Origin of the sequence: Winogradskyella litorisediminis (assembly GCF_042675765.1) — a bacterium.
Lineage (GTDB): Bacteria > Bacteroidota > Bacteroidia > Flavobacteriales > Flavobacteriaceae > Winogradskyella > Winogradskyella litorisediminis.
In genome coordinates this window covers 1-57,671 of the sequence record NZ_JBHTJL010000015.1, presented here as the reverse complement: position 1 = coordinate 57,671, position 57,671 = coordinate 1, and the positions used below count along the sequence as shown (strand labels likewise).

Here is a 57,671-nt window from a genome sequence, read left to right as displayed (position 1 = left end):
TGCCTCGAGTAGTTCCTTTTACGTAGACGTTTACACCAGGCAACGGCAATCTATCAGTTTGAGATGTCACAGTACCAGAAATGTTCGGTTTACTTGCATCAAAATTATTTCTATTAGCAGAAATTGATGTCGAATTTATTTCAGTAGAATTTGTAGTCATCGATGTGGTTTTTTGAGAATGAGATTTTACTTTTGGCTTAACAGAAAAATCTTTATTGTACCACGCAATAATATCTTCATATTCATCTTTTAAATCTTCTTTTCGTTCATTAATTCTTTTATTTTCAGCAACTTCTTGCTGCTTATTATTTCTAATAAGTCTATTATATTGTGCTAATAATTCTTTTGGAGGCTCAATCTTATATCGTGCATAATCTTCTACTCTATCTAACACAATCATAGATGTGTATGGAGAAATTAAATGATGTTCTTGGCAATGCATAATAATTAAATCTTTGTTTTCCTCTTGATTATTTAGTAGCGTTTTCAATTTTTGCTTAGACCAAAGTCGTTGTGCGATATCAGACTGAATACCGTTTTCAATATCGATAAAAGCAGAATCTGTTACTTCTCCGTTGTAACCAAATAGTAACTGAACAGCACCAGAATTAAAGTGTTTCCCAGCAATTGAAAAATTACCATTTATAATTGTTCCAGATTTTGGATAGACTTCAAAAACTCTATTATTGTCTTTAACACCTAAAAATTGTAATGGTTCATTTAGGAGTTTGTTGATAGCATTCGATGTTGATTCTCTAACGAGATTAACATAGCTTCCGCCAAGAGTATTAGCCTCTTTTTCAAGAATTTGATGATTAGCAGATTTTACAGAATTAATGGCGTATAATCTTTTGATATTTTTGGTAGATAATCCACCCAAATTAAACATACCATCAGAAACCAAAATAACCTCTTCATTATTTACGATTGGTAAATTGCTGTACCATGTTCCGCCATCATAGACTACGGCTTCAAGACTGTTTTTAAGTGCTTCCCAATTTCCGTTTTTTACGACAAAAGATTGCTTTTTAATAATGGTATTACTGAAAACAACCAAATCAATTGACACGTTATTCAATTTCTTCAAGTAAGCGTCCAATAACTCAATTTCCTTTGCTTTGTTTTTGTACAACATTGAATAAGATGAATCCCAAAGTAGTGTTAGAGATTCTGGTTTCTTTTTTACTCGAGGTTGTGCAGTAATGATTTGATTGAAATAAAAATAATCGTCCTTTACTAATACTGAACTTTCAGTTTCTATAGGAATAGAGAGCTTTAAACTCTTTTTTACACTTGCATTATCTTGCTTTAACTTGGCAATTAATTTTCCTTTAAATTTTTTAAAATTCAATTTATTTTCAAAATAACCATCAACGATTGGCATCTGAGTTTTTGAATTTTGAACAACATTCAACTCAAAATTATCTAATCGCGTTTTAAAATCGAATGGTAATTCTAATAAATAATTATCGTTTTCAGATTGCAGACTCTGCTCATAGCTTAAAACGATACGTTTGTAGCCTTTAGCAGGAATCGGATACACTCTAACTTTATAATTATTCCCTTTGGTTTGCTCTAAGAGTGCTGGGTCAATGCGTTGCTCAATCGTGTTTTCATAGGCAACGCGTCCTAATTCTTTTTCGACTATGACAGCATCACGAAGATATCCGTTTAAATCCATAGACAAATGAGAAACGGTCTGTCCTTGACCTAACGGAAAAGCCAATTCACCTTCCAAAATTCGGTTCAATCCGTTATAAAATGTCATATCATAAGTCACTTTTGCGTACTGACCAGAAATCTCAGCGTTCACAGAAAGTTTACTAAGTTTTAACTCTTTGTTCTTACCTATGTTAACTTTTGGTGAATTTTGCGCGTTGAGGCCAAAAGCCACAAATAGAATTGTAATAATCTGTAATAATCGTTTCATATTGAGTGTATTTATTGGTTTTTAATTTTTAATAACTTGAATGATGTCTGGAAGTAAGGCCAAAGCAGATAAAACTACTGCTGCGCCAGTACCTTTGGGTTTTGTAGTTGTTAAAGTTTCTGCGTTTTGAGTTGCAGACAAATTTGAAGCAACTGAACTTTTACGTTCTGGAAGACGAATCATTATTACTTTATTATCATAGTCTTCCTCGTAGTTAACATCAGCATATTTATAGGCAAATTCAATACCATCGCGTGCAAAAGCTTCAATGCTTTCCTTTGGATGTTCAACAGCATATAACAATTTTTTTAAGTCTGTTGCTGATGTTTTTGTTAGGGCAATTCCGCTATAATGATTATAAGTCGCAATGCTAATAAAATCGTCTTCGGTAAGGCGTTTTGAAAGTATTTTGAAGGTTTGTTTCAATACAAATTTATCTTCATCAGAAAAATTACCTTCATGAGTTTTTAATAAAAACGTAACATTTTGCGGATTGCCATCTTCTTCAAAATGGTCTACAACAAATGTAAATAGGTTATCTAAAGTTACAGATTCGGTTTCGATTTGGCGTTCTTGACTGCTGAGTTGCACTGATGTTATCAGTAAAACAACACATTGAATTAGTTTTTTCATGGTTCTGTATTTTTAAGTTGAAGTAAAACTAACAGCAATGCTAGTCTTATAAAATACAGAATGAGTGAAGCTTAGGGTTTAATGAGTAAACACCTATAAAATAGAGTTTATGGTTTTTTGCCTTTGAATTTTTCCGCTTGTGGTTTCAACAAACGACTTTACAAAGAAAATGTCTTTTGGTATTTCGAATTTTGAAAGTAGACCAGAATTTGAGATTTTTTCTTTTATTTCTAAGGTATCTAAAGCTTCACTTTCAACAATAAGAATAACTTTTTCCCCAAAAATAGAATCAAATTTTGAAGCTATTATAAAACGAGACGATATTAATGGTTGGAGCTTTTTCTCTATTTGCTCAGGAAATACCTTGATTCCTCCAGAGTTGATAACATTATCATATCTGCCAAGCCATTTAAATTCTGTTTCAGATTTTAAATCGACAATATCATTGGTAACCAATACATCTTTAGAAATTTTTGGAGCTTCAATCTTAAGGCAATCTTTATCGTCTTGATAAAATTTTACGTTTGGTAATGCTTTAAAATAGTCTTGACTATTTTGAGATTTAGATTTAAGTCGCTTTAAGGCAATGTGCGTTACGGTTTCTGTCATTCCATAGGTTTCATAGAATGAAGAAGAAGCAGACTCAATAGTTTTTAAAAGTGTTTTTGGAATACTTGAACCACCAATAATAATGGTTTTAATATTTGAAGTTTTTTCTATAACATTAGCCAGTTGCAATGGTACCATTGCCGAGAAATCATAATGCTTTTTTGTATCAAAAGGCGGATGAGATGTTGGTGTAACCACATCCATATCTAAACCTAAAATCATTGCACGAATCCACATCATTTTACCAGCGATGTAATGACTTGGTAAAACATTTAAGATACAATCTCCAGGTTTTAAGTTGAAAAAATTACCAGTTGCTATGGCAGAATTCACCATGGCTTGTTTGGCTATCTTAATTTTTTTTGGAGTTCCTGTTGAGCCAGATGTATTTACAAAAATAAACTCACTGTCATCTAACCAATCTATTAAAAATTTGCCTGTAGATTCTTCAAAAGCTTCATTACTTTCGGCTAAACTATGTGCAAGATTTTGAAATTCTTTTCGGCTATAAATTTTACCGTTATATCTAAAACGAGCGTGGATATTTTTGTAGCTAGGCGCCATTAATCTAATACCTTATAATCTTCTTTTGGTGGTGGCGCAACTTTTCCAAAGAGTCTGTCTCTCCAATTGGTCCAGCCATACTTTTTAGATAAGATTAAAAGCATAATTGGATATACAATTAGAACAGGCGCAATTATTTCTGCAACTGTACTAACACCTTGTTCTGCTGTGTTCTTAAAAATAGCATCGGTTTGCAGTGCTGACCAATCTGAAGTTATAAGCAAAGCAGCCATTAAATTATTACCAAAATGAAAGCCTAAAGCGAGTTCTAAACCTTCGTCCATTAAGGTCATTATTCCTAATAATAATCCTGTACCAACGTAAAAAATCATCATTTTAAAATAACCTATTTCAGCAACTTCAGGATTTGCACTGTGCATAATTCCGAATAAAATTGAAGTTAATATCAAAGGAAACCATCTATTTTTAACTATTACTCCAATATGCTGCATCAAATATCCTCTAAATAAATACTCTTCTAAACCAATCTGAAAAGGAAATAGAATAACACTAATTATAAATAAAATGGCGAAACGTCCAGGATTAAATTGCATTTCAATATCGGACGAATCGTAGTAGTAACCGATTGCGAATGTTCCTAATGTAAAGACAACAATCATAAAAAACGAGAAGAATATCCTTTTAAAATCTACCTTTTTTCTGGATGTTGTAAGAGATACAATACTTCTTTGATGTATGAATTTTACAAACACAAAAAGTAATAAAATTAGAGGCACAAATAAGCCCAAATTAAGAACTAGCATCAAATTTGAATCCCATTGTTTCATCATCTCGTATGATGCATCAAGTTCTTCCGGTGATACAAACAAATAGAAAATAAAATTGAGTACAAATACTCCTGAAACTATGGCTGTAGTTAAAATTACCATCCATATTTCTAGTTTTCCTTTATAGGCTTGTTGTATATAATTCATTATTAAATATTAAAATTCCAACTTAAGTTTTTATCGTATTGCAAAGTACCATTTTTTACTATTAATGGCGTATCAAAATTATTGGTAAACAAACAACCTGTACCTAGGCCTTGTGGCATTTTATTTTTTAAAGTAAACGTCCATTGCGCAATTGCATTTAATCCAACATTACTTTCTAAGGCGCTGGTTATCCACCAATTTACACTATGCTGTTCAGCTGTGTTTATCCATTCTTGACTGCCTTTAAAACCTCCTATTAAACTTGGTTTTAAAATGATGTATTGTGGCTGTATAATTGAAATGATTTCTTCCTTTTTATCTAAAGTAAAAACGCCAATCAATTCTTCATCTAAAGCAATGGCTAAAGGCGAAGTTTCACACAAACGTGCCATATCTTCAAACTGATTAGGTTTTATTGGTTGTTCTATAGAATGTAATTGGTATTCTGAAAGCCGCTGGAGTTTTTCTAATGCTTCATTAGGTTGAAAAGCACCGTTAGCATCAACGCGTAATTCTATATCTGAAACTGAAAATTCTTTTCGGATAGATTTTAAAATATCTAACTCAGTTTGAAAGTCAATTGCTCCAATTTTTATTTTTATGCAGTTAAAACCGGACTCAATTTTTTCCACCACTTGCTGTCGCATAAAAGCTTCATCTCCCATCCAAATTAAACCATTAATTTCGATATTGGCTTGAGATTTTGTGAATTCTGAAGGGAACAATTCAAATTTATTATTGGCTTCTAAAGACATAAATGCCATTTCTAAACCAAACTGGATACTTGGAAACTCAATAAGTTCTGCCAACAGAAGCTCTAAACCTAAATTTATATTATGGCAAGCCCATTGTAATTTTTCTTCGTAATCTGGTCGGTCATCTACCGAAAGTCCTCGAAGTATGCCACATTCGCCAATACCAATTTTTCCATTTCTTTCAAGATAAATAAACCATGTTTCTTTAGTAGACATCACACCTCGCGATGTTCCGCTTGGTCTTTTAAAATTTAAAATATATTGCTGGTATTTTGCTTTTGTCATAGAAAATCAAAGATAATTAATTTCAACTTCAAAAATTGAAATTTACAAGTCAGAAATAAGAGATAATTTCTACTTTTAAAATCTAAAATAAAGAAGATGTTTTTTAAGGATAAAGTCATTTGGATAACAGGCGCGTCTAGCGGAATTGGAAAAGCTTTAGCTTTAGAATTATCTAATCATCAATGCAAACTTATTTTATCCTCGAGACGAGAAGATGTTTTAAAAACTGTAAAGTCGCAATGCAGTTTTGTTTCTGAAGTAAAAATTCTTGCCTTTGATTTGGCCGATTACGATATGATGAAACCGGTTGCACAAAATGCCATTCAGTTATTCGGAAAAGTTGATATTTTAATTAACAATGGCGGCATCAGCCAACGTTCTCTAATTATAGATACAGATATTTCAGTTGATAAAAAACTGATGGAAATTGACTATTTAGGTACTGTTGCATTATCTAAGGCCTTATTACCACATTTTATAAAAAATAAGTATGGTCAGTATGTTACAGTTACGAGTTTAATGGGTAAATTTGGTTCGCCCTACCGTTCTGGCTATTGCGGCGCAAAACATGCACTACACGGTTTTTTTGATGTTTTGCGCATGGAGCATGAAAAGGATAATATCAAAGTCACTATGATTTGTCCTGGGTTTGTAAACACCGACGTGTCTAAAAATGCACTGACAGGTGATGGCTCAAAATTAAATACTTTAGATGAAGCTACGGAAAATGGATTGTCAACAGATGAATTTTCTAAACGTATGCTCAAAGCGATTTCTAAGCAAAAGTTTGAAGCTTACATTGGTGGAAAAGAAACTATGGGTATATGGTTAAAACGATTTTTTCCAAGATTACTACATAAAGTTGTTACCAAGAGTAAAGTACGCTGAAAAAAATGATGCCCATTTTTGGCATCATTTTGAGAGGTTTTATTTTAGATTTTTTCGATTATTCTTAAATATCATTATGTGAATTGTTTTTAATACTTTTCTGAATAAAGACATTGTTAGGTAGAGTAATTTCACTTAAATCGCTAGTTTGTAAGGTTACAAAAAACAAACCTATACTTACCACTTTTCCTTCTAAGATATAATCTTTTACTTCTAAAATAGCTATTTAATCATTAAGCCTTACAGGATGGTTAAAGAAAATAATTATACTCGATGTAATATTTGATAACAAAGACCATTGTGCAAAAAAAGCTACGCCAACAACGGCTAAAATAGACCCAAGAAAAACGAGCAAATCTGATTGCCTAACGCCCCAAATAACAAGCACAAAAGCAATAAGTAAAAGCGTAAAAGCACCGTTTAAAACTTTTTTTATGATTACGCCTCTAGATTGGTGAATCGGTTTATTTAGTAATGTTTTGGCTATGATATTAAAGACAATACGCCGCAAAACTATAAATATAGCTATTGCGACGATTGTCTCTATGAATCTTACATAGCGTAATTCCATGGAAAAATGTTATTTGATAAACTCTACTTTTCCAGTTTCCATGTCGTAAACTGCAGGAACAATTTTTATAGTTCCTTCTTTTTCTAGAGCTGCCATTTTTGGAGAACGTTTACGTATATCCTCAACAGTCTGAATGGCATTGGTTGTAATTACATTATTAGTGTACTCAACGTTTTTAGAAGATTTTTCACCTTCCTTAAGTTCGGTTCTTACAATTGATGGCTTAATTTCGTCCAATAAATTTTGAAGAGAATTCATTTCCATAGAAGCGGCATCAGTATTATCAACTGCATGTTTAACAGCACCACAAGAAGTATGACCCATAACAATTACTAATTTTGAACCTGCAACAGCTGTCGCAAATTCCATAGAACCAACAATATCAGCGTTTTCTATATTACCAGCTACACGCGCTACAAATATATCTCCAATACCTAAATCAAATACGTCTTCAACTGGCACGCGACTATCTACACAAGATAACACAATAGCCTTTGGATATTGACCTAACATGGCATTTACGCGTTGTGCAGAGTGGTCTCTGCGTGTTAAATTATTACGCATAAAGTTTTCATTTCCTTTTTTAAGACGACCAATGATTTCGTCTGGTGTCATGTCTGCCTGCTCTTCTGCAGTTAAAATACTTTTTATTGGGTTTTGCGGTATTGCTGTATTCGAAGTATCTGATACCTCAACAACTTTATCAGATTTACTTGTTGTATCCGCTGAAACTTCTTTACATGATGTGTAACCAATTGTTAAGGCTACGATAGCCACTAAATTTAATATTTTTTTCATTTTGATTTTGGTTTAAATTTTTTTAAAAATTGAATTAACTGTTGTTTAAAAATTGTGATGCATACTGAATTGTAATTGGCCTTTACCCCAATTATCGGTTTTTTGGTTCATCCAGCCTAATTGAAATCTTATCTCATCATTGAGCACATAACCAAATCCGAGATAGGTTCGGTTTCTGTCAAAAAGTTCAACTGTTCTACCATTACCTATATCTTGTTGACCATTGATAAACAACTCATTGTAGAGCGCTGCATAAATTGTTTTAGGACTAAAATCCTTATTTGTTATTGGGATATTTAAAAACAAATTATAACGATAACGTGTTCTAAAATCTTGGTTTTCGACAAAGCGTTGTTCGTATCTAAAACGATGTGTTAAATGAAAACGACCAAATTTTGAAGGAAATAAAGCTTCTTGATAAATACGATTTTCATTGCTTGTATCATCATTTTCGCCAGGAACACCAGAAGTAATATTTGCAAAGCCTAAAGTAAACTTCAATTTGGTATCTTTTGGAGTAAATGTGAAGCCCGAGCGTAATAGTAATTGCTCCATGTCACCTAATCCTTGCCAATCTCGATATTGAAAATCACCTTGAATACCAAACTGACTGTCTTTAAATTGATGATTGTAAAAGTACATATACCATGTACCAGTCTGTGATTCATCTACATTTGTTTGAGCATTTAAGCTTGTAGATGCAACAAACAATAAAAGTAATAATATTTTTAATTTCATATACGATATATTTTACCGCAAATATAATAGTATTACTATCATTATTTTATATGACATGTTTTGTTTAACTAAAAATTAACTATTTTAAACAATTTGATTAATAAAGTAAATAACCTACTCCTAATAGAATTGAGAAGATAAAAGTAGTAAGCGAGATAACCTTTAATTGACTATCGAAATCTGATGGCACTTTAGCATTTTTAATTTTTAAAAGATGCTTTATTAATGGGATAAATGCTAATGAATACAAGAAATTATAAGGTTCAACATAATACAATATGCTAAAGAGAATCGTAGTTACCATTGCTCCAATTATCAAAAAATAATGATAGTTTTTTGCTTGGTTTTTTCCCAACTTTACGGCTAGTGTTATTTTTCCAACTTTTTTGTCTTCTTCTAAATCTCGCATATTATTGAGATTTAAAACTGAGACGCTCAGTAAGCCTAGTGCTGTTGCGGGAAGAATTAAAATATGGTCAAAACCTTTTATATTTAATAAATAGGTACCAAAAACACTTACAAAACCAAAAAAAATAAATACAAAAACATCACCCAACGCTTTATACCCGTAAGGAGAATCTCCCATTGTATAATTTATAGCAGCATAAATTGATAAGCCTCCAAGACCAATAATAAGTAATGCATACAAAAAATGTTGATGACCGAGACCAACGTATACAAGAGATAATGTCAGCCCAATAACTATTAAGATATTTTTTTTAATAGCTTCAAACATTTGTTCTGGTGTAATCTCTCCACTTTGGATAGCTCTCTGTGGACCTACTCTATCATCATTATCAGTGCCTCTTACACCATCTCCATAATCGTTTGCTAAATTAGATAATACTTGCAAACTCATAGTCGTTAGTATAGCTAATATGAGAACAAAAATATTGAAACGTCCATTGTATGCCGCAAAACAAGTTCCTAAAATAATTCCAGATACAGATAATGGTAAAGTGCGCAAGCGCATTGCAGAAATCCAAGGTTTTAGATTATTCATAAATTTTGAAATCTAAGGAATCCATTTTTTTGGAAAGTTTGGTTTACGTTTTTCTAAAAACGCATCTCTTCCCTCTTTTGCTTCGTCTGTCATGTAAGCTAAACGTGTAGCTTCTCCAGCAAACACTTGCTGACCAACCATGCCATCATCAGTTAAATTCATTGCAAATTTTAGCATTTTTATAGACGTTGGAGATTTTGCCAAAATTTCTTGAGCCCATTGGTAAGCTGTAGATTCTAATTCTTCATGTGGAATTACGGCATTAACCATTCCCATTTCATAAGCTTCTTGAGCTGAATAATTTCTTCCTAAAAAGAAAATCTCTCTTGCCTTTTTCTGACCGACCATTTTTGCTAAATATGCAGAGCCATAGCCGCCATCAAAACTTGTAACGTCTGCGTCTGTTTGTTTAAAAATGGCATGTTCTTTACTTGCCAATGTCAAATCGCAAACTACATGCAAACTATGTCCACCACCAACTGCCCAACCAGGTACTACAGCAATAACAGCTTTTGGCATAAATCTTATTAATCGTTGAACTTCTAGAATATTTAATCTATGATATCCATCGTCTCCTACATAACCTTGATGACCTCGAGCCTTTTGGTCGCCACCTGAACAAAAACTCCAAATACCATCTTTTGTTGATGGACCTTCGGCACTTAGAAGTACAACACCAATATTTACATCTTCATTGGCATCGTAAAAAGCATCGTATAATTCAGAGGTTGTTTTTGGTCTAAATGCATTTCTAACATTGGGTCTGTTAAAAGCTATACGAGCAACACCATCACATTTTTGGTATGTAATGTCTTCGTACGTTTTTGCTGTAACCCATTTTATATCACTCATAGCAATTAAAGATTATTAACGAAATGTAAAAATAAGAAGAATTAATGTTTTAAATCTTTGAATTATAACTAAAATAAGAGATAATATTTTTGATAAGCATTAGTTATTAACTTAAGACAACGTTGTAGTAAAACCACATACAACACATTGCTTACCAATAAGTTATGTTTTATTTAAATTTTTACATTGAATTTTAAGAAATTCTCAACAAGCGCCTTTAAGTCATTCAATAAAATTTATGATTTACGTTAAACTTGATAAAATCGCTAAATATATTATGCTTGCATAGTAAATTTGCATGCTGAAAAATAAGAAACTATGTCTATAACAGAGTATAAAAATTTACCGAAACTGATTGATTTTCAGGATGTAAATATTGGTAAATTATACTTTTTTGAAAAATTTGTTATTGGTGAGTTTAACGAAGGCATCACCATTGATTTTGAAAATTTCAAGGAAACCTCAAGACTTATATCAAAACATTTTTCAGATAAAGATTTTGGTTTTATAGCTAATCGTACACATAGCTATTCTCTTAATCTAATCGACGCAAAACATTTTAATAGGTTATTTCCTAATTTAAAGGCTTATGCCGTTGTTTCGGACGCTTTGTTTGCAAAAGGTGTTTTTGAAGTCGAAAATCAATTTTTTACTTACAATCGTAAAATTTTTAAAGTGCTAGATGAAGCAATTATGTGGGTTGAAGAAAATTTAAATCACTCTATTTAAGATAAATACCATCATCTTTAATTTCAATCTTACGAGATTTATATAATGAGCCAATGGCTTTTTTAAAGCTTTTTTTACTCATTTGCACCACATTTTTTATGGAATCAGGCGCAGACTTATCATTTAAAGGCAAAAAGCCGTTGTTATCCCCCAAAACAGTTAAGATGGTCTGCGCATTTGGTTCTATAGCGCGGTAACTTGTCTGACTCAAAGAGATATCTAGTTTATTTCCTGGTCTAATTTTTTTGACAATTCCTTTTAGCTTATCACCAACACTGATGTCTTTAAATATTTCATCTCTAAAGACTAATCCCAAATGCTTTTTATTAACAATAACATTCATACCAATATCTGACGGATGAGAAACTATTAAATCTACCTCTTCAAATACCTCAACAGTCAATTCTTTATTATCCAAAAAACGCATTGTTTTGCTTGATGCTACTAAGCGTTCAGTCTCATCATCTAAATAACAATGCACTAAATACCAACCACCTGCTTTCATTTTAAAAGCTTGCTCTTTAAACGGACAAAATAATTCTTTTACTAAACCCCAATCTAAGAATGCACCAAACTTGGTAACCTGATTGCAACGTAGCAAAGCAAAATCCCCTCGTTTTATGTATGGTTTATCAGTTGTGGCTACGGGTCTTTCTTCATTATCTAAATACGCAAAAACTTCTATCTGGTCTCCTATTTCGAAAGTTTCTGGAACATAACGGTTTGGTAAGAGAATTTCATTTTCTTCATTATCTCCCAAAAATAAACCCGGTTCAGTATCACGTAAAATGGTTAGTTTATTGTATTTGCCTAAATGTATCATGTCGCAAAGGTATTCATATATATGATATACTAAAAGAAAATTGTATGATACTAAAGAGAAATTAGCGCAAATGAAAAAGCGCTAATGAATAGACATTAACGCTTTTAATTTATATACCTAAAAATCTTAGTAAACAGACTCTTTATTAAAGTGCTTTGTCAACATATAATAGATAACAGCCCTGTATTTATTTCGGTTAGAGCGGCCGTAGGTTTCAATAACACTATCGATAGCTTTATCTAAATCTGGACTATCTTTTAAGCCCAGTTTTTTGATTAAAAAATTATTTTTTACTGTTGCTAATTCCTTTTCATCAGAGCCAGAAACAGTAGCTGAATCTGCATTGTAAATAGATGGTCCTAAACCTACAGTGACTTTAGTTAGTAAATCCATATCTGGCGTCATACCACATTTTTCTTTAAGGTCTGCAGCATATTTTACAATAAGGTCGTCTCTTTTACTCATGTTTATATTTTTTTGGTTAATACTATTATCTTTTAAAGATAGTAATTTTGGCATTCAAAATCAATGAGTTAAAAAAAATTAAGAATTTTACTACTTTATAAATTGAAAATAATCCAACAATATTGAATCATTCAACGCTGAAGGTGTAAAAACTTCGAGTAGTTTTGGTTGGTCCGAAATCGAATAAAAACTCTTTAAAGCATTTTTCAAATCATCTTGATTATGGGCTGCAACATATTCAAAACCAAACATTTTACTTAAATGCGAAGCGTCTAGTTGGTGTTTTGTTTCAAAAAATTTATCGAAATTTTCAGTGTTTTTGTGTCCCGGCAAAATTCTAAAAATTCCACCGCCGTTATTATTAATAACAATTATTCGAAATGAATTTGGGATATAATTATTCCACAAAGCATTACTATCATACAAAAAACTTAAATCACCAGTGATAAAAGTAACACGCTTGTCAGTAACTGTTGCTGCACCAATTGCTGTACTTGTACAGCCATCAATACCACTTGTACCTCGGTTACAAAATACTGTGATTGTGTCTGATAATTGAAACAACTGCGTATAGCGTATAGCAGAACTGTTTCCTACTTGTAATTGACTATTTTCTGGTACCGATTTTAAAACAGAATTAAAAACCGTAAAATCTGAAAACGGAATACTTTTTAAATAATTATCGTGCATTAAACGACGTCTAGCTCTTGTTTTTAACCAGTACGGCTTATAATCACTTTTTGTAGTTTTTGATATGCTTAAAAGTAATTCTAAGAAAGTGTTTGGCTTTAATTGTATATGTTTTTTTAAAGCGAAAAAGGTGTCATTTGCATGGTGTAAGTCCACGTGCCAATGGCTTACAGGTTTGTAATTTCTTAAAAAACGTTTAATACGTTTCGAAACTATTAAACCTCCGAATGTTACCAATATTTCAGGTTGAAATTTTATAAAATCTTCTTCGTCAAAAGCAGAAATCAATTTATCAATTCCAGGAAAAATATCGTTATGGTGTAAATTTGATGTCGTTTCGGTAAGAATAATTACACTATCATCTTTAGCCAATTCATCTAACCAACGTTGTTCAATACTGTTAGGTTGCAAAACTCCTACCAAAACCAATTTACGTTTGGCATTTGCCCATTTTTTTCTGCAATCTTCAATTAAAACTTTATCAATATCTTCTTCAAGATTTGGCAATCTAAAAGGTTTTGGACTAATGGTTAAGGCATTGACACGTTCGTATAAAGGTTCATCAAAAGGAACATTGATATGAACTGGGCCAGAATTTATAACAGCTGCGTGTAAGGCTTTGTGAATTTTCGTTTCGTTTTTTGACTGAACAGTGTTTTGTTGACTAGAAATTTTACCTAAACTTTTTTCTAATTTATTAAAAAAAGACGCATTATCATTTTCATTAGAATTTTGAGCTTCTGATATGTCTAATTTTAAATTGGCATTATGAAACACATGTTTACCGTAAACATTTTTTTGTTTTATGGTTTGTCCGTCTCCAATATCTACCAAATGTGGCGGTCTATCTGCTGAGATGACGACCAAGGGTATTCTGCTATAATAAGCTTCTGAAACTGCAGGAAAATAATTTAATAATGCACTACCAGAAGTACAAACAACCACGGTTGGCTCTTGAGTTTGCTGCGCAATACCCATTGCAAAAAAAGCGGCACAGCGTTCATCTACAATGCTGTAACATTTAAAAAAATCGTCATGAGTAAAACCAATTGTTAAAGGTGCGTTTCTGCTTCCTGGAGAAATAACAATATGCTTAATATTATGCGTTTTGCATAAGGTTACAACGGTCTGCGCTAATGGAATTTTGGAGTAGTTCATCTACAGTCAAAGATACGGAATTTCTTACTGTCTTATCCCAAAATATTACCCATAGTTTTGGCTTTGTTTTGGGTTTCTCTCCATTCTTTTTCTGCAATAGAACCTTTTGTAATTCCTCCACCTACATAGATTCTTGCTTTACTGTCAAGAATTTGCATACAGCGCAAATTGACATAAAAATTTGATTGTTTTTTAACAACTGTGTAAGCATTATTCTCAACATTGCGGCGATTGGTGTTTCGAGTCTTTGATAATTTTAAATTTAATTCGCCTAAAAAACCAGTATAGAATTCGCGATTATAATTTTCATTTTGAAGTATAAACTGTTTTGCCTTAGATTTAGGAAAACCGCAAACTGCTGGTGTTGGATGCAAAGCTTCAATAATTGATTTTAAATTTGAAGTTTTTTTAACACGACTTATCAAACGGCTTTTTAGATGCCACAAATTTCCAGCTCTGATGGTTTCGACATCTGAAATTTTAGTATTCTCTGTATATGGTGAAATTTGCTCAGCCAAATAGTCGGTTACAATCTGTTGTTCTTTGAGTTCTTTTTTTGTCCAATTCGGTAAACCATCAGAATTATATGCTTGTGTTCCCGCTAAAGAAATCGTAGTGAGTTGTTGACCTTCAACTTTAAATAGCAATTCTGGAGTTGCTCCTAACCACAAACCTACTTTTGGATGGTACCAACAATACACCATCGCATTTTTGTAAGTGTTGAATAATCGCTTAAAAATGACAATCGGATTTTCAGTAAACGAATGCTCCTCATAACGCGACAAAACTACTTTTTCAAGTGTACCACTTTTAATAGTATCGATGCCTTTGCTTACCAAATCTATATGAGCATCTTTTCCTTTAGAATTAACTTCGAGTTGAGTTTTGGTAATTTCGTTAACCATTAAATTCGCGATTTCTAAAACATGGTGTTCACATTTACTTTCTGGTAGTAAAATCGAAGAATTTTCAATATTAAAAGGTGAAAACACAAAACCACTTTCTTCAAAATCGGAAGTTTCATAAAGCTTTTCGTCTTTTTGTAACCAGCATTTTATTATCGAATTTATAGGTCGGCTATAAACCACAAATGGCAATTTAGCGGCATACTGTTTTTCAAGCTTATTAAAAAAAATAGCTTCTGTCATTTACTTCTTTTTTGGAAGTGAAATGGTTGATAATCGACAAATAGAAATGAGATTGTCAGCTTCGTCCGTTACACGAATGTCTAATAATTGCGTCGTACGCCCGCGGTGCAAAAACGATGCTTTAGCATAGATATAACCATCTTTTATACTTTTTAAATGATTAGCTGTAATCTCTAGTCCGCGCACAAAAAATTCATCTGTATTTATAAAAATATGCGACGCAAAACTACCAACACTTTCTGCTAAAGCTGCTGTTGCACCACCATGTAAAACACCATCTGGTTGATGCACTTTTGGTGTTACTGGCATACGAGCCGTAAGTGTATCTTCTGTAAAGTCAACAATTTCAATGGATAAAGTTTCCATCAATGTGTTTTTACTTGCGGCATTGGCTTTTAAGAGTAAGTCTTCTTTAGATATTTGCATGCTTTTTTTACCTTATTTTTTGTTATACAAAGATACTGAAAGCATGAACTAAAAACGAAAATGAAAAAAATAAAGCTGTTTTTTAATAAAATTTTAAGTGATAAAAAATAGAACTTTTAGCAAAACGCTAATCTTATGTTAATCTATCAATCCTAAATGCAATAGAGTTAATAGTCAAATCTTTAATGTAGTAAATTTAAAATGAACAATTTAACTATCAACAAATGAAAAAATTTTTTTTAAAGTGGTATCCTGTTATTCTTGCGTTTATCTGTTTACTTTACTCAGTAAGTTTGGGACTTTTAGGAATGACCGAAGAAGCGAGATATTCTGCACATTGGCCGGCAACCATATTATTATTTGCAATAGCAATTAGACAAAGACGAACGACATGAGCAAAGGATTTTTATTAATTGGGGCAATAATTTTTGCCATCTACATTTATTTTACATTTTGGAACATCAATAATTCGCACAAAAAGCAAAAAGAAAATCATTATCCAAACTTAACGGAAGAAGAAATTTTTGATGAGTATAATGAAGCTAATAGAGACAACTCTAACTAAAAGCATTTTTTTGAAGCTTTAAATTTATATTTGATACCTAATTAGAAGGTTATCAGTTATGAATAGAAAAGAGGTTACTTATTCTTCAAAAAATACTTATGAAACACTAAATAAACTAAGTGCTTCCACAAAAAACATTTGGCTTGTTTTCCATGGCATGGGCTATTTAAGTAAATACTTTTTACGATATTTTAAAGACCTAAATGCCGATGAAAACTACATCATTGCTTTAGAAGCGCCGAGTAAATATTACATTCAGCCAAAAATGCATGTTGGTGCCAATTGGTTAACCCGGGAAAATACGGAGATGGGAATGCATAATATATTAAATTATTTGGATGCTGTTTTAGAGAACGAGACAGTTCCATTGGATAAAAACTTAATCATATTTGGTTATTCTCAAGGTGTGAGTATTGCTTCGAGATATGTGGTAAAACGCCAATTACAACCTCTACAATTGGTTTTACATTCTGGCGGAATACCAAAGGAGTTAACTGCCGATGATTTTAAGTTTTTAAATTCGGATTGTAAAGTGAAACTTATTTATGGCACCGAAGATGAATATCTCGATGAAGCTCGAATTAAAATTGAGCGTCAACGCGCAGAGAATTTGTTTGGAAATAGGTTAGATATTCTACCTTTTGATGGGAAACATGTGGTGAATGTAGATTATATAAATAATTTGGTATAAAAAAACCTCTCAGATTTTTCATAAATCTGAAAGGTCTAATATTTGATATTAAAAGTCTAAGCAGGGTTCTGCAATGCTTTATTTTTTTCTTTTAGGATTGCTAATTGCTTTTCTAAAAAAATAATCGCTTGTTCTGCCTTTTGACTTGCCTTTACTTTTATATCCTCAATGTCTTCACTTAGCTTTTCTTTTCCTGAAGCGGCTGCTTTAGAAACGTCTTCTTTTACTTCTTTAAAATCTGAAACCAATTGGTCTTTAACTTCTTTACCTTCTTTTTTTAATTTATCTCTGGTATCACTGCCTTTTTCTGGAGCAATTAACATACCAATACCTGTACCAATAGCAGTACCCAATAATAATGCTGGAATATGAATCATAATTTTTGTTTTTTAATTGTTGTGTAATTATATGACGCTAAACCATAAGATTTGTTACAAGTACAAAATTAAATTTCTTATTTATCTTTCTGAAACACAAAACTTTGTCCACCTTGAGTAAAGTTAATTATGTTTTCTTCAAGATTAAATGTTAAATCAATTGTTGCTGGTTCAAACTTAAAATTATGGTTAGGATAAGCATCAAGTGGAAATGCGCCTTGTCCTTCGCCCTGTCCCATTAAAACGCCATCTTTTACAAAGAACTTTATCTTAATCGGGAAATTTTCATTGCTATACGTACCTTCATATTTTTTTAAATCTTCAGCGGATAACTCTATAGTTTTTTTGTTACCTAACCCTTCATTATTTAAAATTTTTCGAACTTCTTTTTGAGGTAAAACATTAAGTCCTGTATCATTATTCTGAAGTATAATAAATGTTTTATCATTATCTACTTGGCGCTCAATAAAGGTCAGGTTTCCTGCCCATGAACCCGAATGATTTGCTATTCGTCCATAAGTTTTTGATGTACCTATTCCCCAACCAAAACCATAACCAGACTCTTTTCCGTCGTTTGTTTTGGCAATACCAAAAATTTGTGTTTTATCATTTTCATTTACTAATTTATCTGTGTATAAAGCTCTGTCCCATTTTAATAAATCTTCTAAAGTAGAATTGACCATGCCATCACCTACAATTCCATCGAGATAGTAAAAGGGAATTTCTTTGCCATAATGCTCCGGACGCACTTTATAGCCCGTTTCGTCAGCTATATAACCTAAAGCAATATTGTCTATTTCCCTTGGCTCAAATCGGCTTCTATACACAAATGTATTAGTCATACCAAGAGGTTTAAAAATAGTTTCTGCCAGATGTTCCGCAAACGATTTTTCTGATACGCGTTCTATTATTGTTGCTAAAAGTGCATAACCTGTATTGCTGTACTCAAATTTATCGCCTGGTTGAAAATTGGCATCTGGCTTATGCTCTGCCATAAGCTTTACAATATCTTCATTTGTAGCAAATTTAGATTTATCCCATTTTTCGCTAAACAAGTTCATGTAATCTGGTAATCCGCCAGTATGGTTGAGCAAGTTTCTAATAGTTACGTCACCATAAAAATCTAATTCAGGAATGTATTTCGAAATTTTATCATCATAATCTAATTTACCAGCTTTTTGAAGGGTTACGATTCCCATAGCTGTAAATTGTTTAGAAACTGAAGCCAATTCAAAAATAGTTTCTGTATTTAACTTTACTACTGGATTTTCTGATGCGTTTCCGTAACTTTTTTTGAAAATTACTTCGCCTTTATCAGCAGCTAAGACATTACCATTAAATTGATTTTTTTCATATAGCGCTGTAAACAAACTGTCTAATCGCTGCGCTCTATTGCTTTGCGATAAAATGCTTAACGAAAAAAAAGAAACAAATAAAAAGATGAATTGCTTTTTCATTGAGTTATAATTTAAGTTGAATTTAAAGCTAAGTTAATGATTTAATTTGTTGATTTTATTACTCTGATTATAATCACTTTTGTAAATAAATCTTCGTCTCTTCTTCCTTTTCAACTGTGGTATATTGAAATGAGTCTAGCCAAATAATTTCTAAAACTGAAAAGCCATTAAAACATTCAGTTGCCTCTAAATCAAAAGCTTTTAAAACCATAAAAAAACGCTCCAAGCCTCCAAAAGGATAATTTCCGGTGGTGAATTTAATGATACCTTGATTGTCGCTGGTAGTATCGATATTTGTAAAATCAACTTCAAAACTAGCTTCTAAATAATTGATGATATCCGATGTTTTATAGCCAAAAGCACCAGCAATTTCTGCATCTGCTGCTATAAATTCAGTTATAAATTTATTTGCGTATTTGGGTATAATTTTAGCATACCGTTTTAAGGCTTGTGCGTCTGTATCGCAAGAGTCATGCATCATATCAAAAGCTTCTTGCATTTGAGCTTCGTCCATGTTTTCCCAATCAAAATCTGGAAGCGTTTCATCTTCAAATTCAAAATTAGGCTGTCTTACTTTGACCATATGGTCGTACAATTTTTGAAAGTCAGCAAATTTAGACGTATCAAGAATGTTGAATTTGATGTAGAGCATATTGCGTTTTATAGATTATTCAATAAAACTAATGCTTAAATTTTGAAAAAGGCTACGATATAAAAAAAACTAATGTGTGAGTTTTGCCACAATATCTTTTACAGGAAGAATTCCCTTAGTATGCTCAATACTTGGCCCAGCAACCCAAACCGTTTTATAAGTGGCTTTTTTAGCGGCTTTTTCTGTGGCTTTCATACCAATTGAAAAACGAATCATTTTCACCCATTTTTTGAGCTTTTTATTTTTATTTAAAAGATTTTCTAGCCAAGTGGCTTTTGTTCCTATTTTCTGAACATATGGTGTATTGATTACTGTACAAGGTGTGCCAGAAATACGCTCGGTCATAATAATATCTTCTGCACCATAGTCAACACAAGCTTGTTTATATTCATCAGTGACACCTGCTTCAACCGAAGCAATAAAGGGACTACCGACAGAAACGCCTTCAGCACCGTAACTCAACATTTTATCGATATCTGCTTTGCAACCAACACCACCAGCAGAAATTACCGGAATAGACAATTCTTTACTTAATAAACCTGTTAACTCTTCCGGAGATAAATTTCCGCGGTGACCACCAGCTTCATTATTTACAGCAATAGCAGCGTCTGCACCAAGATTTTCTACTTTTTTAGCAAAGCGTAAATCTGTAACATCACAAAACACTTTGATACCTGCAGCATGCGCCTGTTTTATGGTTTCTTCAGGACTTCCTAATGATGTGATTATAAAATCACAACCTTCTTCACATAAAACCTCTAATTGCCCTTTATATTTTACATTCGATTTGTTTACAATTAAATTAAAACCAAACGAACCACCTTCAACTTTATTAGCGTGCAGCTCTTTTATAGCTGCTCTCAATTCATCTAAAGTTCTGTAATTCAATGCAGGAATACATCCAGCAATACCAGCTTTCATCGCTTCTGTAACCATAGCAACGTTAGATACTAAGAACATTGGCGCTTGAATTATTGGGTATTTTATATTGAGGAGTTGTGTAAGTTTTGTTTGCATAATTGATTCTGTTAAACTACAAATATAATTTAAATTTTATTATGCATGCATAATAGTTTTATTCTAAAAAACGGTAATAACCACACTTTAAATAAGCACCTTCTTGAAAAGTCACTGGATGGTCGATATCGTGCTTGGTTTTGAGCTGTGTTTCGAATAGTCTTGGCTGCGCATTTAATACACGCTGATTTAAATCGAAAAAAGACTGCGCTAAAATTCGAGATGAGCACGATGCTAAAACTAATAAGCCTTTTTTAGAAGTAAGTTGTGCTCCGAGCTCTGCCAGTTGAGCATATTTCTTTTTAGCTAATTCAATTTCAGATTGTTGTTTTGCAAAACTTGGTGGGTCAATAACCACTACGTCAAAACGTTTTCCTTTTTCAATTAATTTTTTCATTTCTGTAAAAGCGTCACCAGATATGGTTTTGTGTATTCCGCTATACGCATTTAATTTTCCGTTTTCACAAGCCATATCTAACGCTTGCTTGCTAATATCTAAGCTTGTGACTTCTTCCGCACCATTAGCCAATGCATGTACAGAAAATCCTCCTGCATAAGAAAATACATCTAAAACAGTTTTATTTTTACTTAACTCGCCAACACGTCTACGATTATCGCGATGGTCTAAAAAGTAACCTGTTTTATGACCTTTGACAACGTTTGCAGAAAAATTGACATCATGTTCTACAAAATGAACAACTTCATCTTCTAAATCGCCATAAATTACTTCACCATCTTTAAAATTGTGGTTTGTACTATTCTGCAAATTTCTACTTAAGCGCATCACTACCGTTTTAGCTTCCGAAGTTTGTTGTAAACTTTTTAAAATTGGTTCTAGATATGGTAACCATATTTCAGAATATAATTTCACCACTAAAACCTCAGCATAAACATCAGCAATTAGTCCAGGAAAACCATCATTTTCACCAAAGATTAAACGGTAACTATTGGTATTGGTTTGCAACAAATCGGCTCTTAGAGAAAAAGCTTTTTTAATTTTAGTTTCGAAAAACTTAGCATTTATGTCTGCCTTTGTTTGCGCGTTGTGAATAATTTTAATTCTGATTGGAGATTTTTCGTCATATAACCCCAAACCAATAACCTTATTTTTATTCTTACTGAAAATAATAGCCAAATCGCCAGTTTTAGCATCTTCATTAATCTTAACAATACTATTTGAAAACACCCATGGATGCCCTTTTACAATAGACTGTTCACCTTTAGCATTTAACTTTACGGCTAAGCGTTTTGGTGCAATTTCTGATTTAATTTTAGTTGAAAGTGTTCTCAAAGAATAAATAAGTTTTTGGTTTTGCAATATAACTACTTACTTTGGCAAAATAATCTAAAACTTTATTTATGAAACTTTTAAAATCTACTACTTTAATAATAATGCTTCTTATTTCTGTAATTGTTTTTGCACAAAAAATAAAAGTAAAAAAAGGAATCGCTAGTATTGACAAAAATCCAATTTGTAAATTACAAAAAGACGACATCAGCCGTGGTGCTTTTTACATAAATAGTCTTGACGATGAAGAACTCATATATGCAAAATGGATTGATTGGGGAGAATTTGGATATTTTGAAGTGTACGATGCTAAAAATTTAGACGAGGTTTTATTTGAAACAGAAGCCAGTATAGGTTACCGTAAGTGGCTAATAAAAACATTGTATAATGGAAAAGCACTAACAAATTCTGGATTAAACGAAGAAAAGTTAGAAGTTATTGCTAAAAAACTTGGAAGGGAATTTACTAGAAAAAGAAACAGATATTAATCTTTTTAAGATTTAAATTGCAAAAATGAAATCTAACGCAAGCCTGATAATTATTCCTATGTTTAATGAGGAAAGCAGGATTGTTTTAAATGATTACAAATCTGCATTTACAAATTACAGTCATTTGGATTTTTTACTAATAGATGATGCTAGCACAGATAATACAAAACACATTATTTCTGATTTTGAAAAAACCTTCTCTAATGTCTCTTTGCTTCAAAACCCTTTAAATAAAGGTAAAGCTGAAAGTATTAGAAAAGCTATAAAAACGTCTTCAGCTAAAAATTATAATTATGTTGGGTATATGGATGCAGATTTAGCTGTTCCGTTTTCTGAAATACATAGATTAATTAAAATTGCTGAAATAAACACTGATATAAAATTTTTATTAGGCTCTCGAATAAAGTTGATTAGTAACACCATCGTGCGCTCTAAAACTAGACACTATTTTGGTAGAATTTTCGCTACAATTGTGAGTCAAATTATTTTAAAAACACCTATTTATGACACCCAATGTGGAGCAAAAATTATTCAATTTAATTTGGCAAAAGAACTATTTGAAAACCCCTTTAAAACTAAATGGTTATTTGATGTAGAATTGCTTCTACGCTATAAAAAAACCCATTCAAATTTTGAGAATTTTATTAAAGAGGAACCTTTAGATATTTGGATTGAAAAAGGTGGCACCAAAATAAAAACCAAAGAGTTTTTACTTTTCCCATTTCAACTTATTAAATTGTATTTTAATTATTAAAAATAAAAAAGCGTTTCTAAATTTTACATTTAGAAACGCTTAAATTTTAAGAAATAAAATTACCAATTACTGATTTCTTCTTTTATTTCTTCTTTGGTTTTACCATATTTTTCTTGAATTTTTCCAGCTAATTTATCTAAATCGCCTTCAGATTCTTTGTATTCATCTTCAGTAACTTTTCCATACTTCTGTTTAAAATCTCCTTTAATTTGATTCCATTTTCCTTTAAATTGTTCTTTGTTCATAATATTATATTTTAAAAATTAATAAATTATTTCAGCTCTAATTCTTTAATCTCATTTTAAAATTTTTGAGATATAAATAATTATGCTTTTAATACTACTCTAAAACGAGCTTTTCCTTCTTCTAAATGATGTATTGCTTCATTAACATCTTCCATTTTAAATTCTTCTACAGTCGGATAAATATCGTGGCGTACACAAAATTCTAACATTTTACGTGTTAATGCAATACTACCTAGTGGACTTCCTCCGACTGATTTTTCGCCAGAAATCATACTAAACGCTGGAATTTCCATAGGTTCTAAAACTGCTCCAACAGTATGTAATTTTCCTTGTGGTGCTAGTGTGGTTAAAAATGCATCCCAATCTAATTTTACATTAGTTGTATTCATTATAAAGTCTAAAGTACCTTCAATATCTTTTAATTCATCAGAATTTGTAGAATCTACTACGTGATGAGCACCCATTTTTTTAAGAGCTTCGGACTTATCTTTATTAGATGTAAATGCTGTAACCTCACAACCCCAAGCTTTTAAAAACTTTAGAGCCATATGTCCTAAACCACCTATACCAATGACACCTACTTTATCTGTTGGTTTTACACCTGAAAGCACGATTGGATTAAAAACCGTTATTCCGCCACAAAACAAAGGTCCTGCTTTTGCCATATCTATACCATCTGGTAGTAATGTAGCCCATGACCAATGTCCGCGTACCACATCTGCAAATCCGCCATGACGACCAATAATAGTACCTTCGGCATCACCACACAAATGTTGTTTGCCATCCATACATTGGTTGCAATGCATACACGATGCACTGTACCAACCCATTCCGACTTTATCGCCTTTTTTAATGCCTTTAACTTCACTACCAACGTTGAGCACTTCGCCGACGATTTCGTGACCTGGCACTAAGGGATATTGGGACATACCCCAATCATTATTTATCATGCTGATATCGCTGTGGCAAAGTCCGCAATAATGAACTTTAATATCTACTTGTTCGTTTCCTATTTTTCCAAGTTCATATTCGAACTTTTCTAATTTACCTTTGGCTTCTTTTGCTGCGTATGCTTTTATTTTCATAATTGATTGATTTATATATTTTTTAAAGATAGAAATGTAAATACGGATAAAGTAGCGCACTACGATATAAAATTAACTCATAAAAAAATCCCAACATTTCTGTTGGGATTTTAATTATTCAAGACTTTTTCGAGATTTCGAAATAATTTCGGGATAAGTTCAATAACGCATTTTGCAAAAAGCAAAATACTATTTCACTTATTTCACCTCTTGAGTATCTATACTTCGATTTCGCTTAGTACAGGTTACTTGACTTCTTCGAAGTCTACGTCTTCTACGTCGTCAGTAGCTTCAGCTGCTTGTCCTTTTGCTCCTGCACCAGCATCTGTTGATCCACCTTGTGGAGCACCACCAGCTTCTTGCTGTGCTTTGTACATTTCTTCGGAAGCAACTTTCCAAGCCTCGTTGATTTTCTCTAAAGCTGGCTCAATGACCGCGATATCTTTAGTCTCATAAGCTTTTTTTAATTCTTCTAAAGCATCTTCGATTGGCTTCTTTTTATCATCAGATAATTTATCACCAAATTCTGATAACTGACTTTCCGTTTGGAAAATCATTGCATCCGCCTGATTCAACTTTTCAGCTGTTTCTTTTGCCTTAGCATCTGCATCTGCATTTGCTTCAGCTTCAGCTTTCATTTTAGCAATTTCCTCCTCTGTTAATCCAGAAGATGCTTCGATACGGATATCTTGTTTCTTTCCTGTTGCTTTATCTTCAGCAGATACTTTGATAATTCCATTGGCATCAATATCAAACGTCACTTCAATTTGTGGCGTTCCTCTTTTTGCTGGTGGAATACCATCTAAATGGAAACGACCAATTGTTTTGTTATCTGCTGCCATTGGACGCTCACCTTGTAATACGTGAATTTCTACCGATGGCTGATTGTCTGCTGCGGTTGAGAATACTTGTGACTTCTTCGTTGGGATTGTCGTATTAGCTTCAATCAACTTTGTCATTACATTACCCATAGTTTCGATACCAAGTGATAATGGTGTTACATCTAATAAAAGAACGTCTTTTACATCACCTGTTAAAACACCACCTTGTATTCCTGCTCCTAGAGATACAACCTCATCTGGGTTTACACCCTTACTTGGCGCTTTTCCGAAAAATTTCTCTACAGCTTCTTGTACTGCTGGAATACGTGTAGAACCACCAACTAAGATAATCTCATCGATATCTGATTTTGATAAACCTGCCGCTTTTAATGCAGACTCACATGGCTCTATGGTTCTTTTGATTAAATCATCAATTAACTGCTCGAATTTAGAGCGTGTTAATGTACGCACTAAGTGTTTTGGTCCGCTTGCCGTTGCTGTAACGTAAGGCAAGTTGATTTCTGTTTGCGACGATGAAGATAACTCAATCTTAGCCTTTTCAGCAGCTTCTTTAAGACGTTGTAAAGCCATTGGGTCTTTACGTAAGTCCATGTCTTCATCTTTAATAAACTCTTCGGCTAACCAATCTATAATTCTTTCGTCTACATCGTCACCACCTAAGTGTGTATCACCATCTGTAGATAATACTTCAAATACACCATCACCTAATTCTAGAATAGATACATCATGCGTACCACCACCAAAATCGAAAACAACGATTTTTTGGTCAGTACCTTTTTTGTCCATTCCGTAAGCCAAAGCTGCTGCTGTTGGCTCATTGATGATTCGTTCTACTTTAAGACCTGCAATCTCACCAGCTTCTTTAGTAGCTTGACGTTGCGCATCATTAAAATAAGCAGGTACAGTAATTACTGCACGAGATACATCTTGTCCTAAATAATCTTCAGCAGTTTTCTTCATTTTCTGAAGAATCATAGCAGATAATTCTTGTGGTGTGTATAAACGACCATCGATATCTACTCGTGGTGTATCATTATCACCTTTTACCACTTTATATGGTACGCGTTCTGCTTCATTCTTAGATTCAGAATACTTATTACCCATAAAACGTTTAATTGAATAAACCGTTTTTGTAGGGTTAGTTACTGCTTGTCTTTTTGCTGGGTCACCCACTTTAATTTCACCGCCTTCTACGAAAGCAATTACTGAAGGTGTGGTGCGTTTACCTTCTGCATTAGGAATTACAACTGGCTCATTACCTTCCATTACAGAAACGCAAGAGTTGGTTGTTCCTAAGTCAATTCCAATAATCTTACTCATAACTTGTTTTATAGTTTTAAATGTTTCAGTTTGAAACCAACCAAACTGAAACTAAATTTTATTATTAATTACGGTTTGTATAAGTCAATGATTATGCCATCAGAAAAAATATGACAGGATGTCACATTTGTAAATTTGCACTTCAACTTCGCTCAGTAACTAAAATCTAATTTGAAGTTAAAGTTTGAAGCGAAATCTGTTTTCAGTTTCAAATTCAAGTTTGAGTTCGAGTTCAACTTCATTTATGGTATAACATTTGATACATAGAAGAAAAACCTTAGACATTATGAAACGTATACTTACATTTATCACTGCTTTTACTTTTATATTAACCTCTTGCGAAGGACCACAAGGACCTCCAGGATTTGATGGCTTTGATGGTCAAGATGGACGCGATGGGATAGCCATTCCTCCATCTTTTGAGATAGTGGTAGATTTTAACGCTGCGAATAATTACGAATATGTAGAAGCTTATGGTTTTGACGTATCACAAACAGATATTACACTTGTTTATATTTTATGGGATACTCTTGATGATGGTACAGAAATTTGGCGTTTGATGCCGCAGACTGTAATTTTTGAAGATGGTAATGATTTAGTGTATAATTTTGATTTTACACTATTTGATGTAAGATTCTTTTTAGAAGGTTCTGATTTAGATGGTTTGGCTAATGTATGGACCCAAGACCAAGTTTTTAGAGTCGTTGTAATACCGGCAAATAATGTGGGTCGCGCAGATTATTCTGATATTAATAACGTTATAGAGACATACAATATTGAAAGTTTTCCTAGACGATAAACAATAACTAAAAAAAACATTAAAAGCCTGAACTCAGTTTCAGGCTTTTTTTATTACAACAAACTGTATATTTGCCGCGAAACTAAATCAATTTCGTTAATGGAAAGTATTTCTGTTTTTGATATGCTAAGTATAGGCGTTGGCCCATCGAGTTCGCACACGCTTGGACCTTGGCGCGCTGCTAAAATGTGGATTGAAAAACTGCAACGTTTAGAGCAGTTTACAATGGTAGCTTCTGTTTCTGTGGATTTGTACGGTTCGCTATCATTAACAGGAAAAGGGCACGCAACAGATGTTGCTGTAGTCATGGGATTATTAGGTACTGACCCAGTGACATTTCCAATAGAAGCTATTGCAGATGAAATTGAATTGGTAAAAACTTTTAATCAACTAAAATTAAATTCTGAAAAACAAATTCCCTTCAGTTTAACTGAAAATATAAATTTTAAAAAACGTTTTCTAAAATTTCATCCTAATGGTATAAAATTTAGAGCTGAATTAAGAAACGGAAAAAAAGTAACTGACACCTACTACTCTATTGGTGGTGGATTCGTTGTACAAGAAGAACGAAAACGTGCCAAACGCCAAATTGAAAAGTTTAATGCTTTTCCGTTCCCAACACAAAAAGCAACAGATATCATTGCACATTGTAATGCCGAAAACCTAAGCATTAGTGAGGTTGTTCTTAAAAATGAATTATCTCTTCGAGACCCAGAAAGAATTGATGATAAATTTAGAGCTATTTGGGATGTTATGCTAGACAGTATGTACACAGGTTGTCATACCCAAGGTATTTTACCAGGTGGTTTAAATGTTGTTCGTCGTGCTTTTGAAACTCATGAAAAACTAAAAGGAAATAAGGAATACTCAAATGCTTTAGAATGGATTGCTGCCATAAGAAATACCGAAGTAAAATTTAGACAAATTTTAAAATGGGTCTCTTGTTTTGCTTTAGCAGTAAATGAAGTTAATGCATCACTTGGTCGAGTAGTTACAGCACCAACTAATGGAAGCGCAGGCGTTATTCCGGCTGTTTTAATGTATTATTTAGTTATAGAAAACCACGATGGAAATTTTGATGACATCAAAAAATTTCTTTTAGTTGCTGGAGAAATAGGAAGCTTATTTAAAAAAGGTGCCACAATTTCTGCCGCAATGGGCGGTTGCCAAGCCGAAATAGGAGTATCATCTGCAATGGCAGCTGGCGCTTTAACTGAGCTTATGGGTGGCACACCAGAACAAGTACTAATTGCTGCAGAAATTGCTATGGAACATCATTTAGGTATGACCTGCGATCCCATTGGTGGGTTAGTACAAATTCCTTGTATTGAGCGTAATGCTATGGGCGCGATAAAAGCAATTAATGCTTGCGAGATGGCATTAGACTCTGACCCAAAAAATGTGAAAATTCCACTGGATAAAGTAATTGCTACAATGTGGGAAACCGCAAAGGATATGACTTCAAAGTATAAAGAAACGAGTGAAGGCGGTTTGGCGGTTCAGGTGAATATGAGTGATTGTTAGCTTCCACTTCGCTCAGCTACCAATTTTCATTTTTTTAAAACTTACGAATTTGAAATTTAATTTTTGGAATTTGGCGCACAACCTTCACGTCTTCGCGTGTCGACCAAATAAATAATTTTCCATTTACCATCATCTTTTGCTAGTTGAAACGAATTTACGCCACAATGGCTAAAATTTCCATCAAAGTAAAATTCGTATGGTGTCCAAGCATTTGCCATATTTCCATCAATTTTAATATCAAATCCTAATAGTTTTTCTCTAAAAGATTTGTTGTTAGGTATTGATGCGATATTCTTCAAAAAATCACTGTAATTGCTTGTATCTAACAGCGTTTTTCCTTCTTTATTTACGGAAATGGATTGCATGTTAATATCTCCCATTGCCATCGCTTTCAATTTTACAGTGTCTTGTTTGTGAAACGCTTCAAAAAACTCTTCAATTGTTTGTTTTACTTGTTCATCTTGTTGTGATTGCGAATAGCCAAAACTTAAAAAAAGCGATATTATTAGAATTAAAATTTGTGATTTCATGATTTCAAAAATTATATTTCAATTGAAAGTTAAACAATAGTTTCGTAAATCTGACTATTTTTACGTTACAAAGAAAATCAATCCTCTAATAAAAAAATAAGATTCTGTCACGTTTAGTACTATTGAAACTTTTTGTTGAGATGTTTCTATAAAAGTTTTTTATTGCACTTAAGTTGACAATAACAAATACAAATTATGTCTGTAGCTAAAAAAGAATATAAAAGAATCACCGTTAAAACCCTTGTCGATATGAAGTCAAAGGGCGAAAAAATATCTATGCTTACCGCTTACGATTATACAATGGCTAAAATCGTTGATGGCGCTGGTGTTGATGTTATTTTAGTTGGTGATTCTGCGAGTAACGTTATGGCTGGTCATGAGACGACTTTACCGATTACTTTAGACCAAATGATTTACCATGCTTCATCAGTAGTCAGAGCTATTGAGCGCGCTTTGGTAGTTGTAGATTTACCATTCGGGACATACCAAAGTGACCCGAAAGAAGCCTTACGTTCTGCAATTAGAATTATGAAAGAATCTGGAGGTCACGCGGTAAAACTTGAAGGTGGCAAAGAAATTAAAGAATCTATAAAGCGAATTTTAAATGCTGGAATTCCAGTTATGGGTCATTTAGGTTTAACACCACAATCAATTTATAAATTTGGAACTTATACCGTTCGAGCAAAAGAAGAACAAGAGGCCGAACAACTAAAAGAAGATGCATTAATGCTTGAAAAAGCAGGTTGTTTTGCCATTGTTTTAGAGAAAATACCTGCCACTTTAGCCAGAGAAGTTGCAGAAAGTGTTTCTATACCAGTTATTGGCATTGGAGCTGGCGATGGCGTTGATGGTCAAGTTCTTGTTTTGCATGATATGATTGGTATGACACACGAATTTAATCCACGCTTTTTACGCCGATATATGAACTTATACGACGACATGACAAATGCAATTGGGCAATATGTAAATGATGTAAAATCAAAAGATTTCCCTAATGAAAAGGAGCAATACTAAACCCATCCTAACCTTCCCAAAGGGAAGGAACTCTTACTCAGACGCAATGTTATTAAAATAGTATTACTGATTTGTCTCTTAAAAACCACTCCAACAAAAATAACCTTCAAGTTCTTTACGAAGATAACCACATCATCGTGATTAATAAACGTGCTGGTGATATTGTACAAGGCGATAAAACTGGTGACAAACCGTTGAGCGATGTTGTTAAAGAATATATTGCCGAAAAATATAACAAACCTGGCAACGTATATTTAGGCGTGGTACACCGTTTAGACAGACCTACTACTGGTATTGTTTTATTTTCAAAAACAAGCAAAGCGCTTCCAAGATTAAACAAACTATTTGCAGAAAAAAAAGCCAAAAAAACTTATTGGGCTTTAGTTAAAAATCAGCCACCAAAACCGAAAGACACGTTAATTAATTGGTTAAAAAAGAACCCAAAAAATAATAAATCTACTGCGCATAATAAGGAGATTGATGACAGCAAAAAAGCCATTCTTCATTACGAAATTAAACAACAATTAGACAACTATTTTTTGTTAGAAATCAATCTTGAAACAGGAAGACACCATCAAATAAGAAGTCAACTCTCTAAAATTGGATGTCCGATTAAAGGTGATTTAAAATATGGCTTTGATCGCAGTAACAAAGATGGAAGCATAAGTTTACATGCAAGACAGTTAGAATTTGTTCATCCTGTAAAAAGAGAGCCAATTAAAATAATTGCACCATTACCTAAAGATCCTGTTTGGGATGCTTGTGCTTCGACTCAGCTCAGCAACCGCAAATAGTTTAGGGGAATTCTATTAAATTAAATTTTACTTTATCTCTTTCCTTTTTCTGGGCTAAGAGATTAATAGCTTTTTCAGAAAATTGCAAAACTCTCGGGTAACCACCAGTTGTCTGACAGTCTCGCATTAAAACTATTAATTGACCAGAAGGTGTCAATTGTACAGTACCTGGTAAAACTGGCGACGTTAATATAGATTTTAAATTATTCTGAATTTTAGATTCCAATTGATACGCCATTCGGTTATAAAATTTTGAAACTTTGAATTCTGAAGTCAATAATTTGTTTTGGTTCTCTTTAACGAGCATATCAAATTCTGGTCCTTTAAAAACATCTAATTCTGAAATTGTAAAATCATAAGATTTAATTTTTGAATTTGTGTTGTTCGTATAAAATAGCGAAGAGAATTCTGAAATTTTTAAAATATCACCATCCTGAATTCTAGATTTTTTAGTGATATCATCGTAAAAACTTCTACTATTTAAAACCATTTCCGTTTTAAAACCACCATAAACCGCAAGATAAGTAAAAAAGCCAGACGCGACTGTAGAGAAACTTAAAACATCTCCACTATTTACCAAAATTACTCTATTACTTAAAATAAGCTTTCCATTTAATTCAGGCGACATGTCTGCTCCAGAAATTACAATTGATGTTGAAACCAGAAATTGAAGTGTTGCGCCTATCATAGTCATTTCTAAAACGGCATCATTTAATGAATTTCCTAACAATAAATTTGCTGTTTCCATAGACTTCATATCCATCGCTCCAGAATGAGGAACTCCAAAATCTCGATACTCTAATCTTCCTAAATCTTGAATTGAGGATGATAAACCCGATTTTAAAACCTTAATCATAAGCATAAGATTTTAGCCTGAAAGCTCCATCTTTTATATCATTAGAAATTTTGGAAAATTCCGATTTTGAAATTGATTGAAACTTAATTTTATCACCAGGTTTAGCAAAACAAATTTCGTCACTTTTTAGGTCGAAAAAATCGACGGGCGAATTGCCAATTATATGCCATCCGCCAGGACTGTTTTTTGGATAAATTCCTGTCTGATTTCCACCAATACCAACAGCACCTTTTTTAATGTTTAAATTCGGTGTAGATTTACGACTAAAATGAAGCGATTTATCCAATCCACCGAGATACAAAAAACCAGGTAAAAACCCTATAAAAAAAATTGTGTAAAATGGTTGGGAATGTCGCTGTATAATTTCTGCTTTTGAAAGTGATTTTTCTTTAGACAGTAATTCTAAATCAAAACCAAATTCATCATCATAACAAACAGGAATTTCCCAAACGGTAGACTTTAGCTTTTTAATACTTTTTGATGAATTATATAACGCTTTCAGCTCCAAAAACTTACCATTGATATTTTCAATGACAAAAGGATAAATAATTAATATTGAATTATATGTGTTATTTACTTGAAGTTTTAATTTAATATACTTATTTTGAATCACTTCTTTAAAAAATAAAACATCTTGAAGTATAATTTCGTCAATTTTTGATGGCCATACAATTAAAATTGAACGCTCACTAAACTGACGGTATTTTAAATTATATTTCAATATTTTTATTTTATTTGAATGTTATTCGCCATTAAATTTTCATGCAAATACAGTAAAATTTCATGGGCATTTTCAGTATCACCATGTATACAAATCGTATCTATATTCAGCTCTACTTCCACTCCATTTACACACTTTACTTTTCGCTCTAAAACCATCTTTAAAACATGCTCTAAAAAGGCTTCTTTTTTTGTGATTAAGGCATCATTTTTTTGACGTGAAACTAATGATAAATCTTCGTTGTAATTTCGGTCTGCAAAACCCTCAAAAACGACTTCAATATTTTGCGCTTTTGCCACTTTAGAAATGATTGAATTTGGAGGTGCATAAAGTTTAATTTTTTTTGAAAAATCCGAAATAACATTCACAATAATATCAGCTGTATTTTTATCCTTTGCAGCTAGGTTATAAAGAGCTCCGTGTGGTTTTATATGATGCAATTCTAAACCTTCGTCTTCAACAATTTTTAAAAGATTTTTAATTTGAGATTTTAAACTTTGATATAAATCATCATTTGAAATTTCCATAAATACTCGTCCAAAATTTTCTTTATCAGGAAATGAAGGATGTGCTCCAATTTTAACACGATGGTTTTTTGCTAGTTTTACGACACGCCTCATGGTTTCCATATTTCCAGCATGACCGCCACAAGCAATGTTGCAGGACGATAAATATGGTATCAGCAAAGCTTCGTTGCCCATACCTTCGCCAACATCTGCATTGATATCTATTTTTATTTTAAATGACATTAAAAACGCTTAAAATGGTTTTTCCGCCGAGGAATATGGTTACGGCAAAGATTACAATTCCTAAAATATTCTGAATTAGAGCGTTTTTATGAGGTCCGAGAATATTAGATTTATTCATTATCCACAATAAAACGCCTGCTATTATTGGTAATAATAGGCCATTGGCGACTTGGGCAAACTTTATAATTTCAATAGATTTAAAACCTACCGAAGAAAACACAACGCCTAAAAGCAGAATGAACGCCCAAACCATTCGGAATTTTTTTGACTTTAAATTACTTTTCCAACCCAAACAACCAGATGTTACGAAAGCTGCGGCCAATGGTGCTGCAATAGCACTTGTGATTCCCGCGGCAAATAGTCCTATAGATAAAAAAAAGCCTGCAAATTCTCCAAATAAAGGCTGTAAACCTAAAGCTAAATCTGCTGCATTTGCAATGTTTTTTTGATTTACTGCTGCAGCACAAATGACGATACACATGGAGACAACTCCGCCGAGAACTACGGCAATAATTGTGTCTTTTCGGGCGTATTTTAAATCGGACTTACTATCCCACTTGGTCTTTGCTAAAGACGCGTGTAAAAAGATATTGTAAGGCACAACGGTTGTGCCTATTAAGCCAATAACCGTTAAAATATTTTGATTTGAAATTCGTGGAGTAAATAAACCTTTAAAAACAGCTGTTATATCTGGTTTTGTTAAAATAGCTGTGACTATAAAGGCTAAACTCATGAGAACAACCAAAGCAATTAGTGAGCGTTCAATAACTTTATAATTGCCTATCCACAGCATTACAAACGCTGAAATACCAATTAAGATTGGCCAAACATCTAAGCCCGCAAACTTAAATTTGCCAAATAAAGTTTCAATACCTAAAGCACCGCCAGAAATATTTCCGGCTTCGTAAGCTGCATTACCAATGACAATTGCGGATAAAATAAGAGTTACAATTAATGTTTTTAGAATAGGATGTTGCACTTCTTCGCGCAAAGTTTCGGACAATCCTTTTTGAGTTACGATTCCTAATCGCGCTGCCATTTCTTGTAAAATTACAGTTGCAAAAATTGAAAGTAACAATGCCCAAAGTAAACCGAAACCAAAATTAATACCTGCTAAAGTACATAACGTCACAGTACCTGGACCAATAAATGCCGCAGCTACTAATGGACCTGGACCAATATTTTTAAATAAATTTTTCATTCTATCCTAACCAACCATCTCGGTCTAAACTACGATATTGAATCGCTTCACTGATATGTGCACCAGTGAGTTGTTCTACATTTTCTAAATCTGCGATAGTACGAGCTACTTTGAGAATTCTGTCATATGCTCTTGCAGAAAGATTTAAACGTTCCATTGCGGATTTTAAGAGTTGAAGAGAAGCTTCATCTAGCTTGCAATATTTTCGAATTTGTTTTGTATTCATTTGTGCATTGTAATGGACATTTTCTAAGTCTTTGAAGCGGTTGGTTTGGAGTTCTCTCGCTTTGGTGACTCGCTTTCTAATTTCAACAGAAGATTCGCCTTTTCGCTCGTCTGATAATTTTTCAAAGGGTACTGGAGTCACTTCAATATGAATATCTATTCTATCTAATAAAGGACCTGAAATTTTTCCCATATAACGTTGCATTTCTGCTGGACTCGAAGTTATTGGCGCATCTGGGTCATTGAAAAATCCGCTCGGACTCGGATTCATACTTGCTACCAACATAAAAGAACTTGGATAGGTTACCGTAAACTTTGCACGAGAAATGGTTACTTCTCTATCTTCTAATGGTTGACGCATCACTTCCAAAACTTCACGTTTAAATTCTGGTAGTTCGTCCAAAAACAAGACACCATTATGTGATAAGGAAATTTCACCTGGTTGCGGATAACTTCCTCCACCGACTAAGGCTACGTTTGATATGGTATGATGTGGACTTCTAAACGGACGTTGTGCCATTAATCCTGAGTGCGCTTTTACACGACCAACTACAGAGTGAATTTTAGTTGTCTCCAAAGCTTCATGCAAGGTCATTGGCGGCAAAATACTTGGCAATCGTTTTGTCCCCCATTTTCCCCTAATTCGGAAAACGTAGTTTTCGGAGGAGTAAGACGCTTCAAATTGAAGCTGATAGTGTCGTGTCCAATTACTATAGTATCGAGGACGGTCTCGATAATATCCCGTTTGGTGTCCCTGTTGTAACTGTCCCACTTATTATATATTTCTTTTGAATTATCAATAATAAAAGAAGTCGAATTTTGTCTGATGGAGTCACTTGCAATTTCACTTTCAAGTTTCAAAATTTGTTGCTCTAACTTCTTTGATTTCTTGTAGGGAACATCGTGGTACTCCTTAAATGCATCAGTTGGTATTTGACCACTTGAGTGTAAATGTAATAAATTTTTAAGCTCATCTTTTTGTTTACCTAATTCCGATTTAAGTAACTCGTATTTCTTTTCTTTATTCTTCAGAGCCTTTTCTGAATGCTGAAAATATTTTGCTAACTCTCGCTTATCTTTCAAAAAACTATTGAGCCTACTTTTAAATGCTTCCTCTAAATCATCACGTCGTATTTTATTGTTACACTCTTTGCTTACACATTTGTAATGCGTTAAACGAGACCTCACATTCATTCGATTAGAACAGTGACAGTAGATGTAATTTGTGAATATATGCACCTTCCGATTAAGGACGGGTTTTCTACTTTTATCCTGTTCATCAAGAATATCATTTACTTGTTGCCATAGTTCTTCTGATACAATAGCTGGGCATGAGTGGAAGTACCATTCTTCTTGAGGTTTAAGTTCATTAGATTTAGTTAGTGGATTTTGCTGAAGATAATTTGCTCTTCTCATTCCTTTTGAGATTGGGTCACGAAGCCATCGTTTAACAACTCCACGAGAAAATTTTGCTCCGCTTCGTGTACGATAGCCCATATCATTGAGCATAGTAGCCACCGTCGTTTTTCGTTCCTCTTTCAAAAAGAGTTCATACATCATCTTTCTAATCGGTGCTTCTTCTGGGTGCAATTCTAATTCATTGCCATTCCACCTGTAACCAAATTGTGCTTGACCACCGAGTTTCTTTCCCATCTTTGCTCTAATCTCAACAGATTGTTTTACTCGTGATGCTATTTCTTCACGCTCCCACTCCGCCATTGCAGAAATGATGGTATAAAAAAGTCTCCCCGCTGGAGAACTCGTATCGATGTTTTCGTAAATGGAGATAAGGTCAGAATTATAATTTCTGAAAATATCTGAAAACTCCAAGAGTTGTTTCGTGTTACGAGCTAACCTTGCAATCTTGGAAAAGATTAAGCCAGTAATATTTCCTTGACGAATATCAAAAAGCATTCGTTGTGCCTCGGGATGTTCCATCACCGATTTACCTGATACGCCTGCTAAATCATACACTTCTTTTACCTTCCATCCTTTTGCCTTTGCATACGCAAAGGCTCGTTCTTTATGGTGCTCTGGTGATTCACCTCGTGCTTGGTCTTCGGTAGAAACTCGTATCCAAACACCTACTTCTTTTGTTCTCATATTACGTGGTTTTAAGTCTAAACTAGCGTTAGAAAGTGACACACGCAAGGGTGTGTTACTTTTTCTTTTTAAGGAGGTTTTTGAGTTTTTGGCTAATACTTGAACTCGCCATATTCTTGGCATCATCAGGATGGTAATTCACATCAACACGCCATCCCTTAACACGTTTTGGTGGTGCTGTTTCATTTTCCTCTCTTGGTATATCTAAATATGAAATGAGTTCGTCTGGCTTGAGATAGAACACTTTTTTTCGATGCTTTAACTCAAGAATTTTTGCTACTTCCTTTTTAATGTTCTTTAAGTGCACCTCACTTTCAGATACGAGGTACACAATCTGATAGTCATGATCTATACACTTCTTAATATTTTGGGCTTCATAGCTATTTGAGTTTGATACCGAAACTTCAATAGCAATACGAACATCATTTTTAAAGAGTCCAACGTCAACACGTTTTCCATTAGGGAGTTCTTCTTCAATATGCACACGATAACCACGTTGCTCAGCTACTCGTTTAATATAGTTTTGCAGTGAGCGATGCTTTCGTAGTTCTTCTTGTTCCTGCGCCTGTTTGAGGTATTGTTCTTTTTTCTGCTCTGAAACAGGCTTGGTTATTGATGAAATCTCTTCTATTTGAGCATCAATACTTTTTTCTGTTTTTTTAGTACTTGGTTCATCCTTAATTAACTCAACAACTTTTGCCTTTTTTTCAGCTTTTTTGAATTGAGTTTGTTTAGGTAATAGTGAAACCAAAAGCTCATCAAGTTTATTCTTAGAGGTAGCGTATCTCGTTCTTGTACTATCAACAATATGATTTCGTAGCTCGTCCGACTGACCTCTATTAGTTTCCAATGGAAAGGTTTGAATATTGAAATCATTAGCTGAAGAACCTACTCGCATAATAGCTTGTCCAATACCAAGACTCTGTAAATTATCTTGCTCAAAGTATGAGAAACCAGATTCCAAGCGTTTAGCATCAACATCACCCAACCTGAAACAGATACGGATATATGGGTTTGAAATTACTGAATTTAAGGTCTTGGTATCATCAATCTGTGCCAATTCTTGATGGGCTAACACTAACCCAAGACCATATTTTCTTGCACCACTTAATATCCGAGTGATACTTGGTGTTATGAAGTTCTGAAATTCATCAAGATAGATGTAATATGGATAACGCTCTTGTTTTGCCAATGACTGCCGTCCTTGTGCGACTTGATTAAACTTCGAGAGGAACATAGAGCCTAATAGGAAGCTATTTTCCTCACCAATCAGACCTTGTGAGAGTTTGATTAGAACAATCTTTTTTTCTTCAATACAGGCTCTAAAATCAACACCTTTAGTTTGTGCCAACATATACCGAACTATCTTCGGTCGCAAAAAGGTATCTATTCTTGTTAGAAGTGGTGCTATACCCTTTCGCACCATGGCGTACTCGTTATTCCAATAGTAATGAATCGAAGGGTCTTCAACCGAAGTTAAAAATTCATTTCTAAAACTATCTTCAAGTAAAAAACGTTTGAGTTCAATGAGTGTTCCATCTCGACTACTTTCTAAAAAGGTATTGATAGCATTTGATAGCACAGCAGACATATTATCACCCCAAGCGGTGGCGTGACGTTTAAATGATGATACTAAATCTGAACTAAGCACAATTTTTTCGGCATCAGTAGTTGCGCCCAGTAGATTAAATCCAATAGCAAATTCGCTGTCCGATGGGTCAATGAGAATAACATCATCTTTTCTGTTCTCTGGTACACGAGCCAAAACATCTTCAACAATATCTCCATGAGGGTCGAACAAAGCACAACCATTACCTTGTTTCATATCTTTAATCAACATATTGGCAATCAAGGTCGATTTTCCAACACCAGTGGCACCGATGATATGCGTGTGTCTCAATCGCATTTCATCATTGAGCATCACTTCAGTTTCAATTCCGTTATGTGAATTGATACCAAATAGATATTTTTGATTACGTACTGATGATGGGGCATCTTTTGTTTTGCCTTGATTGGACTGTAGTTTTTGAGATACCACGGTCTTGTTTGGATAGTGGCAGAACGTTGAAAGTTCTTTTGCATTAAGAATGAAGCCCAATCTATTGCTTAAGCGTTTGTGTAGATTGTACTCATGAAAGTCATAGCTGTAACCTTCATTTGAAAGAGGTATGAGTTTGTTGAATCCTGATGATGATACTTGTGATATATTCCGAGCCAGTTCGGTTGCGATGCTTTGGCTCTGCCTATCATTTCTTCCTTGAGATGCAATACGCAGTACCACAGAAAAAAGTGAATTAGCAATTTTATCTTTTGCACATAGAAGCATTTCAGGTGACCCTTCAAAAAAGCTTCCACCTCGACCATCAGAAACTGAATATGGTATATCACTTGTAAGTGGTGAGCTAATACCCTTAAAGAGCATCTGAAATACAGCAACCTCATCGTTCTGTAATGAATCAAAGGTCGCAATGATTGATGTTAAGGGGTCAATGTTAAAGTTGTCACTTGTTGCAATGGGGCGGACAAATTCATCATTAACTGCAAAATCGCAGATGGCAATATTCCTATTCCTATCAAAGCAAAAAGTATCAATATCAATAGCTGTGTAGATAACTGATGGAAAGTAGGCTTTGATTTGAGATTGGAGTCTTTTCTCATCACTTCTGTCACACACAAATTGAAAAGTAATATACTCACCTGTTCCAACTATCTCAAATACGAGTGGATAGTTTGAGTATGAAAGCATGTTGAGAAAGGCTTCATTTTGAACCGCTTTTATTTCCTCATTAAATGGAAATCGAAATGAAAAACCAACAAGTTCTGGAGCATCATTGACATCAAGAGTATATGGAACAAGTACCTCTTCTTCTACAGCTACATCCTTTTTCTTTGGTGGAGGAGCAATAAGGTTGGTTATTTGTTTAAATAACGAAGGAGCAACACCATCATCGACAAATGGTGTTGCTTTTTCTAAACCTTGAAAAAATGGTTTGTACGGTGGTTCAATATCAACTGGAATATCATTTAAATAGTAACCACGATAACGATAGTCCCACTGGTAAAAATGGAGGGTGACTTGTTCACTTGCGGTCATACACCTATCGATTAAAGATGTCTCTCATGATGGGTTTTTTGTCTGCTTCGGTTAATGACCTCACACCTTTTTCTTTAGTAATATCATCTATAACTTTAACGACCGATGATTGTGCGTAGGTCATAAACATGGAAGAAGTATCAACGGTGTAATACGTAACAGGAAAAAAGGCTCTTACCAGATATCCGCCCACAAATGGAATTTTAGATACTAATAACTCAAATCCAGTTTTTTTGCTGTACATCCACCATGATATGAAGGTGCCTTTTCCATACGGTGCTAGACAGCAATCATAAGTATAGTTCTTCCAAGAAACCCTGAGGTATAGGCGTTTACGAGACATGGCATTTCCAGTACTGATTAGTTTTGATGTAATACGTATCTTTTCAATACCATGAGACTTCAGTTCTTCGGTAAGTTTTTCATAGAAGTCTTTAGTGGAGTAATCAAACTCATCGATAAGGGTGTTCCAATGTGCATGAAGCGTTGGAATACCTTTTTTAAAAATAGCTACGATAACAAGGATAGCGAGGATAATTGCAATAATCATAATGTGTAATTTTTGGTTTATATGAGCAAAAGTTACACACGACATGATGCATCACATTATAAAGATGAGATGCGGTACAATATTTAGGAAACTGAGGCATAATTGAATGAAAAAAATTACAATTATTGTGTTTAATCATTCTGTAAGAATTAATTTCCCTCTTTTAAATAATCTGCTCATCGTCAATTAAAAGCGTAAGCTTTTAACAGAGAAATAAAAAAATAGCTATAACCAGCTATCTCTTTGTAATTGCTTTCGTTCTTGTTCGTGCTTTATTTGTTCAATGCGTATATGGTCTGGAATACGTTCATTTACGTTGTACTTTGGTAAAGAAATTTCTTTTGTAGAACGCATTTTTTGCGTTTGGTTTTCTTTGGTTTTTTCGTTGTATAACGCAAAATTATCGGGTTTATCCAGTATTAATGAATAGTAAACACGTTTGGCTTGTTTTCGTTGTTGTGGGTTACTTAAAATGTTGCCTATATGGTCAGAGGTTTGAATAAGGTTTAAGTCGAGTAATTCCTGGATACCGTTGGTAACACTTCGGTTTGACAATCCTGTTTTTTCGAATTGCGAATGTGATATCCAATCCCGCTGCTTGACCTTACCAAACTCGTCCCGCCATCCCAAAAGATTCCTCACAATCTTAAGATACACACGCACAGCAGAGCCACTCAAATTTCCAATATGCTTATCAAAAAAAGCGTTAGGTACTGGCGTCGTATTATTCAGTCTCATGTACCTCAAAATCAATCACGGGTAAATTATCATTATGATTAGGGAAAATCATAAAATTAGTATCAGGCTGATGATACAATTGTAAAAACCAACCACCATTATTGGTCACTTTTACAACACCTACTTTATGATAAATATGCTTGTCGTTATCACCTTTGTTTACGGTTTTACGAGTAACGACATTATAAAATTTAGTCATACTAAAATTCAATTTTTATGCACACTTGTAACCTTAGGTAAATTACCAACACCAACTTTTATTAACTATTATTGTTGTCGTAAAACCCCTATTAGGTTATGCGACATACCTGTCGTGTACCATATATTTTACGACGTTATTATGGTCAATTTTTATACCCTGCTAAGGGTATTCGGTACAAAACAGTATTTGATAGTCATTCAAATACAAGCTTAACTTGTAAAGTAATAACAGTATCAAAACGTTGGTATTCATAGCTAAAGGTGCTGACGTTATTATATATCAGTTTCAAAATAAAAACAATCCTAATTAAGGATTGCTTTTTAGTTTAAGCGGTTTTTAAAAAACGACTTGCAGTACTTTTATATCTAGATTCTGAGAGTTGTAAATAATGAAAACTTGATTCAGGTGCAACGTGCCTAAGCAATGCAGATACATCTCTAACATTTCCACCTTTTTCCAGAATATTATTCGCCTTTCCATGTCGAAAACTATGCGGAGTGATATTTTTATTAACTAGAGTCATTCCAGTAATTTGCTTCATCCAACGTTGTACACTTCTTGGTGTGTATTTCTTCTGAGTTTTAGGATTGATAAATAGATAATTATTTTCCGACGTTGTATCCATACATAATCGCAGTCCTAAATAATTATTTAGTAGTCGATTAGTATCTACGCCCCAAACCACTAAATTATAGCGCATACTTTTTCGTGTACGTACTTTGGCAGTTCGTAAACCATCCTTCCCTTGTGTGCTAATATCTGAAAGTTTTAAATCGAGTAATTCGCTAATACGCATGCCAGTATCCCATAGCATATGAAGAATGAGTTTTTTCATAAGGTCTGTAGAAAAGCGTTCATCTAGCACCATAGTCAATTGCTCGAAATCGTCCTCATCCACAATATCCTTTTCTGCGTTAACAAATTTAATAGCTTTAATTTCTTTAGGATTTACGGAGGTTTGTTTTCTTCCTTTCCAAAACCAAAAATAATTTCTAATAATTCTTGCTGAGTAAGCTATGGTGGCATCACTATATTGTTGCTCTTCCATAAACTCATGGTAATCGATGATATCATCATTGGTAATTGATTTTAATTCTGTAATGCCTTTTTTGGATTCTAAATAGTTTGCTAGTAAATCCAATTGTCGTTTATATGGCACATAAGTATGTTTAGTGTGTCGTAGTTTCCATTTAAGATAAGTCTTTATAGATTTTTGAATGTACATAATAACATAAAAGACCCGCCAAAAAGGATCTAGCGGGTCTTTCATATTTCCAATACCGAAAAAGCATTCGAAAAAATGAAGATTCCGCCGTTGTCCTTTTAGTTGGCATATAAAATACCAACGAGGCTTTCGCCCAACGGGGTTCTTGTATTTAAATGACTGATAAAATTATAATTCATAAAATAAAAAATCGCAAGGCTCAAATACCTTGAGTTTTTCTCAACGGTTTCTTTTTTGAAAATATGGTATAATAGTAATAAGTTGAACGTAAAAAAGACCTTATTAAGACCTTTAAACCATACCATAAATTGTAAATAAAGCAATAGTACTTTCGTCGATAATCTCGACAACTATACAATTACATAGTTATTTCATTTAACACCCTTCCCTTCTTATGTATTGGCATCATTCCCTGTTGTATGACGTCAGTTACTTTGCACGTACCAATTTCCGAACCGATAGAAAGGTCTTTGGCATTAAACAAGCCGATAGACTCTTTCATTTTTATTGCTTTGGAAAGTCTGGTACTGGTAAAACGTCACTATTAAAAACCCTTATGCTACAAGATGCAGATGCACATCGTGGATTTGCCTTTGTAGATGTGCATGGTGACGCTTCTCGCGAGATTTATGAAAAGCTCAAAGACCGATTTATACAAAGAGACATTATTTACTTTGATGTGACAAATCCTGAATTGCATTTTGGATACAATCCATTAAAACGTGTCTCGCCTTCAAAACGGTCGCTAGTAGCTTCTAATATTTTGGAAATCTTTCAGCGCAATTGGAAGAGTGCTTGGGGAATGAAAATGGAACACATTCTCAGAATGATTTTGCTAACTTTATTGGATCAGCCGAAAGCCAAGCTCTCGGACGTCCTAAAACTATTACACGAGAAATCATATCGAGATGCCTGTTTAAACCATATTCAAAACCAAGACATCAAAACCTTTTGGTTGAAGGAATTTCCGAAGTATAAACCGAATGATTTGTTACCCATTATGAACAAGCTCGGTGGCTTCTTAAGTCATACTATTGTTCGCAAGGTACTTATTGAAAATCAAGAACAACTGTCCTTAAGGTCTATTATTGATAAGAAGCAGATTTTAATTATTAATGTTTCTAAAGGACACGTTGGAGCAGACGTCGCTAATATCCTTGGTGGCTTACTGCTCACTTCCCTTGCCTCGGCATCCTTTTCACGAATTGATATTCGAGAGGAAGATCGAACCCCATTTTTCCTTTACATAGACGAGTTCCAAACTTTAACAGGAACAGAACTCATTGCAGAACTGTTAGCGCAAGTACGAAAGTTTAAAATTGGTTTGGTATTAGCGAATCAATTTCTCTATCAGCTTGACCCTCAAGTTCGAGCCAGTGTACTTGGAAACGTAGGAACCATAGTCGCCTTCAGGCTTGGAATTACTGATGCCAAACTTATGGCTAAGGAATTCTATCCTGTCTTTAAAACCGAGGACTTTATTTCGCTTGCTAACTATTCAATCTATCTGAAATTAATGATAGATGGTAAGCCATCAGTTCCCTTCAGCGCAGATACCATTTTGTAATGGTTCAGCACTTATTCAAAACAATAAATTCACTTTTAAAACTTAATACGAATGACAAATTCTCTTTCAGAATTACAGCTTCACGAAGTTGAAATTCATTACAAACGCCCTGTCTTAAATGACAAATTGAAAATAAAATCCTCTGAAAATTCAGTTCGATTGCTTCGGCAGTTCATAGATACCAAGCGTATCGATTATAAAGAGTTCTTCTGGGTGCTCTTGCTCAATAATAACAATCAATTATTAGGCATAAGCGAAATCGCTATGGGTACGACCAATGGCGTTACTGTAAATATCAAAGAAGTATTTCAATTGGCTTTATTAACCAATGCAACCTCTATCATCGTGGCGCACAATCATCCATCAGGAAAATTAACAGCCTCTGACTCTGATAAGCGCATTACACAAAAGCTGAAGAAAGCTTCAAAATTACTCGACTTAACCTTGCTCGACCATCTCATTATCACCAGTGAAGATTTTATGTCTTACAGTGATAGTAAATGGGAGTGATGCCACCCTTATATGATAAAAACCCCAATCACGTATTACGGCGGAAAACAAAATTTAGCCAAGCGCATTGTTGATTTAATGCCTGAGCATTCAGTCTATACTGAAGCCTTTGCAGGTGGCGGTGCTGTCTTCTTTTTGAAACCAAAAGCGACCAATGAAATCATTAACGATACCGATGCATTTGTAACCGTATTTTACAAAGTACTTCAAGAAGATTTTGAAGCCTTAAAATCAAAGATTAAAGTCACGGCTTATTCTCGGGTGGTGTATAACGTCGCACTGAGTATGTATAAGCAACCAACTTTCTTTACCGACTTGCAACGTGCATGGGCATTCTTTGTGCTGACGAATATGGGATTTTCTGGACGTATTGGTTCCTTTGGTTGTTATACCAAGGGAACCAAAGCGATGGGTTGGGAACGTAAAAAAGAACTGTTTACGCAAGAGCTCAAGGAACGTCTTGTTGGTACGCAAATTGAATGTACGGATGCCCTAAAAATCATAGAGCTCAGAGATAGTCCTGAAACACTGCATTACATAGATCCACCATATTTTAATAGTTGTATGGGACATTATGATAATTACACACGAGAAGACTTCATTGCTCTTTTGAAAGTGTTATCAAATATCAAAGGTAAGTTCATCTTAAGTTCTTACCCTTCTGATGAATTAGCGCTTTACACCAAAGAGTTTGGTTGGCATACAAAAACCATAGACCAATTGGTTACTGCCAACCAAACCAAATCCAAGAAAAACAGAACCAAAACGGAAGTTATTACTACCAACTTCCCTGTGGATTAACACACATTTTTAACCTTAAAATTTAATACGAATGAAAAAAGTAATTGACAAAACCGTCAATCTCAATTTGATTGGCGTTAACGGAAATGCCTTTATGATTATGGGTGTCTTTCAACGACAAGCCAAACGTGAAGGCTGGACGCAAGCGGAAATTGATGCAGTCCTCAAAGAAGCTAAAAGTAGTGATTATAATCATCTCTTAGCTACGATTGAAAACCATTGTGAACCTATAGACGAAGACCATGAAGATTAGAGCACACAAGCGGATTTTACTATTCCTCAAAGACCTTCAAGGTTTTTTGATGGATAACCAAGGTGATTTAAAACTCCCTGAACTTCTAAAACATTATACTGACAGCGAATTGCGTGAGATGATTCATTTCATTTATCAAGATAGCTGGAGTAAAAATGCTTTGGGATTTATGGAACGTAAAGCCCTTGAAGAATTGATATTGACGGATTACCAAGTACTACTCTGGACGATTCACAAGTTTGAAGCACAAATGACAGCTTCGCCAGAGTATTCTCAAGATGAGATTGATAGCTTCTTTAAACGTACACAAAATGAAATGCATTATTTGGCATCAAAGCCAGTTACTGAATGGGATTCCTATGATTATTCAAACTATCGCAGTTTGATGGTTAAAACAGGAACTACCAAAAAGGTTTATGCCATATTTACTTCAGATGTACTCAAAGCAGATGTCTATGCTGTAACTACCAAGCCTTCGTATTTCTTTGATACCAGAGCTGAAGCGGAGACAGAACTCAGCAACATCATTGCTAGTGACGAATTTAAGTTCACAGCTGATGATTTGGTGATTCATAGCCTTTGGTTACTCACTTAAAACTTCAGCTATGGAATTAATCACTTTGGAATTAAAAGAACGGTTTGAAACGATAGGAAGACAATCGGAAGATTTAAATCCTATCATCATTGCCAAGTTCTTTGATCCTATGGGTTCGGGAACGTGGTATGTAAGCGAGTATGAGCCAGAGACTAATATTTGTTTTGGATACGTCACTGGTTTAGGACATAACGAATGGGGCTACTTTTCTTTAACTGAATTAGAAGCTATTGAAAGACATCTCGGAATGAAAATAGAACGTGATATCTGTTTTACAGAAGCACGATTTAATGACTTAAAAATTTAAATAACAATTAAAACAAAAATTATGAATGCAACTATTGTCGATGTACTTATCGAAAATGTGAAAACAGACAAAGGTTTACTTGAAGATATTGAAGTAAAAATTGAAGAACAAAAAGAAGCTAAACGTGAAATTACTGATCGTTTAAAAGGCTATCGTAAAGATTTATCGGTATTACTAAAATATGCTGATGAAACCCAACGCCAAAAGATTGAGGACTTAGGCTTTGAACTTACTGAGCAAAGCAACGGACTTAATCCTGTGGCGCAATTGGCTTTTGATATCATTTTAAAGGCTAAAAATAATGAACTGAGCAACGGCGCATTATTCTCAGCTTATGAAAAAGCCTGTATTGATAAGAAACAAATTCCTGTTAATTACACCGAGTTTAATATAAAGTGTCGTTCCCTTTTTAATACCCAACGTTTGTTGCGTAAAAAAGGAAAAGACCCTAAAAACTCTCGTGAGGATGTTATTTCTTTAAATGGGCGTGTTATTAAGCCTGAAGCAGACGCTACTGTAAAAAAGTAACACTATGAATCCGTATAATTATTTAGATGAGTTTGATAGCGAGCAGAAAGCTATTGACCATGCAATCTATCTCAATTTTAAATACCGAATTGCAAACATCACTTTTGGAATTATACACGGGCCTGAAGATAACTGGGCAGTATGCGAAGAAGCTACTGCCCAAGAGATGGAAATGCCATTTTTGAATAATCTTCCGAAGGATTATTCTGAAATAACGTATAGACATCTCGATAGCATCCGTCAGGATGAAGACCCACTTCCGCATTGGGAGAGTATCACTGGTATGTTGGCGGTAATGGACGGTGAAATTTTACGATTTATTCTTAATAACCGAGTTCCATTAGACCGACTTATTCGTCATGAATTGGCACTACGTGGCTTTGATGAAAACCATCGTTGGTGTGGATTTGATAAAGCCAGAGATATTTGGCTAAAGTAAAATTAAACACTACAAAACACTCATTAGTTTGAGTGTTTTTTTAAAATTCTAATTGATATTCTTTGAAAATTTTACTCCAGAAAATTTCCACGTTGTCGAAAAACTGTGTCCCTTCTTCTACCGCATAATTCCTTCCTTTTTCTCCTGCATACGAAAGCCAATTAAAACTACCTTTGATATAGAACTCGTTATCTTTTATTAGAATTTTCCTATGAGTTCCGCTTCTATCATTAAATTTTGAACTAAAATGAGTAGGTAAATGATAAATTTTTAGTTTGTCTGGAAAACGATTTTGTAATTTTTTAATTTTTTCAAAAGTTTCTTCATGTGGCTTATTTCGGAATGAAGAATCTATACCATAAGCTATATATAATTTTGTATTCTCTTTATTTAGAAAGACTTCCATCGCTTTTATATAATTGCTTGTAGCTCTTCTTATCCAAGGGCTCTCAATATACACCTTAGAAGTCGCTGTTATTAATGCATCTGAAATTAACTCTTTATGCTCAAAGGTTGAAATATCTTTGTAGTTACCTGTTAATCTGTCTTTACTTTGGTTTAACTCTCTACTTTTTTCAATAATATCTTTGAACTCATTAAGGATCTGTCCTTCTTCTGAAAAATCAAATAGTAAGGGGTTTTTTGAAAACTGTTCATTAAGAGAGTTGGTAGTTTTTTTTAGGAGCTTTAAAGATTTATTATATGCTTTTATTTGAATTTTCTTTCCTGCTTCTTCTTTAGGATAATAGATAAGAGCATAAATTTTTTCATATACAACATTTGGTTTCCTAACGATACTTCTCTTATAATTAGAAAGTTCAATTATTTCTTTTTCCTCTTTGTTAACCTTGCTAAATATTGAGTTTATATTAAACCAGTTTTCTTGAATAAATTCATGGTTGACATTGACTAAATTTGTGAGCTTATTTTGGCAAAAGGTTTTACTTACCTGTTCAGTTGTTATTTCTTTTGTTAGTCCGTCAACATAAAAAACAAACTCTTCATTGCTTGTTTCAGGTATAAATTTTTGGTTTTCTAAAAATAACTCACCTTTCGTTGTTAGTCTATAATCGTTTTCATCGTCTAAGTCAACTAAACCCTCTTTGATCAAAAGATAAAGCTCATCAATAATGAAATCATCATCTTCGATTCCAAGAAAACTACAGAGAATGGATTTTTTATTTAGGCCTGTATGAATTATGTCTAACAAGAAAATGTGTAAATCTTTTAATACATCACTAGGTTTACTTGATACAAGTACATCTATTGTGGTTTGTATTTTTGGATAGGCTAATTCAATTATGTCATTCAAAAGATAATCTTCACCTAAATCTTTTTTATACTTATCAAAAAGCTTCCTTTCATTAGATAATGAAGTCTTTTTACTAGTCTTAATTGTAGGACTTTTTGTTTTGCCTTTAGTTCTACTAAACTTTCTATTTTTACGATGCATAAAAAATTTCTTTTGGGTCATTATAAATCAATCCTTCTTTTTCTAGATGATTTGCAAACTCTTTCAATAACAAAGGCTTATCATTATTATTTTCAACCCATCTTCTACTAGGTTTTACATTCGATAAGAATTTTGCATCACCAACAACTATTAATAATCTAGTTGATCTAGTAAAAGCAACGTTTATCCTATTCGGCATTTCTAAAAAGCCTAGCCCAGAATTATCATTATCCCTAGTAGACCTAACTAAATCATAAATAATTATATCTTTTTCTGCACCTTGAAAGCTATCAACTGTAGCAACTACTAAATTTTGCTTGAGAATTAAATTATGCAGTTTAATATTTTCTATTTGGTTTGAAATAAATTCCGCTTGTTTGCCATATCCTGTAATCACACCAACTTTATAACCTTCATCATTAATTAATTCACTATAACTATCTATGGATTTAAGTATCTCTAATATCACATCTGCATTACACTTATTGTAAGATGATTTACTAGTTGGGTCTTTATCATGAAACCTATTTGGATATTTACTAGTATCGCACATAAATACAGTAGAGTTGGTTTTTAGCTTTAAGCTATGTGGTTTACCACTTAGAGAACTTGATCGTAGTTTATTTTTATACACTAGTTTAGAGATAATATCTCCTATTTGTTCAGGCATTCTAAATTGTAAATCTAACATCTCCTTAAACTCGTCAGGAGCACCATCAAACATTATTTCAAAAAGACTTGGTTTATCGTAGTAAATTTTATCAAATTCAATTTTTTCATCTTCGAAGTTGAGTTTTTTAGCGACTTCTTTCTTTACATTTTCAGTAGCTGTAACTAAAGGAGGAAGTTGTAAATGATCTCCAACCAAAATTACTTGTTGAGCCATGTTGACTGGGACAAGAGTTTCGGACGGTGTTGCTTTGGCCGCTTCGTCCATTATCACATAATCAAATTCAAAATTAAAATCTCGATATAATCCAGCTGCAATATGATTTGCTGTCGCGCCAACAATATTAATATTAGAAATGAAACGAGATTTTAAGGCATCTCTATTTTCAATATTTGATAAAATTGATTTCCATTTTCCATGAAGTTGTTTTATCTTATTAAAATTACTAGAGAATTCACCCAAAAGTTCAGAAATTTTGTCATTAAATTCTGTCCTTGAATTAAGATGTTTTTTAAGTTCTTGAAATTCTTTAGAGAAAGGACTATCTAACAAGGTTTTTAATTCTCGTTTAGCAATAGACCAAGATTGTTTCTTGTTGAATTCTTTTAAAATTCTATTCAAAACAGGACTAGTATTTGTATTTTGCTTATCATATTCTCTTTTTAAAATTGAAAAGTACTTATCAGATTTTCTCTTTGTTTTATTTGCCCAAAAAGTTAATTTTTTATCAAAAGAATGTTGAATAATCGCTTCATCATCAATATTCTTTCCTAATCTGATAAAGCTTACTCCGTCTATCTTATTCATTTTTGCTAAAACATTATCTACCGCCAGATTAGTCTGCGATGTAATTAAAATTTTAGATTGTCTATCTCGTTTTAAAATCTGAAGTATTATTTCAGCAATAACAGTTGTCTTACCAGTTCCTGGAGGCCCTTGAATTATGGTTAAAGGTTTTCGGTAAAGAGATTTTAAAACAGCATCTTTCTGAGCCTCTTGAAAATTAACTGGATTATTATTTTTATCCTTCGAAATAATATCTAAATCAACGTCAATATACCCAGAGTCCTCAGCCAATTTTTCCAATTTTTCCGGTTGAAATAAATAATCTCTTAAATTATTGTTGATTATTTTTCCTGACATATAATTTTTTATCGCATAAATTTGTCTTTTGTATTGTATTTCCATCATTGAAGTATCCTCATAAAGAGTTCCTTTAAGTGGTATTTCGTCTTTTCGATGTTCGGGAAATTCTCTCAAGGATAAGATGTTATTTTTTTCGTTGAAATCTACCGAGAATCCTACTTGCTCTTTATCATCAGTTTTTGGATTTGGTTTAACATATAAATTGATGGTATCTCCTTTCCTGAATAATTGTCTTGAACGATGAACTAAACTTTTTACTGTTTCTACATTATTTATATCTACTTTAAGTTTAAAATCAGCTTCAGTTGTAGAAATAACGTTAAAGCTTGAATATTCAATTGAAAATGCTTCAGATTTTAAATAATTTATTTCAGCTTCGAGTAACGCTAAATACTCCTTTAAAATCTGTCTTGGTGCTTTTGGGAGACTACTTTTGGTAGTAGCCATCTTTTCAAGGTATAATCTTTCAATAAAACCTTTAACATCGTAATGATCTATTTTTACATGTGAATTCTTATCAATCACGCTGAAGTCTACCTGATTTAAAGGTTCAGTATTATTCAAAATCCAGTTATGTGTTTTAGATTCATTTTTTTCTAAGTCTTCTTTTTTCTTTACCTCTCCAACAGTCAGGCTTTTATTATCTCTAGAAATAAAACTTGAAAAGACTATGAAATTTTCTGATGCTAATTTTGCGTTTATAGAATTATGTTCCGAATGAAGTCTTTCATCAACAGCAATGTGTAACCCATGGTCGTTAATTTCTCCAATAAACAAAATAACGTTTGGATTTGATTCGTTAATAAACCTTAGTAAAAAAGGTTTTTCAGGTTCTTCAATTATACTATCTATTAATTCTAATAAGTTGTCCATCAAACTCGAATATCTCATATACCTTTCATCAGGATTTAAGGCATTAGATTTATTCATTATTTGAGTTAAAAGAGTTAAACTTTTATCAGATAGCAGGTCACCATAATATTCTTTAATACGTTCAAAGCGGTCATGATTATTTTCAATTTCGTAAAATAATTCATGCCCTAAAAGTGCATACATCATTGATAATGATAATGCATAAATGTCTGTTCTAATTTTTAGTCTATTTTCCTGTTTGTTTATGTATTCAGGAGCAGAGAACTTCATACTGTACTCACTCACTCCCGTCTGCTTGGATATAGTATGTTCCAAAATAGAAATACCAAAATCAATTATTACTGGTAAGCCTTGAGTATCTATTAAGATATTTTTTGGGTGTAGGTCTTTATGCTGTATATTCTTTTGACTTGCTCTATCTAAGCCTTCGCATAAAAAATACCATATTTGAGCTATATTCTTTAGGTTGGTTTTAGAAGCGTCATTGTTATGTGATACAAATTCTTCAAGTGTTTTAGCTTCTTCTATTTTTTCAAGAATTATATAATAAACTCCTGAGTCTTGGTCTCGACCCGAGTCTATAACCTTATTTATATATTTTGATTCTATTTTTTTTAAATTTCTAGCGGTTGCCGTAAATTGCCTTTCTGCTGAGCTTCCAGACTCTAGATTCTTAGGAACTTTGGCTAGATGAATTTTTCCATCGGGAGCTTGAACATCAAAGATAAATCCATTAGGAGATTCTATTATCTCACTTACTCGACTGTATATACCGACACCATTTAAATTCATGAAAAAGGATTTAAAATTGTTTATTTAACTCTTTATATAATTTAACCATTGCCAGCGTATCCAACTCGCAATATGAAAGAAGGCTCTTCCTGACTTCTTCTTTTTCTCCCTCGTAGTCATTTTCTAAAACCATTCTTCCCCAAACATCCAAAGCCATAGTACCGTTTTGAACTTCTAAGGCATCATAACTCAATTCTGGTAGAAGAACTGGTAATACTTTCTTAATAGAAGTTGAGCCATGAAATCTATAATCTACATAGTCTGTTTTAAATATGTCTTCAAGGTCGAACATATTGTTATTCATATATGTTAGGTAATCCTCGTATTGAGGAAGCATTTCTATCATGTCTTTGTTTCGACTCTTTTCAAAACTAGCATGCCAAGAAATAAATGTTCCTGTCTTCCCTGTTGATGTTTCCATAAACTCAATAAGTTTAATTGGGGGTTCTAATGCATCTGCTAAAAATTCAAAATGCTTTATCGAACCATCTTCTTGCATAGTATGAATAGAAACTTGAAAAGGAATATGCTGATGTGGTCTTACACCATCAATTCTTGGTACAGCGCTGGCATAGGTTTCATAATCAATGAAATGAAGCGGGAATTTTAATGCTGATAATTTGTTATCGATTTCTTTATTGTCAATTATAGGTCGATTTTGACGTACTGATTCGACTTGTAGTTGTTGCTTGTCGTTCAAATGATAGTCACTTGGAATATCTTCAATAGCTAAAACATCTAGGTCAGTAAGCTCAATGACTTTTTTTGCTGAAATTCTGCCAATTTCGTAAATGCTATAGTCAGGAACATCTTTATTAAAACATCTAAAACTATCGCAATGATTGGAACGAGTTTTTTCTCTACATGAGCAAACATCTAAATTGATGCTTTGTCGATTAATAAAATTAACTGCACTATTAATTTGGTTAACTACTCCTGAATAGATGGCATCGATCTGTTCGGTGACATCTTCAATTTCTAGTAATTGACTTGGATTGATTTCGCCATTTCTTGTGTATTCTTTATTGAGATGAATGATAGACACTTGGGATACGTTATATCCATTTTCTAGCATTGCAAGCTTTTGAAAACAAGCGTCCTTTAGATGATTATGCTTCTTATCTTTTTTGATGCTGGTTGATGATTTCACCTCATAAATATGCCATGAATCATCTGCTTTCTTTTCAAGGATATCTATTCGAGCAAAAACACCTTTTTCGGTTACAAAAGTGGCTTGAAAAAATGTAGGATTCCCGTTATTTATTTCTTGTTCTGTTAACTCTGCCGAGCCAAAATCAGGAAGTTTAATAGCGTTTGGAAATAGTTTTTGTGCATATTCCTCAACCTCATAACCTTCTTTAATCAATTTCTCTAAAAACAAAGAAAACTCACCTTTCGGAAAGTCTTCAGGTTTGTTTTTCAAAAGCCATAATGATTCTGGGCAATTAAGATATTGAATAAAGTCTGTTTTGGTTAATTGGTGCATAAAACTATTATACGTTTGTTAAGTAAAAAGCACCATTATACTAAACAGTGCCTCTACAATTTATTTTCCTGTCGCAATGTCCACAAAGCTTTCATAGCTGTTAGCCACTTCTAGAGATATATTTTTACCAAGTGCTTCAAAGTGTTTTTTACCACATTCAATTTTTCCTTTTTCTGTTGGTCTCAAAAACTCCCAAGATAGCGTCCCTTTGGTTTCAATGACAAAGTATAGTTTACTTTTACTCCCATCATCCCATAATACTGCCCAATCTGGATTATACGTTCCTAAAGGAGTATCTATTTTGAACCACGATGGTAATTTCGCATACACCTTAACTTCATCACTTAATTCAAAGTCTTTTGTGATATCCTTTTCAATAGCAGAATCATAAATGACGTGATCGAAAGGACTTTTAGTTGACTCAGCGAGGTTCTCTTTAAGATAGCCCACTAATTCATCTTCCTGAAATAATTCTTGTGTGTAGTAGCTTTCTTCACCTATTTTCTGATATGAAATTCCATCAACAATAAAGTGACGCATTTCTGTCTTTATTAATCGTATTGATTCATCAATAAAACGTTGCGGATTATTCTTGAAAGCCTCCAGACGACCACTTTTAACCAAAATATCCACGATGGTCTTTCGAGTTAAGTTTGTTTCATTTTGAAGATAACTTACAATGTCTGGAAGATTAATATATTTTGAACTAACAAGTGAGGTTGATGTTGCTGTTTCTTTAGCTTCAACACCACCTTTAGTAATTTCAGTTTTCGCTTTCTTGTAGACAAACTTTCCTCTTCCTGCAACTAAATTATCCCTTATAGACTCAGCACACTTCTCAATGAGTTTATTAGTGTCAAATTGAACTGAATAGGTGGTTTTATACTTGACCTTATCCCAAAGCGACTTAAAATCCTCACTTAAATATACTTGCTTGTTTATTTTTATATGCTTTCGTTCTTCAGCGTTTTTTACGTTAAGATTTCCAGCAATCTTTTTAAGTGTTTTGAGGATAGGAGTTTTTAAGTATTCAAAAGCTTCTGGGATTTCTACATCATTATTTTTTAAGTCTGTTTTAAGAACATCTTGAACTTTTCCCTTCAAATCGATATACCCTTTTTCTAGCATATAATCATAAAGCTTTTGAGAGTTTTCTTCGCCAAAATATTTTTGATTTTCCTCTTGAGAACCTGTAACAAGATTAGCAAAGGTGTGAGTTTCAAGTATCCCAAAGCGAATACCAGTATCTTGTTCTATCTCTTTTTGTAGCTCAGTAACAAAATCCTCATAAGATTCATTTGCCATAACTGTCAGGGTATTTACTTCAAAGCCTCTAATACGTTCACCTTCTTGGTTTACCGCCAAACGCAACCCACGACCAATTTCTTGTCGTTTTTTCATTTCAGAACTCGTTTCATTAAGGGTGCATATTTGAAATACGTTAGGATTGTCCCATCCTTCTTTAAGTGCAGAGTGAGAAAAGATAAAACGAAGTTTTGAATCAAAGCTTAACAAACGCTCTTTGTCTTTCATAATGAGGTTGTAGGCATCATCGTCAGCATTTGTCTTTCCACTAGAGTCCTTAAAATATTCGTACTTGTCCTTTTTATTACTTTTTTTACTCTTTTTATCGATTGAAAAATAACCATTATGTATTTCACCAACTGACGTATCTATATCATTAATTCCCTCAAAAAGAGTTTTATATTTAGGGTGTTTAATAAGTTTTAAATATTCTTCTTCAAACATCTCAGCATACTTACCATTACTTGCGTTACCATCTTCATCATATACACGATAGTTAGCTACCTTGTCTAAAAAGAATAGACTTAAGACCTTAATCCCTTTAGGGTTAAGAATTAACTCTTTATTTAAATGTTCTTCAATGGTTTTACTGATTTGCTTACGTTTAATTAAGTCATCATCTACCGAACCAATTACTTGACCCAAAGTAAGGTACTCTGGTTTACTTGTGAAATCTATATATTCATTCCCAGGCTCTGCACTAATATCCTTGATAATGTAACCCTCATAAACTTCCCTTCTTGTTACATCTTCATATAAGTCAACACCTTGCTTTACCCATTTCTTTTCCCGTGTTAATTTTCCATTTTTAAAAGAATCTACTTCGATGTAGGCACGTAAACCATTTTTATTATCAACCTTTAAAAGTTTGATATAAGCTTGATTGTGTACGTTCTCGACTTCAATTGAAGCGACTTCAATTTGCTTTACTAATTTTTGTTCATAAGCATCAACAGAGTCCAGCTTATACATTAAATTATGCTTGTCCTTATGAGTCGCAGAATAACGTAAAGTACAAAGTGGATTAAGGGAGCTAATAGCTTCTTTTGCTTTTGATGTTGTATCTACAGATTGAGGCTCATCAATTATTACAACGGGATTAGTAGAACTAATGTAGTCAATAGGTCTATACCCACTTAATTTATCATTAGTACGGTGGATAATATTAGCGGAAGTTTCTTTTGTTGGGTCAGTAAAACTCTTACGGAATGCATCAATATTTATAACCATGATTTGGATATAATCATTAGTTGCAAAGCTTCGTACTTGTTCTAATTTACTTGAATCGTAGGTAAAGAAATCATAGTTAACATTGTCATAAATACCTTTAAAGTGATCTTTGGTAATATCTAAAGACTTATTTGTTCCTTCTTTGATAGCGATAGAAGGGACAACAATGATAAATTTTGTAAAACCATATTTTTGATTCATTTCAAAAATAGTTCTTAAATACACATAGGTCTTACCAGTACCTGTTTCCATTTCAACAGAGAAATCTTTTGATGCAAGATTTTGAGTTTGTTTTAGACCATTTCGTAGTTGTATTTTTTGAATATTTTCTAGGAGTTCTTCGTCAAGTAACGACAGCTTATTTCCAACTCCTAAGTCAGTATTAAACATTGAAGCCTGCCCGTCAGTATTTTGAAGTGGAGCAACCGTGAAATTAGTTCTGCAAATTTCTTGACCTTCAAAAATATCTACTATAGATTTTATAGCTTCTTGTTGGTATTCCAGATTTCCTTCAAATTTTAGTTTCATTTCTTTAGCCATAATTAAATACTCCTTACTTCGTCAATATTGTGTTGCTTTAATTTCTGCATCACATTAGTTTTTTCTGCAC

The 57,671-nt window shown here is 33.4% G+C and carries 58 protein-coding genes and 1 pseudogene (1 of these 59 running past the window's edge); 19 read left to right on the top strand and 40 right to left on the bottom strand.

Annotated elements, in window-relative coordinates; genetic code table 11:
• The 5 genes from ACFQ1Q_RS10800 to ACFQ1Q_RS10780 form a co-directional block, all read right to left on the bottom strand.
• Nucleotides 1–1,930, bottom strand: partial view of a carboxypeptidase-like regulatory domain-containing protein gene (locus ACFQ1Q_RS10800; protein WP_386131146.1) — the 5' portion only. 1,493 nt of this gene lie to the left of the window's left edge; 1,930 of the gene's 3,423 nt are visible here — the first part of the coding sequence; it begins with the start codon at nt 1,928–1,930; its stop codon lies beyond the left edge, outside the window.
• Nucleotides 1,931–1,951: 21 nt separating this feature from the next.
• Complete coding sequence (locus tag ACFQ1Q_RS10795) at nt 1,952–2,563, bottom strand: hypothetical protein (RefSeq protein WP_386131144.1); 612 nt, start codon at nt 2,561–2,563, stop codon at nt 1,952–1,954.
• A 93-nt stretch (nt 2,564–2,656) separates the two neighbouring features.
• On the bottom strand, nt 2,657–3,736 hold the full coding sequence (locus ACFQ1Q_RS10790) for an AMP-binding protein (protein WP_386131141.1): 1,080 nt from the start codon (nt 3,734–3,736) through the stop codon (nt 2,657–2,659).
• Nucleotides 3,736–4,671: a CPBP family intramembrane glutamic endopeptidase gene (locus tag ACFQ1Q_RS10785; protein ID WP_386131138.1), complete on the bottom strand. Its 936-nt coding sequence runs from the start codon at nt 4,669–4,671 to the stop codon at nt 3,736–3,738. Before ACFQ1Q_RS10785 ends, ACFQ1Q_RS10790 begins: the two co-directional genes overlap by 1 nt.
• 2 nt (nt 4,672–4,673) lie before the next feature.
• Nucleotides 4,674–5,711, bottom strand: coding sequence for an o-succinylbenzoate synthase (locus ACFQ1Q_RS10780; RefSeq protein WP_386131135.1), 1,038 nt, complete (start codon nt 5,709–5,711; stop codon nt 4,674–4,676).
• Nucleotides 5,712–5,807: 96 nt separating this feature from the next.
• On the opposite strand from ACFQ1Q_RS10780, the gene ACFQ1Q_RS10775 reads away from it, so the two are divergent.
• Entirely contained in the window at nt 5,808–6,599 is a 792-nt protein-coding gene (locus tag ACFQ1Q_RS10775; protein ID WP_386131132.1) for an SDR family oxidoreductase, read from the top strand.
• A 64-nt stretch (nt 6,600–6,663) separates the two neighbouring features.
• Here the strand turns inward: ACFQ1Q_RS10775 and ACFQ1Q_RS10770 are convergent, their stop codons facing one another.
• The 6 genes from ACFQ1Q_RS10770 to ACFQ1Q_RS10745 all read right to left on the bottom strand — a co-directional run bounded on the left by ACFQ1Q_RS10770 (nt 6,664) and on the right by ACFQ1Q_RS10745 (nt 10,552).
• Entirely contained in the window at nt 6,664–6,783 is a 120-nt protein-coding gene (locus tag ACFQ1Q_RS10770; protein ID WP_386131129.1) for a mechanosensitive ion channel domain-containing protein, read from the bottom strand.
• A 42-nt stretch (nt 6,784–6,825) separates the two neighbouring features.
• Complete coding sequence (locus ACFQ1Q_RS10765; RefSeq protein WP_386131126.1) at nt 6,826–7,170, bottom strand: hypothetical protein; 345 nt, start codon at nt 7,168–7,170, stop codon at nt 6,826–6,828.
• A gap of 9 nt (nt 7,171–7,179) precedes the next feature.
• Complete coding sequence (locus ACFQ1Q_RS10760) at nt 7,180–7,968, bottom strand: carbonic anhydrase family protein (protein WP_386131124.1); 789 nt, start codon at nt 7,966–7,968, stop codon at nt 7,180–7,182.
• A gap of 45 nt (nt 7,969–8,013) precedes the next feature.
• Entirely contained in the window at nt 8,014–8,706 is a 693-nt protein-coding gene (locus ACFQ1Q_RS10755) for a DUF2490 domain-containing protein (RefSeq protein WP_386131121.1), read from the bottom strand.
• Between the two features lie 97 nt (nt 8,707–8,803).
• Nucleotides 8,804–9,709 (bottom strand): 1,4-dihydroxy-2-naphthoate octaprenyltransferase, encoded by a 906-nt coding sequence (menA, locus tag ACFQ1Q_RS10750; protein WP_386131119.1) that lies wholly within the window; start codon nt 9,707–9,709, stop codon nt 8,804–8,806.
• Between the two features lie 12 nt (nt 9,710–9,721).
• On the bottom strand, nt 9,722–10,552 hold the full coding sequence (locus tag ACFQ1Q_RS10745) for a 1,4-dihydroxy-2-naphthoyl-CoA synthase (protein ID WP_386131305.1): 831 nt from the start codon (nt 10,550–10,552) through the stop codon (nt 9,722–9,724).
• Between the two features lie 327 nt (nt 10,553–10,879).
• Between ACFQ1Q_RS10745 and ACFQ1Q_RS10740 the strand changes: the two genes are divergently transcribed.
• Nucleotides 10,880–11,290, top strand: coding sequence for a hypothetical protein (locus ACFQ1Q_RS10740; RefSeq protein WP_386131116.1), 411 nt, complete (start codon nt 10,880–10,882; stop codon nt 11,288–11,290).
• On the opposite strand, the gene ACFQ1Q_RS10735 is transcribed toward ACFQ1Q_RS10740, so the two are convergent.
• The 5 genes from ACFQ1Q_RS10735 to ACFQ1Q_RS10715 all read right to left on the bottom strand — a co-directional run bounded on the left by ACFQ1Q_RS10735 (nt 11,283) and on the right by ACFQ1Q_RS10715 (nt 16,000).
• A complete protein-coding gene (locus ACFQ1Q_RS10735; RefSeq protein ID WP_386131113.1) occupies nt 11,283–12,113 on the bottom strand; it encodes a CvfB family protein in 831 nt (276 codons plus the stop codon). The two genes, ACFQ1Q_RS10740 and ACFQ1Q_RS10735, sit on opposite strands and share 8 nt — an antisense overlap.
• A gap of 126 nt (nt 12,114–12,239) precedes the next feature.
• Entirely contained in the window at nt 12,240–12,578 is a 339-nt protein-coding gene (locus ACFQ1Q_RS10730; RefSeq protein ID WP_386131110.1) for a DUF2853 family protein, read from the bottom strand.
• A gap of 90 nt (nt 12,579–12,668) precedes the next feature.
• The gene (gene menD, locus ACFQ1Q_RS10725; RefSeq protein WP_386131107.1) at nt 12,669–14,426 is read right to left on the bottom strand and encodes a 2-succinyl-5-enolpyruvyl-6-hydroxy-3-cyclohexene-1-carboxylate synthase; all 1,758 of its coding nucleotides are present in this window, start codon (nt 14,424–14,426) and stop codon (nt 12,669–12,671) included.
• 32 nt (nt 14,427–14,458) lie between these two features.
• Nucleotides 14,459–15,574 (bottom strand): chorismate-binding protein, encoded by a 1,116-nt coding sequence (locus ACFQ1Q_RS10720; RefSeq protein ID WP_386131104.1) that lies wholly within the window; start codon nt 15,572–15,574, stop codon nt 14,459–14,461.
• Nucleotides 15,575–16,000: a PaaI family thioesterase gene (locus tag ACFQ1Q_RS10715; RefSeq protein WP_386131101.1), complete on the bottom strand. Its 426-nt coding sequence runs from the start codon at nt 15,998–16,000 to the stop codon at nt 15,575–15,577. It abuts the gene before it with no gap.
• A 224-nt stretch (nt 16,001–16,224) separates the two neighbouring features.
• Here ACFQ1Q_RS10715 and ACFQ1Q_RS10710 point away from each other — a divergent pair, with 224 nt between their 5' ends.
• The 3 genes from ACFQ1Q_RS10710 to ACFQ1Q_RS10700 are packed head-to-tail and all read left to right on the top strand — an operon-like array spanning nt 16,225 to nt 17,256.
• Nucleotides 16,225–16,395: a hypothetical protein gene (locus ACFQ1Q_RS10710; protein ID WP_386131099.1), complete on the top strand. Its 171-nt coding sequence runs from the start codon at nt 16,225–16,227 to the stop codon at nt 16,393–16,395.
• Nucleotides 16,392–16,565, top strand: a complete 174-nt coding sequence (locus ACFQ1Q_RS10705; protein WP_386131096.1) for a hypothetical protein — start codon at nt 16,392–16,394, stop codon at nt 16,563–16,565. The genes ACFQ1Q_RS10710 and ACFQ1Q_RS10705 overlap by 4 nt, the downstream gene beginning before the upstream one ends.
• A gap of 58 nt (nt 16,566–16,623) precedes the next feature.
• Nucleotides 16,624–17,256 carry an alpha/beta hydrolase gene (locus ACFQ1Q_RS10700; RefSeq protein ID WP_386131093.1) on the top strand — a complete coding sequence of 211 codons (633 nt, stop codon included), beginning with the start codon at nt 16,624–16,626 and terminating at the stop codon, nt 17,254–17,256.
• 56 nt (nt 17,257–17,312) lie between these two features.
• Here ACFQ1Q_RS10700 and ACFQ1Q_RS10695 read toward each other — a convergent pair whose 3' ends face one another.
• From ACFQ1Q_RS10695 to ACFQ1Q_RS10675, 5 genes are all read right to left on the bottom strand, one after another.
• Nucleotides 17,313–17,633 carry a YtxH domain-containing protein gene (locus ACFQ1Q_RS10695; protein ID WP_386131091.1) on the bottom strand — a complete coding sequence of 107 codons (321 nt, stop codon included), beginning with the start codon at nt 17,631–17,633 and terminating at the stop codon, nt 17,313–17,315.
• 77 nt (nt 17,634–17,710) lie between these two features.
• Nucleotides 17,711–19,090 carry a serine hydrolase domain-containing protein gene (locus ACFQ1Q_RS10690; protein ID WP_386131088.1) on the bottom strand — a complete coding sequence of 460 codons (1,380 nt, stop codon included), beginning with the start codon at nt 19,088–19,090 and terminating at the stop codon, nt 17,711–17,713.
• Between the two features lie 73 nt (nt 19,091–19,163).
• Entirely contained in the window at nt 19,164–19,742 is a 579-nt protein-coding gene (locus ACFQ1Q_RS10685; RefSeq protein ID WP_386131085.1) for a hypothetical protein, read from the bottom strand.
• Between the two features lie 69 nt (nt 19,743–19,811).
• Nucleotides 19,812–20,759, bottom strand: coding sequence for an NAD(P)H-dependent flavin oxidoreductase (locus ACFQ1Q_RS10680; protein ID WP_386131082.1), 948 nt, complete (start codon nt 20,757–20,759; stop codon nt 19,812–19,814).
• Nucleotides 20,760–20,817: 58 nt separating this feature from the next.
• The gene (locus tag ACFQ1Q_RS10675; protein ID WP_386131080.1) at nt 20,818–22,050 is read right to left on the bottom strand and encodes a class I SAM-dependent rRNA methyltransferase; all 1,233 of its coding nucleotides are present in this window, start codon (nt 22,048–22,050) and stop codon (nt 20,818–20,820) included.
• 68 nt (nt 22,051–22,118) lie between these two features.
• On the opposite strand from ACFQ1Q_RS10675, the gene ACFQ1Q_RS10670 reads away from it, so the two are divergent.
• On the top strand, nt 22,119–22,535 hold the full coding sequence (locus ACFQ1Q_RS10670; protein WP_386131077.1) for a hypothetical protein: 417 nt from the start codon (nt 22,119–22,121) through the stop codon (nt 22,533–22,535).
• 25 nt (nt 22,536–22,560) lie between these two features.
• Nucleotides 22,561–23,289: a glycosyltransferase gene (locus tag ACFQ1Q_RS10665; RefSeq protein WP_386131075.1), complete on the top strand. Its 729-nt coding sequence runs from the start codon at nt 22,561–22,563 to the stop codon at nt 23,287–23,289.
• A gap of 59 nt (nt 23,290–23,348) precedes the next feature.
• Here ACFQ1Q_RS10665 and ACFQ1Q_RS10660 read toward each other — a convergent pair whose 3' ends face one another.
• The 3 genes from ACFQ1Q_RS10660 to dnaK form a co-directional block, all read right to left on the bottom strand.
• Nucleotides 23,349–23,534 (bottom strand): CsbD family protein, encoded by a 186-nt coding sequence (locus ACFQ1Q_RS10660; RefSeq protein ID WP_386131072.1) that lies wholly within the window; start codon nt 23,532–23,534, stop codon nt 23,349–23,351.
• 80 nt (nt 23,535–23,614) lie between these two features.
• Nucleotides 23,615–24,619, bottom strand: a complete 1,005-nt coding sequence (ahr, locus tag ACFQ1Q_RS10655; RefSeq protein WP_386131069.1) for an NADPH-dependent aldehyde reductase Ahr — start codon at nt 24,617–24,619, stop codon at nt 23,615–23,617.
• 245 nt (nt 24,620–24,864) lie between these two features.
• The gene (gene dnaK, locus ACFQ1Q_RS10650; RefSeq protein WP_386131066.1) at nt 24,865–26,781 is read right to left on the bottom strand and encodes a molecular chaperone DnaK; all 1,917 of its coding nucleotides are present in this window, start codon (nt 26,779–26,781) and stop codon (nt 24,865–24,867) included.
• A 286-nt stretch (nt 26,782–27,067) separates the two neighbouring features.
• Here dnaK and ACFQ1Q_RS10645 point away from each other — a divergent pair, with 286 nt between their 5' ends.
• Both ACFQ1Q_RS10645 and ACFQ1Q_RS10640 read left to right on the top strand, forming a co-directional pair.
• Nucleotides 27,068–27,580, top strand: a complete 513-nt coding sequence (locus ACFQ1Q_RS10645) for a collagen-like triple helix repeat-containing protein (RefSeq protein WP_386131063.1) — start codon at nt 27,068–27,070, stop codon at nt 27,578–27,580.
• Nucleotides 27,581–27,679: 99 nt separating this feature from the next.
• Nucleotides 27,680–29,104, top strand: coding sequence for an L-serine ammonia-lyase (locus tag ACFQ1Q_RS10640; RefSeq protein WP_386131059.1), 1,425 nt, complete (start codon nt 27,680–27,682; stop codon nt 29,102–29,104).
• Nucleotides 29,105–29,160: 56 nt separating this feature from the next.
• Here the strand turns inward: ACFQ1Q_RS10640 and ACFQ1Q_RS10635 are convergent, their stop codons facing one another.
• Entirely contained in the window at nt 29,161–29,634 is a 474-nt protein-coding gene (locus tag ACFQ1Q_RS10635; RefSeq protein WP_386131057.1) for a nuclear transport factor 2 family protein, read from the bottom strand.
• Nucleotides 29,635–29,829: 195 nt separating this feature from the next.
• Between ACFQ1Q_RS10635 and panB the strand changes: the two genes are divergently transcribed.
• Both panB and ACFQ1Q_RS10625 read left to right on the top strand, forming a co-directional pair.
• The gene (panB, locus tag ACFQ1Q_RS10630) at nt 29,830–30,648 is read left to right on the top strand and encodes a 3-methyl-2-oxobutanoate hydroxymethyltransferase (RefSeq protein WP_386131054.1); all 819 of its coding nucleotides are present in this window, start codon (nt 29,830–29,832) and stop codon (nt 30,646–30,648) included.
• A gap of 71 nt (nt 30,649–30,719) precedes the next feature.
• Nucleotides 30,720–31,442: an RluA family pseudouridine synthase gene (locus ACFQ1Q_RS10625; protein ID WP_386131051.1), complete on the top strand. Its 723-nt coding sequence runs from the start codon at nt 30,720–30,722 to the stop codon at nt 31,440–31,442.
• Nucleotide 31,443: 1 nt separating this feature from the next.
• On the opposite strand, the gene ACFQ1Q_RS10620 is transcribed toward ACFQ1Q_RS10625, so the two are convergent.
• From ACFQ1Q_RS10620 to ACFQ1Q_RS10570, 11 genes and pseudogenes are all read right to left on the bottom strand, one after another.
• The gene (locus ACFQ1Q_RS10620) at nt 31,444–32,298 is read right to left on the bottom strand and encodes a 5-oxoprolinase subunit C family protein (RefSeq protein WP_386131049.1); all 855 of its coding nucleotides are present in this window, start codon (nt 32,296–32,298) and stop codon (nt 31,444–31,446) included.
• Complete coding sequence (gene pxpB / locus ACFQ1Q_RS10615; protein ID WP_386131046.1) at nt 32,291–33,019, bottom strand: 5-oxoprolinase subunit PxpB; 729 nt, start codon at nt 33,017–33,019, stop codon at nt 32,291–32,293. Before pxpB ends, ACFQ1Q_RS10620 begins: the two co-directional genes overlap by 8 nt.
• 5 nt (nt 33,020–33,024) lie before the next feature.
• On the bottom strand, nt 33,025–33,768 hold the full coding sequence (pxpA, locus tag ACFQ1Q_RS10610; protein WP_386131043.1) for a 5-oxoprolinase subunit PxpA: 744 nt from the start codon (nt 33,766–33,768) through the stop codon (nt 33,025–33,027).
• On the bottom strand, nt 33,758–34,969 hold the full coding sequence (locus ACFQ1Q_RS10605; RefSeq protein WP_386131041.1) for an Nramp family divalent metal transporter: 1,212 nt from the start codon (nt 34,967–34,969) through the stop codon (nt 33,758–33,760). The genes pxpA and ACFQ1Q_RS10605 overlap by 11 nt, the downstream gene beginning before the upstream one ends.
• Nucleotide 34,970: 1 nt before the next feature.
• Nucleotides 34,971–35,816 (bottom strand): annotated as a pseudogene (locus ACFQ1Q_RS10600) (YifB family Mg chelatase-like AAA ATPase); the annotation flags it as partial.
• Entirely contained in the window at nt 35,786–37,297 is a 1,512-nt protein-coding gene (locus ACFQ1Q_RS10595) for a recombinase family protein (RefSeq protein WP_386131039.1), read from the bottom strand. The pseudogene ACFQ1Q_RS10600 and the gene ACFQ1Q_RS10595, both read right to left, overlap by 31 nt.
• Before the next feature lie 55 nt (nt 37,298–37,352).
• Nucleotides 37,353–40,391: a type IV secretory system conjugative DNA transfer family protein gene (locus tag ACFQ1Q_RS10590; RefSeq protein WP_386131036.1), complete on the bottom strand. Its 3,039-nt coding sequence runs from the start codon at nt 40,389–40,391 to the stop codon at nt 37,353–37,355.
• Between the two features lie 4 nt (nt 40,392–40,395).
• Complete coding sequence (locus ACFQ1Q_RS10585; protein ID WP_386131033.1) at nt 40,396–40,941, bottom strand: hypothetical protein; 546 nt, start codon at nt 40,939–40,941, stop codon at nt 40,396–40,398.
• Between the two features lie 225 nt (nt 40,942–41,166).
• A complete protein-coding gene (locus ACFQ1Q_RS10580; RefSeq protein WP_386131031.1) occupies nt 41,167–41,679 on the bottom strand; it encodes a hypothetical protein in 513 nt (170 codons plus the stop codon).
• A complete protein-coding gene (locus tag ACFQ1Q_RS10575) occupies nt 41,666–41,878 on the bottom strand; it encodes a hypothetical protein (RefSeq protein WP_386131029.1) in 213 nt (70 codons plus the stop codon). Before ACFQ1Q_RS10575 ends, ACFQ1Q_RS10580 begins: the two co-directional genes overlap by 14 nt.
• 328 nt (nt 41,879–42,206) lie before the next feature.
• Nucleotides 42,207–43,151: a tyrosine-type recombinase/integrase gene (locus ACFQ1Q_RS10570; protein WP_386131026.1), complete on the bottom strand. Its 945-nt coding sequence runs from the start codon at nt 43,149–43,151 to the stop codon at nt 42,207–42,209.
• A 349-nt stretch (nt 43,152–43,500) separates the two neighbouring features.
• Between ACFQ1Q_RS10570 and ACFQ1Q_RS10565 the strand changes: the two genes are divergently transcribed.
• From ACFQ1Q_RS10565 to ACFQ1Q_RS10530, 8 genes are read left to right on the top strand one after another with little or no spacing between them, the layout of a single operon-like run.
• Nucleotides 43,501–44,673 (top strand): type IV secretory system conjugative DNA transfer family protein, encoded by a 1,173-nt coding sequence (locus ACFQ1Q_RS10565; protein ID WP_386131023.1) that lies wholly within the window; start codon nt 43,501–43,503, stop codon nt 44,671–44,673.
• A gap of 51 nt (nt 44,674–44,724) precedes the next feature.
• Complete coding sequence (locus tag ACFQ1Q_RS10560) at nt 44,725–45,183, top strand: JAB domain-containing protein (RefSeq protein ID WP_386131021.1); 459 nt, start codon at nt 44,725–44,727, stop codon at nt 45,181–45,183.
• A gap of 12 nt (nt 45,184–45,195) precedes the next feature.
• Complete coding sequence (locus tag ACFQ1Q_RS10555; RefSeq protein WP_386131018.1) at nt 45,196–45,984, top strand: DNA adenine methylase; 789 nt, start codon at nt 45,196–45,198, stop codon at nt 45,982–45,984.
• Between the two features lie 31 nt (nt 45,985–46,015).
• Entirely contained in the window at nt 46,016–46,237 is a 222-nt protein-coding gene (locus ACFQ1Q_RS10550) for a hypothetical protein (protein ID WP_386131015.1), read from the top strand.
• A complete protein-coding gene (locus ACFQ1Q_RS10545) occupies nt 46,227–46,832 on the top strand; it encodes a hypothetical protein (protein ID WP_386131013.1) in 606 nt (201 codons plus the stop codon). Before ACFQ1Q_RS10550 ends, ACFQ1Q_RS10545 begins: the two co-directional genes overlap by 11 nt.
• Before the next feature lie 10 nt (nt 46,833–46,842).
• Nucleotides 46,843–47,139: a DUF2958 domain-containing protein gene (locus tag ACFQ1Q_RS10540; RefSeq protein WP_386131010.1), complete on the top strand. Its 297-nt coding sequence runs from the start codon at nt 46,843–46,845 to the stop codon at nt 47,137–47,139.
• A 21-nt stretch (nt 47,140–47,160) separates the two neighbouring features.
• Nucleotides 47,161–47,667 carry a hypothetical protein gene (locus ACFQ1Q_RS10535; RefSeq protein WP_386131007.1) on the top strand — a complete coding sequence of 169 codons (507 nt, stop codon included), beginning with the start codon at nt 47,161–47,163 and terminating at the stop codon, nt 47,665–47,667.
• Nucleotides 47,668–47,671: 4 nt separating this feature from the next.
• A complete protein-coding gene (locus ACFQ1Q_RS10530) occupies nt 47,672–48,106 on the top strand; it encodes a hypothetical protein (protein ID WP_386131004.1) in 435 nt (144 codons plus the stop codon).
• 40 nt (nt 48,107–48,146) lie between these two features.
• Here the strand turns inward: ACFQ1Q_RS10530 and ACFQ1Q_RS10525 are convergent, their stop codons facing one another.
• From ACFQ1Q_RS10525 to ACFQ1Q_RS10510, 4 genes are read right to left on the bottom strand one after another with little or no spacing between them, the layout of a single operon-like run.
• Nucleotides 48,147–49,559 (bottom strand): hypothetical protein, encoded by a 1,413-nt coding sequence (locus ACFQ1Q_RS10525; protein ID WP_386131001.1) that lies wholly within the window; start codon nt 49,557–49,559, stop codon nt 48,147–48,149.
• Nucleotides 49,549–53,040 (bottom strand): AAA domain-containing protein, encoded by a 3,492-nt coding sequence (locus ACFQ1Q_RS10520; protein WP_386130999.1) that lies wholly within the window; start codon nt 53,038–53,040, stop codon nt 49,549–49,551. Before ACFQ1Q_RS10520 ends, ACFQ1Q_RS10525 begins: the two co-directional genes overlap by 11 nt.
• A gap of 10 nt (nt 53,041–53,050) precedes the next feature.
• Nucleotides 53,051–54,526, bottom strand: coding sequence for a DUF2779 domain-containing protein (locus ACFQ1Q_RS10515; protein ID WP_386130996.1), 1,476 nt, complete (start codon nt 54,524–54,526; stop codon nt 53,051–53,053).
• A gap of 60 nt (nt 54,527–54,586) precedes the next feature.
• A complete protein-coding gene (locus ACFQ1Q_RS10510) occupies nt 54,587–57,601 on the bottom strand; it encodes a type III restriction-modification system endonuclease (protein WP_386130993.1) in 3,015 nt (1,004 codons plus the stop codon).
• Nucleotides 57,602–57,671 lie beyond the last annotated feature (70 nt).

What these genes read in the sequence shown, in the direction of transcription:
- dnaK (WP_386131066.1), bottom strand. Translation starts at nt 26,781, where the DNA reads ATGAGTAAGATTATTGGAATTGACTTAGGAACAACCAACTCTTGCGTT.
- ACFQ1Q_RS10775 (WP_386131132.1), top strand. Translation starts at nt 5,808, where the DNA reads ATGTTTTTTAAGGATAAAGTCATTTGGATAACAGGCGCGTCTAGCGGA.
- ACFQ1Q_RS10695 (WP_386131091.1), bottom strand. Translation starts at nt 17,633, where the DNA reads ATGATTCATATTCCAGCATTATTATTGGGTACTGCTATTGGTACAGGT.
- ahr (WP_386131069.1), bottom strand. Translation starts at nt 24,619, where the DNA reads ATGAAAATAAAAGCATACGCAGCAAAAGAAGCCAAAGGTAAATTAGAA.
- ACFQ1Q_RS10595 (WP_386131039.1), bottom strand. Translation starts at nt 37,297, where the DNA reads ATGAGAACAAAAGAAGTAGGTGTTTGGATACGAGTTTCTACCGAAGAC.
- ACFQ1Q_RS10515 (WP_386130996.1), bottom strand. Translation starts at nt 54,526, where the DNA reads ATGCACCAATTAACCAAAACAGACTTTATTCAATATCTTAATTGCCCA.
- ACFQ1Q_RS10565 (WP_386131023.1), top strand. Translation starts at nt 43,501, where the DNA reads ATGTATTGGCATCATTCCCTGTTGTATGACGTCAGTTACTTTGCACGT.
- ACFQ1Q_RS10700 (WP_386131093.1), top strand. Translation starts at nt 16,624, where the DNA reads ATGAATAGAAAAGAGGTTACTTATTCTTCAAAAAATACTTATGAAACA.
- ACFQ1Q_RS10790 (WP_386131141.1), bottom strand. Translation starts at nt 3,736, where the DNA reads ATGGCGCCTAGCTACAAAAATATCCACGCTCGTTTTAGATATAACGGT.
- ACFQ1Q_RS10690 (WP_386131088.1), bottom strand. Translation starts at nt 19,090, where the DNA reads ATGAAAAAGCAATTCATCTTTTTATTTGTTTCTTTTTTTTCGTTAAGC.
- ACFQ1Q_RS10605 (WP_386131041.1), bottom strand. Translation starts at nt 34,969, where the DNA reads ATGAAAAATTTATTTAAAAATATTGGTCCAGGTCCATTAGTAGCTGCG.
- ACFQ1Q_RS10620 (WP_386131049.1), bottom strand. Translation starts at nt 32,298, where the DNA reads ATGATTAAGGTTTTAAAATCGGGTTTATCATCCTCAATTCAAGATTTA.
- ACFQ1Q_RS10780 (WP_386131135.1), bottom strand. Translation starts at nt 5,711, where the DNA reads ATGACAAAAGCAAAATACCAGCAATATATTTTAAATTTTAAAAGACCA.
- ACFQ1Q_RS10575 (WP_386131029.1), bottom strand. Translation starts at nt 41,878, where the DNA reads ATGACTAAATTTTATAATGTCGTTACTCGTAAAACCGTAAACAAAGGT.
- pxpA (WP_386131043.1), bottom strand. Translation starts at nt 33,768, where the DNA reads ATGTCATTTAAAATAAAAATAGATATCAATGCAGATGTTGGCGAAGGT.
- ACFQ1Q_RS10730 (WP_386131110.1), bottom strand. Translation starts at nt 12,578, where the DNA reads ATGAGTAAAAGAGACGACCTTATTGTAAAATATGCTGCAGACCTTAAA.
- ACFQ1Q_RS10585 (WP_386131033.1), bottom strand. Translation starts at nt 40,941, where the DNA reads ATGATTATTGCAATTATCCTCGCTATCCTTGTTATCGTAGCTATTTTT.
- ACFQ1Q_RS10540 (WP_386131010.1), top strand. Translation starts at nt 46,843, where the DNA reads ATGGAATTAATCACTTTGGAATTAAAAGAACGGTTTGAAACGATAGGA.
- menD (WP_386131107.1), bottom strand. Translation starts at nt 14,426, where the DNA reads ATGAACTACTCCAAAATTCCATTAGCGCAGACCGTTGTAACCTTATGC.
- ACFQ1Q_RS10705 (WP_386131096.1), top strand. Translation starts at nt 16,392, where the DNA reads ATGAGCAAAGGATTTTTATTAATTGGGGCAATAATTTTTGCCATCTAC.
- ACFQ1Q_RS10720 (WP_386131104.1), bottom strand. Translation starts at nt 15,574, where the DNA reads ATGACAGAAGCTATTTTTTTTAATAAGCTTGAAAAACAGTATGCCGCT.
- ACFQ1Q_RS10560 (WP_386131021.1), top strand. Translation starts at nt 44,725, where the DNA reads ATGACAAATTCTCTTTCAGAATTACAGCTTCACGAAGTTGAAATTCAT.
- ACFQ1Q_RS10735 (WP_386131113.1), bottom strand. Translation starts at nt 12,113, where the DNA reads ATGATACATTTAGGCAAATACAATAAACTAACCATTTTACGTGATACT.
- panB (WP_386131054.1), top strand. Translation starts at nt 29,830, where the DNA reads ATGTCTGTAGCTAAAAAAGAATATAAAAGAATCACCGTTAAAACCCTT.
- ACFQ1Q_RS10640 (WP_386131059.1), top strand. Translation starts at nt 27,680, where the DNA reads ATGGAAAGTATTTCTGTTTTTGATATGCTAAGTATAGGCGTTGGCCCA.
- ACFQ1Q_RS10685 (WP_386131085.1), bottom strand. Translation starts at nt 19,742, where the DNA reads ATGCTCTACATCAAATTCAACATTCTTGATACGTCTAAATTTGCTGAC.
- ACFQ1Q_RS10525 (WP_386131001.1), bottom strand. Translation starts at nt 49,559, where the DNA reads ATGCATCGTAAAAATAGAAAGTTTAGTAGAACTAAAGGCAAAACAAAA.
- ACFQ1Q_RS10580 (WP_386131031.1), bottom strand. Translation starts at nt 41,679, where the DNA reads ATGAGACTGAATAATACGACGCCAGTACCTAACGCTTTTTTTGATAAG.
- ACFQ1Q_RS10590 (WP_386131036.1), bottom strand. Translation starts at nt 40,391, where the DNA reads ATGACCGCAAGTGAACAAGTCACCCTCCATTTTTACCAGTGGGACTAT.
- ACFQ1Q_RS10670 (WP_386131077.1), top strand. Translation starts at nt 22,119, where the DNA reads ATGAAACTTTTAAAATCTACTACTTTAATAATAATGCTTCTTATTTCT.
- ACFQ1Q_RS10555 (WP_386131018.1), top strand. Translation starts at nt 45,196, where the DNA reads ATGATAAAAACCCCAATCACGTATTACGGCGGAAAACAAAATTTAGCC.
- ACFQ1Q_RS10520 (WP_386130999.1), bottom strand. Translation starts at nt 53,040, where the DNA reads ATGAATTTAAATGGTGTCGGTATATACAGTCGAGTAAGTGAGATAATA.
- ACFQ1Q_RS10545 (WP_386131013.1), top strand. Translation starts at nt 46,227, where the DNA reads ATGAAGATTAGAGCACACAAGCGGATTTTACTATTCCTCAAAGACCTT.
- ACFQ1Q_RS10530 (WP_386131004.1), top strand. Translation starts at nt 47,672, where the DNA reads ATGAATCCGTATAATTATTTAGATGAGTTTGATAGCGAGCAGAAAGCT.
- ACFQ1Q_RS10550 (WP_386131015.1), top strand. Translation starts at nt 46,016, where the DNA reads ATGAAAAAAGTAATTGACAAAACCGTCAATCTCAATTTGATTGGCGTT.
- ACFQ1Q_RS10535 (WP_386131007.1), top strand. Translation starts at nt 47,161, where the DNA reads ATGAATGCAACTATTGTCGATGTACTTATCGAAAATGTGAAAACAGAC.
- ACFQ1Q_RS10510 (WP_386130993.1), bottom strand. Translation starts at nt 57,601, where the DNA reads ATGGCTAAAGAAATGAAACTAAAATTTGAAGGAAATCTGGAATACCAA.
- ACFQ1Q_RS10645 (WP_386131063.1), top strand. Translation starts at nt 27,068, where the DNA reads ATGAAACGTATACTTACATTTATCACTGCTTTTACTTTTATATTAACC.
- ACFQ1Q_RS10785 (WP_386131138.1), bottom strand. Translation starts at nt 4,671, where the DNA reads ATGAATTATATACAACAAGCCTATAAAGGAAAACTAGAAATATGGATG.
- ACFQ1Q_RS10760 (WP_386131124.1), bottom strand. Translation starts at nt 7,968, where the DNA reads ATGAAAAAAATATTAAATTTAGTGGCTATCGTAGCCTTAACAATTGGT.
- menA (WP_386131119.1), bottom strand. Translation starts at nt 9,709, where the DNA reads ATGAATAATCTAAAACCTTGGATTTCTGCAATGCGCTTGCGCACTTTA.
- ACFQ1Q_RS10570 (WP_386131026.1), bottom strand. Translation starts at nt 43,151, where the DNA reads ATGAAAGACCCGCTAGATCCTTTTTGGCGGGTCTTTTATGTTATTATG.
- ACFQ1Q_RS10740 (WP_386131116.1), top strand. Translation starts at nt 10,880, where the DNA reads ATGTCTATAACAGAGTATAAAAATTTACCGAAACTGATTGATTTTCAG.
- ACFQ1Q_RS10665 (WP_386131075.1), top strand. Translation starts at nt 22,561, where the DNA reads ATGAAATCTAACGCAAGCCTGATAATTATTCCTATGTTTAATGAGGAA.
- ACFQ1Q_RS10635 (WP_386131057.1), bottom strand. Translation starts at nt 29,634, where the DNA reads ATGAAATCACAAATTTTAATTCTAATAATATCGCTTTTTTTAAGTTTT.
- ACFQ1Q_RS10795 (WP_386131144.1), bottom strand. Translation starts at nt 2,563, where the DNA reads ATGAAAAAACTAATTCAATGTGTTGTTTTACTGATAACATCAGTGCAA.
- ACFQ1Q_RS10710 (WP_386131099.1), top strand. Translation starts at nt 16,225, where the DNA reads ATGAAAAAATTTTTTTTAAAGTGGTATCCTGTTATTCTTGCGTTTATC.
- ACFQ1Q_RS10715 (WP_386131101.1), bottom strand. Translation starts at nt 16,000, where the DNA reads ATGCAAATATCTAAAGAAGACTTACTCTTAAAAGCCAATGCCGCAAGT.
- ACFQ1Q_RS10755 (WP_386131121.1), bottom strand. Translation starts at nt 8,706, where the DNA reads ATGAAATTAAAAATATTATTACTTTTATTGTTTGTTGCATCTACAAGC.
- ACFQ1Q_RS10680 (WP_386131082.1), bottom strand. Translation starts at nt 20,759, where the DNA reads ATGCAAACAAAACTTACACAACTCCTCAATATAAAATACCCAATAATT.
- ACFQ1Q_RS10660 (WP_386131072.1), bottom strand. Translation starts at nt 23,534, where the DNA reads ATGAACAAAGAACAATTTAAAGGAAAATGGAATCAAATTAAAGGAGAT.
- ACFQ1Q_RS10765 (WP_386131126.1), bottom strand. Translation starts at nt 7,170, where the DNA reads ATGGAATTACGCTATGTAAGATTCATAGAGACAATCGTCGCAATAGCT.